Origin of the sequence: Streptomyces sp. NRRL F-5122, assembly GCF_001507435.1 — a bacterium.
Lineage (GTDB): Bacteria > Actinomycetota > Actinomycetes > Streptomycetales > Streptomycetaceae > Streptomyces > Streptomyces lannensis.
In genome coordinates this window covers 57200-112967 of sequence record NZ_LMWH01000194.1, presented here as the reverse complement: position 1 = coordinate 112967, position 55768 = coordinate 57200, and the positions used below count along the sequence as shown (strand labels likewise).

The 55768-nt window shown below is 71.0% G+C and carries 51 protein-coding genes, 1 tRNA gene and 1 riboswitch (1 of these 53 only partly in view); of the genes, 44 read left to right on the top strand and 8 right to left on the bottom strand.

Annotated elements, in window-relative coordinates:
- On the top strand, nt 1-168 hold a 168-nt coding region (locus ADL25_RS48170; protein ID WP_159044957.1), incomplete at its 5' end, for an MFS transporter.
- A gap of 157 nt (nt 169-325) precedes the next feature.
- Here the strand turns inward: ADL25_RS48170 and ADL25_RS19780 are convergent.
- Nucleotides 326-1297, bottom strand: coding sequence for an LLM class flavin-dependent oxidoreductase (locus ADL25_RS19780; protein ID WP_059129089.1), 972 nt, complete (start codon nt 1295-1297; stop codon nt 326-328).
- A gap of 252 nt (nt 1298-1549) precedes the next feature.
- Here ADL25_RS19780 and ftsY point away from each other — a divergent pair, with 252 nt between their 5' ends.
- Nucleotides 1550-2752, top strand: coding sequence for a signal recognition particle-docking protein FtsY (gene ftsY, locus ADL25_RS19775; protein ID WP_059129088.1), 1203 nt, complete (start codon nt 1550-1552; stop codon nt 2750-2752).
- Between the two features lie 113 nt (nt 2753-2865).
- Here ftsY and ADL25_RS19770 read toward each other — a convergent pair whose 3' ends face one another.
- A complete protein-coding gene (locus tag ADL25_RS19770; protein ID WP_059129087.1) occupies nt 2866-3528 on the bottom strand; it encodes a bifunctional DNA primase/polymerase in 663 nt (220 codons plus the stop codon).
- A gap of 449 nt (nt 3529-3977) precedes the next feature.
- Here ADL25_RS19770 and ADL25_RS19765 point away from each other — a divergent pair, with 449 nt between their 5' ends.
- The 6 genes from ADL25_RS19765 to ftsH all read left to right on the top strand — a co-directional run bounded on the left by ADL25_RS19765 (nt 3978) and on the right by ftsH (nt 13728).
- On the top strand, nt 3978-5453 hold the full coding sequence (locus tag ADL25_RS19765; protein ID WP_059129086.1) for a hypothetical protein: 1476 nt from the start codon (nt 3978-3980) through the stop codon (nt 5451-5453).
- A gap of 425 nt (nt 5454-5878) precedes the next feature.
- Nucleotides 5879-7219 carry an ammonium transporter gene (locus tag ADL25_RS19760; RefSeq protein WP_059129085.1) on the top strand — a complete coding sequence of 447 codons (1341 nt, stop codon included), beginning with the start codon at nt 5879-5881 and terminating at the stop codon, nt 7217-7219.
- Complete coding sequence (locus ADL25_RS19755) at nt 7216-7554, top strand: P-II family nitrogen regulator (RefSeq protein ID WP_018544752.1); 339 nt, start codon at nt 7216-7218, stop codon at nt 7552-7554. The genes ADL25_RS19760 and ADL25_RS19755 overlap by 4 nt, the downstream gene beginning before the upstream one ends.
- A gap of 25 nt (nt 7555-7579) precedes the next feature.
- Nucleotides 7580-10027: a [protein-PII] uridylyltransferase gene (locus tag ADL25_RS19750; protein WP_059129084.1), complete on the top strand. Its 2448-nt coding sequence runs from the start codon at nt 7580-7582 to the stop codon at nt 10025-10027.
- 123 nt (nt 10028-10150) lie between these two features.
- A complete protein-coding gene (gene ffh, locus ADL25_RS19745) occupies nt 10151-11698 on the top strand; it encodes a signal recognition particle protein (protein WP_059129083.1) in 1548 nt (515 codons plus the stop codon).
- A 101-nt stretch (nt 11699-11799) separates the two neighbouring features.
- Complete coding sequence (ftsH, locus tag ADL25_RS19740) at nt 11800-13728, top strand: ATP-dependent zinc metalloprotease FtsH (RefSeq protein ID WP_079050474.1); 1929 nt, start codon at nt 11800-11802, stop codon at nt 13726-13728.
- Nucleotides 13729-13759: 31 nt separating this feature from the next.
- On the opposite strand, the gene ADL25_RS19735 is transcribed toward ftsH, so the two are convergent.
- The gene (locus ADL25_RS19735) at nt 13760-14566 is read right to left on the bottom strand and encodes a class I SAM-dependent methyltransferase (protein ID WP_234380969.1); all 807 of its coding nucleotides are present in this window, start codon (nt 14564-14566) and stop codon (nt 13760-13762) included.
- A gap of 276 nt (nt 14567-14842) precedes the next feature.
- Between ADL25_RS19735 and proS the strand changes: the two genes are divergently transcribed.
- The 18 genes from proS (at nt 14843) to ADL25_RS19645 (ending at nt 29599) form a co-directional block, all read left to right on the top strand.
- Nucleotides 14843-16258 carry a proline--tRNA ligase gene (proS, locus tag ADL25_RS19730; protein WP_059129082.1) on the top strand — a complete coding sequence of 472 codons (1416 nt, stop codon included), beginning with the start codon at nt 14843-14845 and terminating at the stop codon, nt 16256-16258.
- 252 nt (nt 16259-16510) lie between these two features.
- A complete protein-coding gene (locus ADL25_RS19725) occupies nt 16511-17107 on the top strand; it encodes a hypothetical protein (protein ID WP_059129081.1) in 597 nt (198 codons plus the stop codon).
- A 321-nt stretch (nt 17108-17428) separates the two neighbouring features.
- A complete protein-coding gene (gene rpsP, locus ADL25_RS19720) occupies nt 17429-17857 on the top strand; it encodes a 30S ribosomal protein S16 (protein ID WP_059129080.1) in 429 nt (142 codons plus the stop codon).
- Between the two features lie 2 nt (nt 17858-17859).
- Nucleotides 17860-18099, top strand: coding sequence for an RNA-binding protein (locus tag ADL25_RS19715; protein ID WP_003973401.1), 240 nt, complete (start codon nt 17860-17862; stop codon nt 18097-18099).
- Nucleotides 18100-18181: 82 nt separating this feature from the next.
- Nucleotides 18182-18733 (top strand): ribosome maturation factor RimM, encoded by a 552-nt coding sequence (rimM, locus tag ADL25_RS19710; RefSeq protein WP_059129079.1) that lies wholly within the window; start codon nt 18182-18184, stop codon nt 18731-18733.
- Nucleotides 18733-19566, top strand: a complete 834-nt coding sequence (gene trmD / locus ADL25_RS19705) for a tRNA (guanosine(37)-N1)-methyltransferase TrmD (RefSeq protein WP_059129078.1) — start codon at nt 18733-18735, stop codon at nt 19564-19566. Before rimM ends, trmD begins: the two co-directional genes overlap by 1 nt.
- Before the next feature lie 133 nt (nt 19567-19699).
- Nucleotides 19700-20050 (top strand): 50S ribosomal protein L19, encoded by a 351-nt coding sequence (rplS, locus tag ADL25_RS19700; RefSeq protein ID WP_059129077.1) that lies wholly within the window; start codon nt 19700-19702, stop codon nt 20048-20050.
- Nucleotides 20051-20095: 45 nt separating this feature from the next.
- A complete protein-coding gene (gene lepB, locus ADL25_RS19695; RefSeq protein WP_059129076.1) occupies nt 20096-20812 on the top strand; it encodes a signal peptidase I in 717 nt (238 codons plus the stop codon).
- A complete protein-coding gene (gene lepB, locus ADL25_RS19690) occupies nt 20805-21887 on the top strand; it encodes a signal peptidase I (RefSeq protein ID WP_059129075.1) in 1083 nt (360 codons plus the stop codon). The genes lepB (ADL25_RS19695) and lepB (ADL25_RS19690) overlap by 8 nt, the downstream gene beginning before the upstream one ends.
- Nucleotides 21781-22722, top strand: a complete 942-nt coding sequence (gene lepB, locus ADL25_RS19685; RefSeq protein WP_079050473.1) for a signal peptidase I — start codon at nt 21781-21783, stop codon at nt 22720-22722. Before lepB (ADL25_RS19690) ends, lepB (ADL25_RS19685) begins: the two co-directional genes overlap by 107 nt.
- 79 nt (nt 22723-22801) lie before the next feature.
- The gene (lepB, locus tag ADL25_RS19680; protein WP_059129073.1) at nt 22802-23545 is read left to right on the top strand and encodes a signal peptidase I; all 744 of its coding nucleotides are present in this window, start codon (nt 22802-22804) and stop codon (nt 23543-23545) included.
- A gap of 64 nt (nt 23546-23609) precedes the next feature.
- Nucleotides 23610-24092 (top strand): NUDIX hydrolase, encoded by a 483-nt coding sequence (locus tag ADL25_RS19675; RefSeq protein WP_059129098.1) that lies wholly within the window; start codon nt 23610-23612, stop codon nt 24090-24092.
- A gap of 56 nt (nt 24093-24148) precedes the next feature.
- On the top strand, nt 24149-24457 hold the full coding sequence (locus ADL25_RS19670) for a DUF2469 domain-containing protein (protein ID WP_003993268.1): 309 nt from the start codon (nt 24149-24151) through the stop codon (nt 24455-24457).
- 115 nt (nt 24458-24572) lie between these two features.
- Nucleotides 24573-24935: a YraN family protein gene (locus ADL25_RS19665; RefSeq protein ID WP_059129072.1), complete on the top strand. Its 363-nt coding sequence runs from the start codon at nt 24573-24575 to the stop codon at nt 24933-24935.
- Entirely contained in the window at nt 24935-26560 is a 1626-nt protein-coding gene (locus tag ADL25_RS19660) for a YifB family Mg chelatase-like AAA ATPase (RefSeq protein WP_059129071.1), read from the top strand. The genes ADL25_RS19665 and ADL25_RS19660 overlap by 1 nt, the downstream gene beginning before the upstream one ends.
- A complete protein-coding gene (gene dprA / locus ADL25_RS19655; RefSeq protein WP_059129070.1) occupies nt 26557-27735 on the top strand; it encodes a DNA-processing protein DprA in 1179 nt (392 codons plus the stop codon). Before ADL25_RS19660 ends, dprA begins: the two co-directional genes overlap by 4 nt.
- 272 nt (nt 27736-28007) lie before the next feature.
- Nucleotides 28008-28850, top strand: a complete 843-nt coding sequence (gene whiG / locus ADL25_RS19650; RefSeq protein ID WP_059129069.1) for an RNA polymerase sigma factor WhiG — start codon at nt 28008-28010, stop codon at nt 28848-28850.
- A 191-nt stretch (nt 28851-29041) separates the two neighbouring features.
- On the top strand, nt 29042-29599 hold the full coding sequence (locus tag ADL25_RS19645; RefSeq protein ID WP_059129068.1) for a TetR/AcrR family transcriptional regulator: 558 nt from the start codon (nt 29042-29044) through the stop codon (nt 29597-29599).
- Between the two features lie 52 nt (nt 29600-29651).
- Here the strand turns inward: ADL25_RS19645 and ADL25_RS19640 are convergent, their stop codons facing one another.
- Nucleotides 29652-30251: a M23 family metallopeptidase gene (locus ADL25_RS19640; protein WP_059129067.1), complete on the bottom strand. Its 600-nt coding sequence runs from the start codon at nt 30249-30251 to the stop codon at nt 29652-29654.
- A gap of 273 nt (nt 30252-30524) precedes the next feature.
- Here ADL25_RS19640 and rpsB point away from each other — a divergent pair, with 273 nt between their 5' ends.
- From rpsB to ADL25_RS19615, 5 genes are all read left to right on the top strand, one after another.
- The gene (rpsB, locus tag ADL25_RS19635; protein WP_059129066.1) at nt 30525-31448 is read left to right on the top strand and encodes a 30S ribosomal protein S2; all 924 of its coding nucleotides are present in this window, start codon (nt 30525-30527) and stop codon (nt 31446-31448) included.
- 168 nt (nt 31449-31616) lie between these two features.
- Nucleotides 31617-32453, top strand: a complete 837-nt coding sequence (gene tsf / locus ADL25_RS19630; protein ID WP_059129065.1) for a translation elongation factor Ts — start codon at nt 31617-31619, stop codon at nt 32451-32453.
- A gap of 192 nt (nt 32454-32645) precedes the next feature.
- Nucleotides 32646-33404, top strand: a complete 759-nt coding sequence (gene pyrH, locus ADL25_RS19625) for a UMP kinase (RefSeq protein WP_059129064.1) — start codon at nt 32646-32648, stop codon at nt 33402-33404.
- Between the two features lie 162 nt (nt 33405-33566).
- On the top strand, nt 33567-34124 hold the full coding sequence (frr, locus tag ADL25_RS19620; protein ID WP_059129097.1) for a ribosome recycling factor: 558 nt from the start codon (nt 33567-33569) through the stop codon (nt 34122-34124).
- Entirely contained in the window at nt 34124-35248 is a 1125-nt protein-coding gene (locus ADL25_RS19615; protein WP_059129063.1) for a phosphatidate cytidylyltransferase, read from the top strand. The genes frr and ADL25_RS19615 overlap by 1 nt, the downstream gene beginning before the upstream one ends.
- 97 nt (nt 35249-35345) lie before the next feature.
- Here the strand turns inward: ADL25_RS19615 and ADL25_RS19610 are convergent, their stop codons facing one another.
- Nucleotides 35346-35552 carry a hypothetical protein gene (locus tag ADL25_RS19610; RefSeq protein ID WP_059129062.1) on the bottom strand — a complete coding sequence of 69 codons (207 nt, stop codon included), beginning with the start codon at nt 35550-35552 and terminating at the stop codon, nt 35346-35348.
- 917 nt (nt 35553-36469) lie between these two features.
- Here ADL25_RS19610 and fdh point away from each other — a divergent pair.
- From fdh to selB, 5 genes are all read left to right on the top strand, one after another.
- Nucleotides 36470-39763, top strand: a complete 3294-nt coding sequence (fdh, locus tag ADL25_RS19600) for a formate dehydrogenase (protein WP_107116649.1) — start codon at nt 36470-36472, stop codon at nt 39761-39763.
- Nucleotides 39760-40779 (top strand): 4Fe-4S dicluster domain-containing protein, encoded by a 1020-nt coding sequence (locus tag ADL25_RS19595; RefSeq protein WP_059129059.1) that lies wholly within the window; start codon nt 39760-39762, stop codon nt 40777-40779. The genes fdh and ADL25_RS19595 overlap by 4 nt, the downstream gene beginning before the upstream one ends.
- The gene (gene nrfD, locus ADL25_RS19590; protein ID WP_199839181.1) at nt 40776-41786 is read left to right on the top strand and encodes an NrfD/PsrC family molybdoenzyme membrane anchor subunit; all 1011 of its coding nucleotides are present in this window, start codon (nt 40776-40778) and stop codon (nt 41784-41786) included. Before ADL25_RS19595 ends, nrfD begins: the two co-directional genes overlap by 4 nt.
- 220 nt (nt 41787-42006) lie before the next feature.
- Complete coding sequence (gene selA / locus ADL25_RS19585; protein ID WP_059129058.1) at nt 42007-43389, top strand: L-seryl-tRNA(Sec) selenium transferase; 1383 nt, start codon at nt 42007-42009, stop codon at nt 43387-43389.
- Nucleotides 43390-43391: 2 nt separating this feature from the next.
- Nucleotides 43392-45173 carry a selenocysteine-specific translation elongation factor gene (gene selB, locus ADL25_RS19580; RefSeq protein WP_059129057.1) on the top strand — a complete coding sequence of 594 codons (1782 nt, stop codon included), beginning with the start codon at nt 43392-43394 and terminating at the stop codon, nt 45171-45173.
- Between the two features lie 14 nt (nt 45174-45187).
- On the opposite strand, the gene ADL25_RS19575 is transcribed toward selB, so the two are convergent.
- Nucleotides 45188-45280: transfer RNA gene (locus tag ADL25_RS19575), tRNA-Sec, on the bottom strand.
- Nucleotides 45281-45401: 121 nt separating this feature from the next.
- Between ADL25_RS19575 and selD the strand changes: the two genes are divergently transcribed.
- From selD to ADL25_RS19535, 8 genes are all read left to right on the top strand, one after another.
- Complete coding sequence (gene selD, locus ADL25_RS19570) at nt 45402-46436, top strand: selenide, water dikinase SelD (protein WP_107116653.1); 1035 nt, start codon at nt 45402-45404, stop codon at nt 46434-46436.
- A gap of 609 nt (nt 46437-47045) precedes the next feature.
- Nucleotides 47046-47456, top strand: a complete 411-nt coding sequence (locus ADL25_RS19565) for a GntR family transcriptional regulator (protein ID WP_059129055.1) — start codon at nt 47046-47048, stop codon at nt 47454-47456.
- Nucleotides 47434-48360, top strand: coding sequence for an ABC transporter ATP-binding protein (locus ADL25_RS19560; protein ID WP_059129054.1), 927 nt, complete (start codon nt 47434-47436; stop codon nt 48358-48360). Before ADL25_RS19565 ends, ADL25_RS19560 begins: the two co-directional genes overlap by 23 nt.
- Complete coding sequence (locus tag ADL25_RS19555) at nt 48357-49283, top strand: hypothetical protein (protein WP_059129053.1); 927 nt, start codon at nt 48357-48359, stop codon at nt 49281-49283. The genes ADL25_RS19560 and ADL25_RS19555 overlap by 4 nt, the downstream gene beginning before the upstream one ends.
- A gap of 268 nt (nt 49284-49551) precedes the next feature.
- Nucleotides 49552-50658, top strand: a complete 1107-nt coding sequence (gene rlmN, locus ADL25_RS19550; RefSeq protein WP_059129052.1) for a 23S rRNA (adenine(2503)-C(2))-methyltransferase RlmN — start codon at nt 49552-49554, stop codon at nt 50656-50658.
- Between the two features lie 32 nt (nt 50659-50690).
- Nucleotides 50691-50796, top strand: a riboswitch (TPP riboswitch).
- A gap of 125 nt (nt 50797-50921) precedes the next feature.
- Nucleotides 50922-51959, top strand: a complete 1038-nt coding sequence (locus tag ADL25_RS19545; protein WP_059129095.1) for a thiamine ABC transporter substrate-binding protein — start codon at nt 50922-50924, stop codon at nt 51957-51959.
- A complete protein-coding gene (locus ADL25_RS19540; RefSeq protein WP_059129051.1) occupies nt 51935-53617 on the top strand; it encodes an ABC transporter permease in 1683 nt (560 codons plus the stop codon). The genes ADL25_RS19545 and ADL25_RS19540 overlap by 25 nt, the downstream gene beginning before the upstream one ends.
- 2 nt (nt 53618-53619) lie before the next feature.
- Nucleotides 53620-54651, top strand: a complete 1032-nt coding sequence (locus tag ADL25_RS19535) for an ABC transporter ATP-binding protein (RefSeq protein WP_059129050.1) — start codon at nt 53620-53622, stop codon at nt 54649-54651.
- A gap of 81 nt (nt 54652-54732) precedes the next feature.
- On the opposite strand, the gene ADL25_RS19530 is transcribed toward ADL25_RS19535, so the two are convergent.
- Nucleotides 54733-55413 carry an LAETG motif-containing sortase-dependent surface protein gene (locus ADL25_RS19530; RefSeq protein WP_059129049.1) on the bottom strand — a complete coding sequence of 227 codons (681 nt, stop codon included), beginning with the start codon at nt 55411-55413 and terminating at the stop codon, nt 54733-54735.
- 225 nt (nt 55414-55638) lie between these two features.
- Nucleotides 55639-55768 carry the end of a VOC family protein gene (locus tag ADL25_RS19525; protein ID WP_059129048.1) on the bottom strand. The gene runs 278 nt beyond the window's last position, so only the last 130 of its 408 coding nucleotides appear in the window; the start codon falls outside the window, past its right edge; the stop codon is at nt 55639-55641.

Below are 55768 nucleotides of genomic sequence, written 5' to 3'. Positions count from 1 at the left end.
GCGCAGTGGATCGCCAACTGGGCCATCACCGCGAGCTTCCCGTCGCTGGCCGACTGGAACCTCTCCGTGACCTACGTGATCTACGCGGTCTTCGCCGCGTTCTCCATCCCGTTCGTCCTGAAGTTCGTGAAGGAGACGAAGGGCAAGGCGCTGGAGGAGATGGGCTGACCCATCGCTTCGAGCTCGAGGAGAAGGGCCAAGTCCCCGCTGCCCCTCTCCTCGAACCCCGTCGCCGCCCGGCCCGGCCCTTGCCTGAGCCGGGCGGCGCGTTCCTCCGTGCGGACGGGTCCGCCCGGCCGCACCGGGGCCCGGCGACCACAGACGGTCAGTCCTCCAGCCTCGGCAGCACGTTCTCGCAGAACAGGCGCAGGCTGCGCCAGCCCTCGTCCACCGGCATCCCGCCGGACAGCGGGTGCAGAACGTGGTTGTCCAGACCGAGGGCCACGCATGCGTCGGGGGTGAGGATGCGGTAGACGCCCTCCGCCCGCAGCTCCTCCACGGTGGTGGCCGCCGACTTCACGGCCGAGCGGATGCCGCCGGACTGCCAGGAGGCGTATGTGCGCGCCTCGTGCAGGAAGTGCCGGCCGTAGAGGGCCCACGCCCGGTCCGGGTCCTCCGCGATGTGCAGCAGCGGGGTCTCGGCCGCGGGCATCATCGTCCAGCCCTCGGTGCCGTACTCGACAAGCCGCTCCTTGTAGTACGACTCCAGCTCCGGCAGGTGGGCGCTCGGGAAGAACGGAAGGCCCAGGCGGGCGGCGCGGCGGGCCGCGGCCTTCGAGGAGCCGCCGACCAGCAGCAGGGGGTGGGGCTCGGTGTACGGGCGCGGGGTGACGCGCACGGTACGGCCGCGGAACGGGAACTGCTCGCCGGTCCACGCCTTCAGCAGGGTCTCGAGGAGCTCGTCCTGAAGCCTGCCGCGCGCCTTCCAGTCGACGTCGAAGAGGGCGTACTCCTCGGGCCGGTAGCCGATCCCGGCGACCGTGACCAGCCTGCCGCCGCTGAGCAGGTCCAGTACGGCGATCTCCTCGGCCAGGCGCAGCGGATCGTGCAGCGGGCCGATCGCCGCGGAGACGGTCACCGCGAGCCTGCGGGTCGCGCCGAAGACCGCCCCGGCGAAGACGAACGGGGAGGGCAGCCAGTTGTTCGCCACCCCGTGGTGCTCCTCCGTCTGGACGGTGGTGACCCCCCGCTCGTCGGCGTACGCGGCCATCTCCAGGGCGGCCCGATAGCGGGCGCTCAGCGATGCGGGTGCGGCGTCGGGCTCGACGAGGTTGAAACGTACGACCGTGACGGGCATGGCGGGTCCCCTTCGCCTGGCCGGGCAGGGTGTGCAGGGGGACGTTATCTGGCGGTGCGTCAGACATCCAGGGATGCGTGACCCGGAACCGCTGCCGCGGGCGGAGGCCTCGGCGGTCGTTGTGATCGCACACCCGAGGGGCACCCGGCGGTCCGGGGCCGGACCGCGGACCGGACCGGCCCGGCGGGGCCAGTGAGACCCCGCGCGTAGAACGAACGGCCGAGCGGTAGGTCACGCCATACTGGACGGGTTATGGAAATCGTCATCCTTGCTGTAGTCATCGCCGTGGTCGTGATCGGCGCGCTCGGCGGGCTCCTCATCGGCAGTCGGCGCCGGAAGTCGCTGCCTCCGGCGCCCCCGAAGACGCCCGACATCACCGCCCCTCCGGCCGAGCCGCACGTAGGCGAAGAGGCCGAGACACCGCGCGACGAGGAGCGCCGGACGATCGAGGAGGTGGACCTCCCAGGAGGTTCCGCCCCTGTCGTCGTCGAGGAGCCGCCCACCGTCGAGGCGCCCCCGATCGAGATCCCTGAGCCCACCGCCGGCCGCCTGGTCCGGTTGCGCGCCCGGCTGTCCCGCTCGCAGAACGCGCTCGGCAAGGGGCTGCTCACGCTGCTGTCCCGCGAGCATCTCGACGAGGAGACCTGGGAGGAGATCGAGGACACGCTGCTCACCGCCGATGTCGGCGTGCAGCCCACCCAGGAACTGGTCGAGCGGCTGCGCGAGCGCGTGAAGGTGCTCGGCACCCGCACGCCCGTGGAGCTGCGCGGGCTGCTGCGTGAGGAGCTGCTCACGCTGGTCGGCACCGACATGGACCGCGTCGTCCGGACCGAGCCCGAGAGCACCAAGCCCGGCATCGTGATGGTCGTCGGGGTGAACGGCACCGGCAAGACCACCACCACCGGCAAGCTCGCCCGCGTCCTCGTGGCCGACGGACGCACTGTCGTCCTCGGTGCCGCCGACACCTTCCGCGCCGCCGCCGCCGATCAGCTTCAGACCTGGGGCGAGCGGGTGGGTGCCTACACCGTGCGCGGGCCCGAGGGCGGCGACCCCGCCTCCGTCGCCTTCGACGCGGTCAAGGAGTGCAAGGAGATGGGCTACGACGTCGTGCTCATCGACACCGCGGGCCGGCTGCACACCAAGACCGGCCTCATGGACGAGCTCGGCAAGGTCAAGCGCGTCGTGGAGAAGCACGCCCCGCTCGACGAGGTGCTGCTGGTGCTCGACGCCACGACCGGGCAGAACGGCCTTGTCCAGGCGCGCGTCTTCGCCGAGGTCGTCGACATCACCGGCATCGTGCTCACCAAGCTCGACGGCACCGCAAAGGGCGGCATCGTGGTCGCGGTCCAGCGCGAGCTGGGCGTGCCGGTCAAGCTGGTGGGTCTCGGCGAGGGCGCCGACGACCTGGCCCCGTTCGAGCCGGAGGCGTTCGTGGATGCGCTTATCGGCGATTGACGGCTCCCACGAGGCGCACGGTCGCCTCACCGCAGTAAGCGGTCAGGGCCCCACTCCATGGTGCGAACGGAGTGGGGCCCCTCTGTTTTAGCTGTGCCGGGGACGCGGCCGACTCAGGCGCGTGAGCGGTGTGCCAGATAGGCGAGGGTGCCGATCAGCAGGCGCGCGGCCGGTGGATGAGTCGCAGAGTCGAGGGCGGGGGAGCGCAGCCAGCGAACGGGGCCGAGGCCGGCGCGGTCCGAGGGCGGGGCGGTGATGTGCGCGCCGGCACCGAGCGCGTGCAGGTCGAGGTCGGTGTCGTCCCACGCCATCCGGTACAGCAAATCGGGCAGTTCGGCTGCGGAGCCCGGGGCGACGAAGAAGTGGGCGCGGCCCTCTGGGGTCGCCGTCACCGGGCCGAGGGGGAGGCCCATGCGCTCCAGCCGGACGAGGGCGCGCCGTCCGGCCGCCTCGGCGACCTCGATCACGTCGAACGCCCGGCCGACCGGCAGCATCACCGCGGCGCCGGGGACCTCCGCCCAGGCCCGGGTCGCCTCGTCGAGCGTGGAGCCCGCGCCGACGACGGGCGCGAAGTCCAGTGGATGCGCACCCGGCCTGGTGCAGTCGCTCCTGCCGCACGAGCACGCACCCGCGACCGCCCGTGCCCCGGGCACCACGTCCCAGCCCCACAGGCCGGTGTACTCGGCCACGACCGTGCACTCCGAGGAGCGGCCCCGGCGCCGAGCGCCGGGCCTGATTTCGCGGATCGCCCGCGTGCCGCCGATCGTGAAGCCCATGCCCCCTCCAACGGGTCCAACGCGCTGGTGGTTACGCGGCGGAACGGGGACGTCACTCCGAGTGCCCGATCCGTTTGTGGCCGCCGTGCGGTCCGAACGGCGTCCAGGTGCATGCCGGGTGGTGCGTACGGTCGTATGCGCCGGTGAGTGCACCGCTCCATCCGCCGCCGGCTGTCATGTGTCAAGTGAATCGTGCCGAGGCCACAGTGAGTTCATTCGAAGGGGTGGCGAATGGTGGCGTTTCTGGAATCGCCATGGCTGGGTGCGTGATCGTAGGATTACTTTGAGTGCACAAACCCTGGGGATGCACGCACTCGTGGGTATGCCGGGGGCAAGCAGGTTCCCGTCCGGCGAGTGAGAACCGGCGGACGCGGGACCGTATTCAACGGCATTCTGGTAGGGCTTTGCGCACACAGCGCACAAGTGGTTTGAAGGATGGGGGCGTTCCGGTGGGCGACAACGGCGGAGGCGGTACGAACGCTGACAAGCGCCCCAATGAGCTGCTCGGCTCATGGTTCGCGCGCAGCGGCTGGTCCAAGGGCGAGCTGGCGCGCCAAGTGAACCGGCGTGCCCGTCAGCTGGGCGCCAACCACATCTCCACCGACACCTCGCGGGTACGCCGCTGGCTGGACGGGGAGAACCCGCGCGAGCCGATCCCGCGGATCCTCTCGGAGCTGTTCTCCGAGCGCTTCGGCTGTGTGGTCGCCGTCGAGGACATCGGGCTGCGCACCGCCCATCAGTCACCCTCCGTGTCCGGCATCGACCTGCCGTGGACGGGACCGCAGACGGTCGCGCTGATCAGCGAGTTCTCGCGCAGCGACCTGATGCTGGCGCGGCGCGGATTCCTCGGCAGCTCCCTGGCCCTGTCCGCGGGCCCGGCCCTCATCGAACCCATGCAGCGCTGGCTCGTGCCGGGCCCCGCCGCCCCGCGCGAGGACCCCGATTCCGCCCCGCCCGGGCGCGGCCGCGGCCGGCTGTCCAAGCCCGAGCTCGACCTCCTCGAGACCACCACCGTGATGTTCCGCAAATGGGACGCCCAGTGCGGGGGCGGTCTGCGCCGCAAGGCCGTCGTCGGCCAGCTCCACGAGGTGACCGACCTCCTGCAGGAGCCGCAGACCGAGGCCACCGCCAGGCGGCTGTTCAAGGTCGCCGCGGAGCTCGCCGAGCTGGCCGGCTGGATGAGCTACGACGTCGGACTTCAGCCCACCGCGCAGAAGTACTTCGTCCTCGCGCTGCACGCCGCCAAGGAAGCGGGCGAGAAGCCGCTCGGCTCGTACATCCTCTCCAGCATGAGCCGCCAGATGATCCATCTCGGCCGGCCGGACGACGCCCTGGAACTCATCCATCTGGCGCAGTACGGCAGCCGGGACTGCGCGAGCCCACGCACCCAGTCGATGCTGTATGCGATGGAGGCGCGCGCCTACGCGAACATGGGCCAGCCCGGCAAGTGCAAGCGCGCCGTCCGGATGGCCGAGGACACCTTCGCCGACGTGCTCGAGTTCGACGAGCCCGAGCCCGACTGGATCCGCTTCTTCTCCGAGGCAGAGCTCTACGCCGAGAACTCCCACTCGTTCCGTGATCTGGCCTATGTCGCGGGCCGCAGTCCCACGTACGCCTCCCTCGCCGAGCCCCTGATGCGGCAGGCCGTCGAGCGCTTCGCCGACGACAGCGAGCACCAGCGGTCGTACGCCCTCAATCTCATCGGCATGGCGACCGTGCATCTCCTTCAGCGTGAGCCCGAGGAGAGCGCGGTGCTGGCCAGGCGGTCCATGGAGATCGCGAAGAAGGTGCGGTCCGAACGCGTCAATACACGTATCCGAAAGACCGTCGACACGGCTGTACGCGATTTCGGTGATCTTTCGGAGGTCGTCGAACTGACCGACCATCTCGCCACCCATCTGCCGGAGACCGCCGACGCGGTCTGACCCCCCGGGCCCACCCGGTCCAAGGGCCCCCTGGGACCCCGGCCGCGGCCGCCATCCCGAACCGCCCGACTCGGCTCCCCCATGCCAGGTCATCGGATGGCCGTCGCGGTCGGCCTGCTTTTCCGCCACCGCTGCACCGCGCACCCGACGGCACCCGGTCGGCCCGGGACGCGCGCACGCCGAGGGGCGTGAAGGCGCGTCCTCGTCGAGGATTGCGTCACGAAAACGATCGATATGGTCAGCAGCCGGTAGTTCATCAAGGCGTAACACGCCCGGCGCCTTCGTCACTGCGGTGAAACATCGAGGGGCTTCCACGGAAACGGCGCTGCGCCAGTCTCATGGCGCATAACCGGCCCACCCCTCACTGATCCGGACCGCTCAGGCTTCGCCCGCACGGGGCCGTACCAACCGACGAGGAGACGCCGATGGCACCAGCCGCCATCATGCTTGCGGCGGACGCACCCAAGCTGTCGTCCGCCAACACAGGATTCATGCTGATCTGCTCCGCCCTGGTGATGCTCATGACCCCGGGCCTGGCCTTCTTCTACGGAGGCATGGTCCGCGTCAAAAGCACCCTGAACATGCTGATGATGAGCTTCATCAGCCTGGGGATCGTCACCATCCTGTGGGTGCTCTACGGCTTCTCCCTGGCCTTCGGCACCGACAAGGGATCGATCGTCGGCTGGACCTCCGACTGGGTCGGTTTCAGCGGCATCGGCACGATGGACCTCTGGCCCGGATACACCATCCCGGTCTTCGTCTTCGCCGTATTCCAGCTGATGTTCGCCATCATCACGCCCGCCCTGATAAGCGGCGCCCTGGCGGACCGCGTGAAGTTCTCCGCCTGGGCGCTGTTCCTGGTGCTGTGGGTCACGATCGTGTACTTCCCGGTCGCCCACTGGGTCTGGGGAACCGGCGGCTGGGCCTATGAGCTCGGTGTGATCGACTTCGCCGGCGGTACGGCCGTCCACATCAACGCGGGCGCCGCGGCGCTCGGCGTCATCCTGGTCATCGGCAAGCGCGTCGGATTCAAGAAGGACCCGATGCGTCCGCACAGCCTCCCCCTGGTCATGCTCGGCGCGGGCCTCCTGTGGTTCGGCTGGTTCGGCTTCAATGCCGGCTCCTGGCTCGGCAACGACGACGGCGTCGGCCCGCTGATGTTCGTCAACACCCAGATCGCCACCGCGGCCGCCATGCTGGCCTGGCTCGCCTACGAGAAGATCCGCCACGGTGCTTTCACCACGCTGGGCGCCGCCTCCGGCGCTGTGGCCGGCCTGGTCGCGATCACCCCGTCCGGCGGTGCGGTCTCCCCGCTCGGTGCGATCGCGGTCGGCGCCATCGCCGGTGTCGCGTGTGCCGCGGCGGTGGGCCTGAAGTTCCGGTTCGGTTTCGACGACTCGCTCGACGTCGTCGGTGTCCACATGGTCGGTGGTGTCATCGGGTCCCTGCTCATCGGCTTCTTCGCCAGCGGCAAGGGTCAGTCCGACGTTAAGGGCATCTTCTACGGCGGCGGTCCCGATCAGCTCTGGAAGCAGTGCGCCGGTGTCTTCGCGGTGCTGGCCTACTCCCTGGTGGTCTCCGCGGTTCTCGCCTTCCTCCTCGACAAGACCATCGGCATGCGTGTCACCGAGGACGAGGAGGTGTCCGGCATCGACCAGGCCGAGCACGCCGAGACCGCATACGACTTCAGCGGTGCCGGCGGTGGGATCGTCGGCTCCGCCGCCTCGGTCCTGGCCGCCGCGCAGAGCAAGAAGGTGGACGCATGAAGCTCATCACCGCCGTCGTGAAGCCCCACCGGCTCGACGAGATCAAGGAGGCCCTGCAGGCCTTCGGGGTGCACGGCCTGACGGTCACCGAGGCGAGCGGTTACGGTCGTCAGCGGGGACACACCGAGGTCTACCGGGGCGCCGAGTACACGGTCGATCTGGTCCCCAAGATCCGCATCGAGGTGCTGGCCGAGGACGACGACGCCGAACAGCTGATCGACGTCATCGTCAAGGCGGCCCGCACCGGCAAGATCGGGGACGGCAAGGTCTGGTCCGTCCCGGTGGAGACGGCGGTCCGGGTCCGGACCGGCGAGCGCGGGCCGGACGCGCTGTAAGGCACCAAGGAACAGGAGTCGCCGGGTGACGAGTACGGACGTACGTACGGAAACAGAGGGCTCGGAACCCGGCGGCTACGCGGCGGCCCGGCTGCGTCTCCTCCAGGAGGGGGCGGAGTCCGGGCCGCCGCGCCGTTCGGCCCTGGCGAAGCTGACGGACGACTGGCTCGCCCAGCTGTTCACCGCCGGGGCCGAAGGGCTGCGCGGTGTCGCCCTGGTCGCGGTCGGCGGCTACGGGCGCGGCGAGCTGTCCCCGCGCAGCGACCTCGATCTGCTTCTGCTGCACGACGGCGGCGACACCAAGGAGGTCGCCGCGCTCGCCGACCGCCTGTGGTACCCCGTCTGGGACCTCGGCATCGCCCTGGACCACTCCGTGCGTACTCCGGCGGAGGCCCGCAGGACCGCGGGGGAGGACCTCAAGGTGCAGCTCGGCCTGCTGGACGCGCGGCATCTGGCGGGCGACCTCGGGCTGACCGCGGGCCTGCGCACCGCCGTCCTCGCCGACTGGCGCAACCAGGCGCCGAAACGCCTTCCCCAGTTGCGGGAGCTGTGCGCCGAGCGGGCCGAGCGGCAGGGCGAACTGCAGTACCTCCTGGAACCCGATCTCAAGGAAGCGCGGGGCGGGCTGCGTGACGCCACGGCGCTGCGCGCGGTGGCCGCCTCCTGGCTCGCTGACGCCCCGCGTGAGGGACTGGCCGACGCCCGGCGCGGACTGCTCGACGTGCGGGACGCGCTGCATCTGGCCACCGGGCGCGCCACGGACCGGCTGTCCCTGCAGGAGCAGGACCAGGTCGCCGCCGAGCTCGGCCTGCTGGACGCCGACACGCTGCTGCGCCAGGTCTACGAGGCGGCGCGTGTCATCTCCTATGCGAGCGATGTCACCTGGCGCGAGGTGGGGCGCGTCCTGAAGTCGCGGGCCGTGAGGCCTCGGCTGCGGGCCATCCTCGGCGGTGGCAAACCGGTCGTCGAGAGGTCCCCGCTGGCCGAAGGGGTGGTGGAGCAGGACGGCGAGGTGGTGCTCGCCCGCACCGCTCGTCCGGAGCGCGACCCCGTGCTGCCCCTGCGCGCCGCGGCGGCCGCCGCCCAGGCCGGTCTTCCGCTCTCCCTGCACGCCGTACGGCGCATGGCCGGCACCGCGCGCCCCCTGCCCACGCCCTGGCCCGCCGAGGCCCGCGAGCAACTCGTGACCCTGCTGGGGTCCGGGCGCCCGACCGTCGAGGTCTGGGAGGCCCTCGAGGCCGAGGGACTGATCACCCGTCTGCTGCCCGACTGGGAGCGGGTGCGCTGCCGCCCGCAGCGCAATGCCGTGCATCTGTGGACCGTCGACCGGCATCTGATCGAGACCGCCGTGCAGGCCTCCGAGCTGACCCGCCGGGTGGGCCGCCCTGATCTCCTCCTGGTCGCCGCGCTGTTGCACGACATCGGCAAGGGCTGGCCCGGCGACCACTCCGTGGCGGGCGAGATCATCGCACGGGACGTGGCGGGCCGCATCGGCTTCGACCGCGACGACGTCGCCGTCCTCGCCACGCTTGTGCGCCATCATCTGCTGCTGGTCGAGACGGCCACCCGGCGCGACCTGGAGGACCCGTCGACGGTGCGCTCGGTCGCCGAGGCCGTCGGTTCCCAGCGCACCCTGGAGCTGCTGCACGCCCTGACCGAGGCGGACGCGCTCGCCACCGGTCCCGCCGCCTGGTCGTCCTGGCGTGGGGCGCTGGTGACGGACCTGGTCAAGCGGGTCTCGGCGGTACTGGCCGGCGACGAGCCCGCCGACCCGGTGGCCGTCACACCCACCGTCGAGCAGGAGCGGCTCGCCATCGAGGCGTTCCGTACGGGCGGGCCCGTTCTCGGCCTGCGCGCGCAGACCGAGCCGCCCTCCGGGGAACCGTCCGTGACGCCTGAGCCCCTCGGCGTGGAACTGCTCATCGCCGTGCCGGACCAGCCCGGAGTGCTGCCCGCGGTGTCGGGCGTACTGGCCGTGCACCGCCTCACCGTCCGCACGGCGGAGCTGCGGGCGCTGGACCTGCCGGAGCCGGTCCGCGAGGGCACGATCCTCCTGCTCGACTGGCGGGTCGCGGCGGAGTACGGCTCGCTTCCGCAGGCCGCTCGACTGCGCGCGGATCTCGTGCGGGCCCTGGACGGCTCCCTGGACGTCGCCTCGCGTCTGGCGGAGCGGGACGCGGCCTATCCCCGCCGCCGGGGAGTGGAGGCGCCTCCGCCGCGGGTGACGGTCGCCCCGGCGGCCTCGCGGCACGCCACCGTGATCGAGGTCCGCGCCCAGGACGCCCCGGGGCTGTTGTTCCGGATCGGCCGCGCCCTGGAGAAGTGCGGTGTGCGGGTGCGCAGCGCGCACGTCAGCACCCTGGGCGCGAACGCGGTGGACGCCTTCTATGTGACCACCGCCACGGGCGCGCCCCTGCCGGGCGAGGAGGCCGCCTCGGTGGCGCGGGCGCTGGAGGAGACGTTGCGGGCGTGACGCCCTGGCCGCCCGGAGCCCGGTGTGCGCTGCCGGACGGGCGGCCGGGGACGATTTGCTCGCCGGGCCGGATACTCTGGAGGGCAGCCCAAAACGACCCCGACCCCGAGGACCGACGCCGCCGTGTTCGATACCCTCTCCGACCGCCTCAGCGCGACTTTCAAAAACCTCCGCGGGAAAGGCCGGCTCTCCGAGGCGGACATCGACGCCACGGCCCGCGAGATCCGTATTGCGCTTCTCGAAGCCGACGTCGCCCTGCCGGTCGTCCGCTCCTTCATCAAGAGCATCAAGGAAAGGGCCCTCGGGAGCGAGGTCTCCAAGGCCCTGAACCCCGCCCAGCAGGTCCTCAAGATCGTCAACGACGAGCTGGTGACGATCCTCGGCGGCGAGACCCGCCGGCTCCGGTTCGCCAAGCAGCCCCCGACGGTGATCATGCTCGCGGGTCTGCAGGGTGCCGGCAAGACCACCCTCGCGGGCAAGCTCGGCAGGTGGCTCAAGGAGCAGGGACACTCCCCGCTGCTGGTCGCCGCCGACCTCCAGCGCCCGAACGCGGTCAACCAGCTCAGCGTCGTCGCCGAGCGTGCGGGCGTCGCCGTCTATGCGCCCGAGCCGGGCAACGGCGTCGGTGACCCGGTCAAGGTCGCCAAGGACTCCATCGACTTCGCCAGGACCAAGGTCCACGACATCGTCATCGTGGACACCGCCGGCCGGCTCGGCATCGACCAGGAGATGATGCAGCAGGCCGCGGACATCCGGGACGCGGTCTCGCCCGACGAGATCCTCTTCGTCGTCGACGCGATGATCGGTCAGGACGCGGTCAACACGGCCGAGTCCTTCCGCGACGGCGTCGGCTTCGACGGCGTGGTCCTGTCCAAGCTCGACGGTGACGCCCGTGGTGGTGCGGCGCTGTCGATCCGGCAGATCACCGGCAAGCCGATCATGTTCGCGTCGAACGGCGAGAAGCTCGAGGACTTCGACGCCTTCCACCCGGACCGGATGGCCTCCCGCATCCTCGACATGGGTGACCTGCTCACCCTGATCGAGCAGGCGGAGAAGACGTTCAGCCAGGAAGAGGCCCAGAAGATGGCCTCCAAGCTGGCGTCCAAGAAGGGCCAGGACTTCACCCTGGACGACTTCCTGGCCCAGATGGAGCAGGTCAGGAAGATGGGCTCCATCTCCAAGCTGCTCGGCATGCTCCCGGGCATGGGCCAGATCAAGGACCAGATCAACAATCTGGACGAGCGGGACGTCGACCGCACGGCCGCGATCATCAAGTCGATGACCCCGGGAGAGCGCCAGGACCCGACGATCATCAACGGCTCGCGCAGGGCCCGTATCGCCAAGGGTTCGGGCGTCGAGGTCAGCGCGGTCAAGAGCCTGGTCGAGCGGTTCTTCGAGGCCCGCAAGATGATGTCCCGCATGGCCCAGGGCGGCGGCATGCCGGGCATGCCCGGGATCCCGGGCATGGGCGGGGGGCCCGGCCGGACCAAGAAGCAGCCGAAGAAGGCCAAGGGCAAGCAGCGCTCCGGCAACCCGATGAAGCGCAAGCAGCAGGAGCAGGAGGAGGCCGCCCGGCGCGCCGCGGCCCAGGAGGCGGGCGCCTTCGGCCTCCCGCAGCAGAGCGATCAGGAGTTCGAGCTGCCGGACGAGTTCAAGAAGTTCATGGGCTGACCCGTACGGCGGTTCACGACGTACGACGCCGAGGGCGTCCCTCACCGGAGGGGCGCCCTCAGCGCATGCCGGGGTCTTTCCGGTGCCGTACCGTCCGATGTATGACCAATGCGCCGCCACCACGGAAAACCCCGGACAAACCGTGGCGCACGGAGGGCACCTCGGACGAGTCGCCCCGGCGGATCGGCGGCCGGCGGGCGCCGGGCGGGTGGTGGGGTCTCGCCGCCGCCGCAGTCATCGTCTTCCTCATCGTCTACGCCGCGGTGACCTACTTCACCGCGGCCAACGAAGCGACCATCTCGTACACGGAGTTCAGCAAGCAGGTCGCCGGCGGCAACGTCACCAAGGTCTACTCCAAGGGCGACGCGATCCAGGGGCAGCTGAAGCGGCCGCAACCGAGGCCGGGCGGCGGGGAGTACACCACCTTCAAGACGCAGCGCCCGGCATTCGCGGACGACAAGCTCTGGCAGAACCTGACGCAGCAGCACGTCACCGTGACAGCCCAGCCGGTGGTGCAGGAACGCAGCTTCCTGTCCAATCTGCTGATCTCGCTGCTGCCGCTGCTGATCCTGGCGGCGGTGTGGATCTTCATCGCCCGCCGGGTGCGCACGGGCCTCGGCGGTCCGGGAGGCATGCTGGGCCGCAGGGCGCCCCCCAGGCCGGTGGAGCTGCATCCGGGCATCAGACGCACCACGTTCGCCGATGTCGCCGGGATCGACGAGGTCAAGGGCGAGCTGAACGACGTCGTCGACTTCCTGAGGAACCCGGACGCGTACCGCAGCATGGGCGCGAAGATGCCGCGCGGCGTCCTGCTGACGGGCCCGCCGGGCACGGGCAAGACGCTGCTGGCCCGGGCGGTGGCCGGCGAGGCGGGCGTGCCGTTCTTCTCCGCCTCCGCCTCCGAGTTCATCGAGATGATCGTGGGCGTCGGCGCGTCCCGCGTCCGCGAACTGTTCAACGAGGCCCGCAAGGCCGCTCCCTCGATCATCTTCATCGACGAGATCGACACGATCGGGCGGATCCGGGGCGGCGGAGCCTCGCTGGGCGGCCACGACGAGCGCGAGCAGACCCTGAACCAGATCCTCACGGAGATGGACGGCTTCTCGGGGTCCGAGGGCGTGATCGTCATCGCGGCGACGAACCGCGCCGACGTCCTGGATCCGGCGCTGACCCGTCCGGGCCGCTTCGACCGGGTGGTCACCGTCTCGCCGCCGGACCGCGACGGCCGCCAGGCCATCCTGCGGATCCACACCCGCGACATGCCCCTCGCCCCGGACGTGGACCTGCCGCAGGTGGCCCGGATGACCCCGGGCATGACCGGCGCGGAACTGGCCAACCTCGCCAACGAGGCGGCGCTCCTCGCGGTCAAGCGGCAACAGCAGCAGGTGGCGCAGCACGACTTCCTGGAGGCCCTGGAGAAGGTCCAGCTGGGTGCCGCACGCTCGCTCCTGATGCCGGAGGAGGAGCGGCGGCGCACCGCGTACCACGAGAGCGGACACGCACTGCTGGGGATGCTGCAGCCCGGTGCCGACCCGGTCCGCAAGGTCACCATCGTGCCGCGCGGCCGGGCGCTGGGGGTGACGCTGTCGACCCCGGAGGCCGACAGATACGCGTACACGGAGGAGTATCTGCGCGGCCGCATCATCGGCGCCCTGGGCGGCATGGCCGCGGAACACGTGGTCTTCGGGGTCGTCACCACCGGCTCCGAGAACGACCTCGAACAGGTCACCGGCATCGCCCGCGGCATGGTCGCCCGCTGGGGCATGAGCGAGCGGGTGGGCCGCTTCTCGGCCCTCCCCAGCGATGCACAGCAGGCCTACGGCCTCACCGCCGCCCCGCACACACTGGACGTGATCGAGAGCGAGATGCGCCGCATCGTGGACGAGTGCTACGAGGAGGCGTGCCGCAAACTCACCGACCACCGTGGGCAACTGGACGCGCTCGCGGAGGCGCTCCTGGTCGACGAGACCCTGGACGAGGCGGAGGCGTACCGCATCGCCGGCGTCCTGCGCCTGAGGAAGGACGACTGAGCGAGCCGCTGGAAGGGCCCCGATCGTAGGTCTACGGGACGCGCGCGACCAGATACCGGAACACGTTCGGCATCCACACCGTCCCGTCCGGCCGCCGGTAGGGGTGCAGTGCCTCCGCCAGCTCCTTGTCGACCTGTGCCTGTTCCGTGGCGCCGATCGCCGCGTCGAAGAGCCCCGTCGACAGCATCCCGCGTACCGCGCTGCCCGGATCGGCGTACCCGAAGGGACAGGCCACCCGCCCCGACCCGTCCGGCCGCAGTCCGCAGCGTTGCGCCGTCTCCTCCAGGTCGTCGCGCCGGGACGGGCGCCAACGGCCGCCGTCTCCCTGGGGGTCGGCCAGTTTCGCGGCGACCCGGAGCACGGACGAGGCACTGCACCGCTCGGGCGGGCCCCAGCCGGCGAGCACCACGAACGCGCCGTGCTCGGCGAACGGTAGGGCCGCCGTGAGCTGCTCCTCGAGATCCACCTCGGTCTCGGCCGCGCCTGCGACCGGATCGAAGGCGGTCACCAGGTTGTACGCCGGCGCGCCCGGTATGGTCGCCTCCGTTCGGACAGACCCGTCGACGATCCGCGCGTCCCCTCGCGTCCGCACGCCCCACGGCCCCGGCTCCAGCCGCTCGCGGGCGAGGGCCAGCCGCTCGTCCGCCCCGCGGTCGACACCGGTGACCGACGCGCCCCGGGCGGCGGCCATCAGCAGGGCGAGCCCCGCCCCGCACCCGAGCCCGAGCAGACGGGTCCCGGGATTCACCTCGAGCCGCTCGTAGACGGCCTCGTAGAGCGGCACGAGCATCCGCTCCTGGATCTCGACCCAGTCACGCGCGCGTTCACGCCGGTCCACGCGGGCAGTCGCCCCCGCGTGGGGGAGGTGATGTCGCGCGAGCGTCGGTGTCATCGAAAGCGCCCCAATCAGACGAGAGTTGTCGCTGTGTTCGATTCCCTGGCCCCCCGTGACGTGCGTTCCACCCGGAAACCCCCCGCATGCCAGGTAACTCCGCGCCCGTCGTGGCGTCCAGGGGTTGCGACGCACTCCGTGTGAGCCGTCCGCGCGCCCCCGCCCACCCCCGGGCGACAAAATGATTCACGGTGCAAGAAGCTGTCCCCGTACCATCGCGCCATGGCTAAGGCACCCGTTCTCACGCCCCGGGCGGACGACTTTCCGCGCTGGTACCAGGACCTGATCAACAAGGCCGAACTGGCCGACAACGGGCCGGTGCGCGGCACCATGGTCATCCGACCGTACGGGTACGGGCTGTGGGAGCGGATGCAGGCCGAGATGGACGCCCGCATCAAGGGGACCGGCACCCAGAACGCGTACTTCCCGCTGCTGATCCCGCAGTCGTACCTCACCCGGGAGGCCGACCACGTCGAGGGCTTCGCGCCCGAACTCGCGGTCGTCACACACGCCGGGGGCAAGGACCTCGAGGAGCCCGCCGTGGTCCGGCCCACCTCCGAGACCATCGTCAACGAGTACTTCTCCAAGTGGATCCAGAGCTACCGCGATCTGCCCCTGCTGATCAACCAGTGGGCGAACGTGGTGCGTTGGGAGCTGCGGCCCCGCCTCTTCCTGCGCACCTCCGAGTTCCTGTGGCAGGAGGGCCACACCGCGCACGCCACCTATGAGGAGGCACGCGACTTCGCCGCGCACATCCAGCGGCACGTCTACGGCGACTTCCTGGAGAACGTCCTCGCGATGGACTTCGTGTCAGGGCGCAAGACGGTCAAGGAACGCTTCGCCGGTGCTGTCAACACCCTGACGCTCGAGAGCATGATGGGCGACGGCAAGGCCCTCCAGATGGTCACCAGCCACGAACTGGGCCAGAACTTCGCCAAGGCGTTCAACACCCGCTACCTCTCGAAGGACGCCTCGCAGGAATACGTGTGGCAGACCTCCTGGGGCTCCACCACCCGCATGATCGGCGCCCTGGTGATGACGCACGGCGACGACGACGGGCTCCGGGTCCCGCCGCGTCTGGCGCAGATCCAGGCCGTCGTTCTCGCGATCAAGGATGACGAGGCGGTTCTGGCCAAGGTCCACGAGATCGGCGAGCGGCTCGCGGCGGCCGGTGTCCGCGTCCACGTGGACGACCGCACCGACACCCCCTTCGGCCGCCGAGCCGTCGACTGGGAGCTCAAGGGTGTGCCCGTACGCATCGAGGTGGGCCCCCGCGACCTGGAGAACGGCACCGCGATGCTGGCCCGCCGCATCGCCGGGGGCAAGGAGCCGGTGGCGCTCGAGGCGCTCCCGGGTCTGGTTCCCGGGATCCTCGAGGAGGACCAGGCGCTGCTCCTGAAGCAGTCGCGCGAGCACCGCCTGTCCCGTACGGCGGAGGTGTCGACCATCGACGAGGCCGTCGAGGCGGCGGTCGCCGGCGGCTGGGCCCGCATTCCGTGGTCCGTGCTCGGCGAGGACGGCGAGGCCAAGCTGGCCGAACACGCCGTGACCGTACGCTGTCTGGTCACCGAGGACGGGGCGGTTCCCGACGCGGACGACGCACCGGGTAACGTCGCGGTCGTCGCGCGCGCTTACTGAGGTAAGGGGAGAAGAGGCCGAAACGCCTCTTGCACATCGGCAGACCACAGGTGCCCCGTTGTGCGCGGTTCACCTACGCGCCGGTGCGTAGAGGTCACTACGCACCGGCTTGGTATGAGCTGTGAGACTTCTCCGCAGATCATCGCACCCGCCCTCCTCCGGACGCATCAGCGGCAAACTGACGGGTACGTGCAAATTATTTGGGATGCCCCGTAATAGGAACACAGGGGGGCTCAGGCTCGTTGTCATTACGTGAGCACGACACCACCTGTTCTCGCCGCAGAGCTGGCGCAGGCGTGGGCCGACATTCAGCGGTACCACCCCGAGCTGCCCGATCTTGCCGCGCCTGAGTCCCTGATCGGAGAGTCGTCGTCCGCCTGTGGGCACGAGCTCTCCTTCGAGCGACTGCTCCATGAGGCAGTCCACGGCATCGCCGCCGCCCGCGGCGTACGCGACACCTCCCGTGCCGGCCGCTACCACAACCGCAGATTCCTCGCGATCGCCGAGGAGCTGGGCCTGGACCATCCCGAGGAGCCGCACCCGAGCAGCGGTTTCTCCCTCGTCACGCTCAACCCCGAGGCCAAGCGGCGCTACCGGCCGACGATGGAGCGGCTGCAGCGGGCGCTGAAGGCGCACTCGGCGGCGACGGCCGCGGACACGTCCCGCACGTTCCGGGGTCCCGCCGCCCGCCACGGCTCCTCCGGAGGCGGCGTTCGCGTCAAGGCGGTCTGCGACTGCGGCCGCAACGTCCGTGTGGTTCCGTCGGTGCTGGCCCAGGCCCCGATCATGTGCGGCGGATGCGGAAAGCCGTTCCGTATCCCGGAGCCGGTGGGTGCGGCGGCAGGCTGAGAAGACGGCTGCTCGTGGCAGCCGTACTCGGTGAGTCGCTCCACACGCACTGCGCACACGTACGCCGGGGCCGGCACGGTGGACGGGCATCCGTGAGCGCCGGGGCCGTCGCCCGGCGCCGGATGCCCCGTCGGCATGTCCGGGCGCACCCCTGGCGGGCCGAGGCTCCGTCAAGGTGTGGCAGAATGGCAAGCTGTACTCGACAGCCGCACAGGACCCCTCTCTCCTCCGGCTGACGCGTCCGTCGGGCACTCGGGTACCGCAACCCCACGCGGCCGACCCGCCGTGCCCAACCACGTCAAACCAGGAGAATCCACTCCCGTGGCAGTCAAGATCAAGCTGAAGCGTCTGGGCAAGATCCGTGCGCCTCACTACCGCATCGTCGTCGCCGACTCCCGCACCCGCCGTGACGGCCGTGCGATCGAGGAGATCGGCAAGTACCACCCGACCTACAACCCGTCGGTCATCGAGGTGGACGCCGACCGCGTGGCGTACTGGCTGGGTGTCGGCGCGCAGCCGACCGAGCCCGTGCTCGCCATTCTGAAGAAGACCGGCGACTGGCAGAAGTTCAAGGGCGAGCCCGCCCCGGCTCCGCTGCTGGTGGCCGCGCCCAAGGCCGCGCGTCCGTCCTTCGAGGCGCTCGCCGGTGACGACGAGGGCAAGGGTGAGGCGATCACCCAGAAGAAGAAGGCTGAGAAGAAGGACGCGGCCGCGGCCGAGTCGTCTTCGTCTGAGTCGACCGAGGCCTGAGCATGCTCGAGGAGGCTCTCGAGCACCTCGTGAAGGGCATCGTCGACAACCCTGACGATGTGCAGGTGGCCTCGCGCAACCTGCGCCGCGGGCGTGTGCTCGAGGTCCGGGTGCACCCCGACGACCTCGGCAAGGTGATCGGCCGCAACGGCCGTACCGCGCGCGCTCTGCGTACCGTCGTGGGCGCCATCGGCGGCCGTGGTGTCCGTGTCGACCTCGTCGACGTGGATCACGTCCGCTGACGCTTATCGCAACCGGCTCGGGCCGGGGAGGGCCACTGGGCCGTCCCCGGCCCGCGGTCGTTACGACAGGAGATCTTCACAAGTGCAGCTGGTAGTCGCACGGATCGGCCGCGCCCACGGCATCAAGGGCGAGGTCACCGTGGAGGTACGTACCGACGAGCCCGAACTCAGGCTCGCCCCCGGCGCCGTGCTGGCGACCGAACCCGCGGCCGTTGGCCCGCTCACCATCGCGACGGGCCGGGTGCACAGCGGACGGCTGCTCCTGCGCTTCGACGGCGTCCAGGACCGCACCGCCGCCGAGGCACTGCGCAACACCCTCCTGATCGCCGAGATCGACCCGGACGAGCTTCCGGAGGGCGAGGACGAGTACTACGACCACCAGCTCATGGACCTGGACGTGGTGACCGTCGACGGCACGGAGGTGGGCCGGATCACCGAGATCTCGCATCTGCCCCACCAGGACCTGTTCGTGGTGGAGCGCCCGGACGGTACCGAGGTGCTGATCCCGTTCGTCGAGGAGATCGTCACCGAGATCGACCTCGAGGAGCAGCGGGCGGTCATCGACCCCCCGCCGGGCCTGATCGACGACCGTGCGGAGATCGCGTCGTCCCGCGAGCCGGAGGAAGGGGAGTGATGAGGCTCGACGTCGTCACGATCTTCCCCGAGTACCTGGAACCGCTGAACGTCTCCCTCGTCGGCAAGGCACGCGCGCGTGGACAGCTGAACGTCCATGTGCACGATCTGCGCTCCTGGACGTACGACCGCCACAACACGGTCGACGACACCCCCTACGGCGGCGGCCCCGGCATGGTCATGAAGACCGATCCCTGGGGTGCGGCGCTGGACGAGATCCTGGCCGACGGCTACGAGACCGGCGCCGCGGCGCCCGCCCTGCTCGTGCCCACGCCCAGCGGCCGTCCTTTCACCCAGGAACTCGCCGTCGAACTCTCCGAGCGCCCCTGGCTGATCTTCACGCCTGCCCGCTACGAGGGGATCGACCGCCGCGTCGTCGACGAGTACGCGACCCGGATACCGGTGTACGAGGTGTCCATCGGCGACTACGTCCTCGCCGGCGGCGAGGCGGCCGTCCTCGTCATCACCGAAGCGGTGGCCCGCTTGCTGCCCGGGGTCCTGGGCAATGCCGAATCGCACCGGGACGACTCCTTCGCGCCCGGCGCGATGGCGAACCTCCTGGAGGGGCCCGTCTACACCAAGCCGCCGCTCTGGCGCGGCCGGGACATCCCCGAGGTCCTGCTCAGCGGCCACCACGGCAGGATCGCCCGCTGGCGCCGGGACGAGGCGCTGAAGCGCACGACGGCCAACCGGCCCGACCTGATCGAGCGCTGCGACCCCGCGGCCTTCGACAAGAAGGACCGCGAGATGCTCTCCGTCCTCGGCTGGGCACCGGACCCCGACGGCGCGGCGCACGGCCGATTTTGGCGCAGGCCGGAGGGCATGGAAGAATAGGCGGCTGTTGTCCGCTTCCGGCGCGCGCCCCTGCCACAGGGGGACACGACGCCCGCCCCGACGCGGTCGGCGCTTCTTATCGAAAACGATCTCCCGCCGATGACCTGTGGCATCGGTGAAGAAAGCAGACGAAATGTCTCACCTGCTCGACTCCGTCGACGTCGCGTCGCTGCGCAGCGACATCCCGGCCTTCCGCCCGGGTGACACCGTCAATGTCCACGTCCGCGTCATCGAGGGCAACCGCTCCCGTGTGCAGCAGTTCAAGGGCGTGGTGATCCGTCGCCAGGGCGCCGGCGTGCGCGAGACCTTCACGGTCCGCAAGGTCTCCTTCTCCGTCGGCGTCGAGCGCACCTTCCCGGTGCACACCCCGATCGTGGAGAAGATCGAGCTGGTCACCAAGGGTGACGTGCGCCGCGCCAAGCTGTACTACCTGCGCGACCTGCGGGGCAAGGCGGCGAAGATCAAGGAGAAGCGCGAGAACTGAGCGCCTCCGGGGGTCCACAGGGGGGCCGGATAGCATCTGGCCCCGATGGACACCGAAGCACAGCACATGGAGCGCGACCGCTCCCGCGATCCCGTGGAGTCCGAGGAGATCTCGGACACACCGGCTCCTGCGGGGCGGTCGCGCTTCGTGTTGGTGTCCGGCGTGGTCGACCGGGTGCCCGGCGGACGGATCATCCTGACCGTGTTGATCTGCCTGCTGTTTCTCCTCGCCCTCAGCACGTTCGTGATGCAGCCCTTCGAAATCCCCAGCGGTTCCATGGAGCGTGGATTGAGGGTTGGGGACCGCGTGCTCGTAAATAAGTTGGCGTACCGTTTCGGATCGAAGCCGCAGCGGGGAGACGTCGTCGTGTTCGACGGCTCCGGGTACTTCGGGAACGCCGACTACGTCAAGCGGGTAGTAGGTGTGGGGGGAGACCGTGTGGTCTGCTGCGACAGGGAGGGGAGACTCGAGGTGAACGGCCGGTCGGTCGACGAGTCGTCGTTTCTGTACCCCGGCAACAGCCCGTCCGACGTCGCCTTCGACGTCGTCGTGCCCGACGGCACGCTGTTCGTGCTCGGCGACCACCGCAGCGACTCCAGCGACTCCCGCGACCACCTGGGTTCGCCGGGCGGCGGGATGATCCCGCTCGGTGCGGTGATCGGCAGGGCCGACTGGGTGCTCTGGCCCTCCGCGGACCAGAGGCACATCACACGTCCCGGCGCCTACGCGCGTGTACCCGTCGCGGACGGTGACCATGGGTAACCGGGGCAAGCCGCGTGGGGTGCCGATCGACACCGTCACCCAGAACCTCCTGCCCACCGGCGCGCGGCGCGCCGGAGGGTCTGCCGGCCCCACCGGGCGCAGTCGCGCCGAGCGGCGCAGGCTCCAGCGCAAGGTCAAGCGCAAGCGGAGGCGCTCCGCCGTCAAGGAGATACCTCTCCTGGCCGGCGTCGCCGTGCTCATAGCACTCGTCCTCAAGACGTTCCTCGTGCAGGCCTTCGTGATCCCGTCGGGCTCCATGGAGAACACGATCCAGGTCGGCGACCGAGTCCTGGTCGACAAGCTGACCCCGTGGTTCGGCTCCAAGCCGCAACGCGGAGACGTCGTCGTCTTCAGGGACCCGGGCGACTGGCTGGCCGGGGAGAAGACGACCAAGACGAACGATCCCGTCGGCATCAAGCAGGCCAAGGAAGGGCTCACCTGGATCGGCCTGCTGCCCTCCGACAACGACAAGGACCTCATCAAGCGGGTGGTCGCCGTCGGTGGAGACACCGTCAAGTGCTGCGACACCCAAGGACGTGTCACCGTCAACGGCACTCCACTGAATGAGCCATACATTCACCCGGAGAACAAACCTTCGGACTTCGCGTTCTCGGTGACCGTTCCTCCCGGCCGTCTGTGGGTCATGGGCGACCACCGCGCCAACTCGGCGGACTCGCGTTACCACCGCACCGAGGCGTTCAGCGGTACCGTCTCCGAGAAATCCGTCGTCGGCCGCGCCGTGGTCATCGCCTGGCCCATCGGGCACTGGACACGTCTGAAGGACCCTGACACTTACGCGTCGGTGCCGGGCGGATCGGCCACCGCACTCGGTCCGTCGCATAGGGTGGCCTCTGCGGATCGATATGGATTGATCCCGCTCCCGAGCCCTGCGGAACTCCCGCTCGTTATGGGAGTGGTGGGCCTGCGTCGACTGGGGCGCCGGCGGCGATACGGAGTGAGGAGTGGACGTGGGGGATTTGGCGGTCGGCGCACGATCCGGACACGAAGGTCCCGAAGAGCGACCCGACGAGACGGCTGCCCCGGCCGTGGACCACGACGGCGGCTCGGGGGGTAGCTCCCCCGGCGGCGGCGCACAGGGCGACGGTCAGAACCCCCAGCCGCAGAAGCAGCGTTCCTTCTGGAAGGAACTTCCGCTCCTCATCGGTATCGCGCTGGTCCTCGCGTTGCTGATCAAGACATTCCTGGTGCAGGCGTTCTCGATCCCCTCGGACTCGATGCAGAACACCCTCCAGCAGGGCGACCGTGTGCTGGTGGACAAGCTGACCCCGTGGTTCGGCTCCGAGCCGTCGCGCGGCGAGGTCGTCGTCTTCCACGATCCGGACAACTGGCTGGCGGGCGAGCCCACCGTCACGCCCAACGCGCTTCAGACGGCCCTCAGCTGGATCGGCCTCATGCCGTCCGCGGAGGAGAAGGACCTCATCAAGCGGGTGGTGGGCGTCGCGGGCGACACCATCGAGTGCCGGGGCACCGGCCCGCTGATGGTCAACGGCAAGGCATTGAACGAGCCCTACGTCTACCCCGGGAACACCCCGTGCAGCGTCGACGACCAGGGCGGTCAGTTCAAGGTCACGGTTCCGGCGGGCAAAATCTGGGTCATGGGTGACCACCGGCAGAACTCGCTGGACTCCCGCTACCACCAACAGGACCGGTACCAGGGCTTCGTGCCCGTCGGGAACGTCGTGGGCCGCGCCATCGTGATCGCCTGGCCGCCCACCCGCTGGAACACGCTGCCGGTCCCGGACACCTTTGACCAGGGTCTGAGCGTGACGGCTCCGGCAGCGCTCGGCCTGACGGGCGCGGTCCCGCTGGTGCTGTGGCGCAGGAGGCGTGTCGCCGCAAGCCTTACCGCCGGAAACCCGAGGGTTACCGGCGGAGGTACCGACCGGTAGTGTGCCGTCCCAGATCGCCGATCTTCCGTGGGCCGTTCGCGGGCCACGGAAGCGAGTCTCCGACCTGGGGAGCACTGGGATGAGCAGGACTGGTCGTACGGAAGAGGGCCGCGGGCGCCTCGGCAGGACCCTGTCGGGACTGGCCGTGGCCCTCGGCTGTGTGCTCTTCCTCGGCGGGTTCGTGTGGGGAGCGTTCGTCTACCGCCCCTACACCGTGCCGACCGACTCCATGACTCCCACGATCAAGGCCGGTGACCGGGTCCTGGCCCAGCGTGTCGACAGCGCCGACATCACGCGGGGCGACGTCGTCGTCTTCAAGCAGAAGAGCTGGGGCAACATGCCCATCGTCAAGCGGGTCGTGGCGGTCGGCGGCGACACCATCGCCTGCTGCACCGAGGGCAGACTGACCGTGAACGGCAAGCGGATCCAGGAGTCCTACCTCGGCAAGGGCCAGCCTGCCGAGCTGAAGACGATCCCGACCATCACCGTCCCCAAGGGGCGGCTGTTCCTCCTCGGTGACGAGCGCAGCGGTTCCCTGGACTCCACGGCACACCTCACGGAGGCCTTCAGCGGCACGGTGCCCCGCAGTGCGGTGGACGCCCGCGTGGACTCGGTGGTGTGGCCGATGAACGGCATGCTGGAGCGCCCGACGGGCTTCGAGACGCTCGGCCCGATCTCCTCGCCCGGACCCCTGCGGCCGATCTTCGGCGTGATCGTGGCCGGCGCGGTGCTGGTCATGGCGGGCGCGGCGCTCGGAGCGATCGCCGACCGCGCGGGCCGCAGGCGCACCGCCCCGCGGACGGAGCTGGCCGGTGTCCGCTGAGCCGACACCGTTCTTCGACCCTCGGGCGGCCGAGCCGGGCGCGCACGACGGGTACACGGGTGGGCTGCGCAAGGTGGCCAGAGTGGTGCTGCTCGACCCGCAGGACCGCATTCTGCTGCTCCATGGGCACGAGCCGGACGATCCCTCGGACGACTGGTGGTTCACCCCCGGCGGCGGCGTGGAGGGCGACGAGACGCGTGAGCAGGCCGCTCTGCGCGAGCTGGCGGAGGAGACCGGCATCATCGATGTCGAGCTCGGATCGGTGCTGTGGAAGCGAAGGTGCTCGTTCCCGTTCGCCGGTCGCCGCTGGGATCAGGACGAGTGGTACTACCTCGCCCGCACGACCGGGACGGGCCGGGCCACGGCCGCGCTGGGCCTGACGGAGCTGGAAAAACGCAGTGTCGCCGGTGCACGGTGGTGGTCGTGCGGAGAACTGGCCGAGGCGCATGAGACGGTGTATCCGAAGAGACTCGCCGAGCTGCTCCGCATGCTGCTCGACGAAGGTCCCCCGGCCGGTCCCGCAATCCTGGACACAGAAATCGTCTAGAGGCGCACGGGACTGGCGCACAATGGTGGGATCGCACGGCTGAAGGGGAACATGCCATGAGCGCCGAGGACCTCGAGAAGTACGAGACCGAGATGGAGCTGAAGCTCTACCGGGAGTACCGCGATGTCGTCGGTCTGTTCAAATATGTGATCGAGACCGAACGGCGCTTCTACCTCACCAACGACTACGAGATGCAGGTGCACTCGGTGCAGGGCGAGGTGTTCTTCGAGGTGTCCATGGCGGATGCCTGGGTCTGGGACATGTACCGGCCTGCTCGCTTCGTGAAGCAGGTGCGCGTGCTCACGTTCAAGGACGTGAATATCGAGGAGCTGAACAAGAGCGACCTGGAGCTCCCGAGCGGCTGACGGCCGACGCCGTCCCCGGGAGGGTGACGAAGTTGTCCACAGCCTCCGAGTTGTCCACCAAGATCCACTCTGCGGAGGCGGATGCGTGACGGTTGGCACCGGAGGTGGTGCCGACATGAACGCACGAGAGGCACTCGGCAGGTTCGGCGAGGATGTGGCGGCCCGGCGGCTGACGGCCGCGGGGATGACGGTCCTGGAGCGCAACTGGCGCTGCGGCCGAAGCGGCGAGATCGACATCGTGGCCAGGGACGGCGACGCCCTGGTCGTGTGCGAGGTCAAGACACGCCGGGGCGGCCGCTTCGAGCACCCGATGGCCGCCGTCACGCCCGCCAAGGCCCATCGGCTGCGCGGTCTCGCCGAGCGCTGGGTCCAGGCACATGGAGGGGCGCCCCCGGGAGGGGTGCGCATCGACCTGGTCGGCGTCGTCCTGCCAGGGCGCGGCGCCCCCGTGGTGGAACACGCCCGGGGGGTGGCGTGATGGGGTTCGCGCGCACCTGCTCCGTGGCACTGGTCGGTGTCGAGGGCGTCGTGGTCGAGGTCCAGGCCGACCTCGAACCGGGCGTGGCGGCGTTCACCCTGGTGGGCCTGCCGGACAAGAGCCTGACCGAGAGCCGGGACCGCGTGCGGGCGGCCGTGGTGAACTCGGGTGCCGACTGGCCGCAGAAGAAGCTCACCGTCGGTCTCAGCCCCGCGTCCGTGCCGAAGGCGGGCAGCGGGTTCGACCTCGCCGTGGCCTGCGCGGTGCTCGGAGCGGCCGAACGGATCGATCCCCGGGTGCTCGCCGACATCGTGATGATCGGCGAACTGGGCCTGGACGGGCGGGTCCGGCCCGTGCGGGGCATTCTCCCGGCGGTCCTGGCCGCGGTGGACGCAGGGTACGAACAGGTGGTCGTGCCGGAGTGTGCCGCCGCCGAGGCCTCGCTCGTTCCCGGCGTGTCCGTGCTGGGCGTCCGCAGTCTGCGCCAGCTGATCGCCGTACTCGCCGACGAGCCCGTGCCCGAGGAGGAGCCGGACGAACGCGGCCGCCCCGATCCGCTCCTCGCGGGGCTGCGGATGCCGGGCAGCGGGTCCGCCACGGGGATGCACAGCCTCGGCGCCGCGCAGCAGGACCAGGGCCTCGATCTCTCCGACGTCGTAGGCCAGACCTCGGCCCGCACGGCGCTGGAGGTGGCCGCGGCCGGCGGGCACCACCTGTTCCTGCAAGGACCACCGGGCGCCGGGAAGACGATGCTCGCCGAGCGGTTGCCCGCCCTGCTGCCGGGACTCAGCCGGCAGGAGTCCCTGGAGGTCACCGCCGTGCACTCGGTGGCCGGCCTGCTTCCCGCCGGCAAACCCCTGATCGACACGGCCCCCTACTGCGCCCCGCACCACTCGGCCACCATGCAGGCACTGGTGGGCGGAGGCCCCGGCACGGCCCGCCCCGGAGCGGTGTCGCTCTCCCACCGCGGGGTGCTCTTTCTGGACGAAGCGCCCGAATTCACCGGCCAGGCCCTGGATGCGCTGCGTCAGCCCCTGGAGTCCGGGCACGTCGTGATCGCCCGCAGCGCGGGGGTCGTGCGCTTCCCGGCGAGATTCCTCATGGTGCTCGCAGCCAATCCCTGCCCGTGTGGCCGCTTCTCCCAGCGCGACACCCTGTGCGAGTGCCCGCCCTCGGCCGTCCGCCGCTATCAGGCCCGGCTCTCCGGCCCATTGCTGGACCGGGTGGACCTGCGCGTCGAGGTCGACCCGGTCACCCGTGCCGAGCTCACCGAACGCGACGCGCGGGGCGAGTCCACCACGACGGTCGCCCACCGGGTCCGGGAGGCCAGACACAGGGCGGCGCTGCGGCTGGCGGGCACCCCCTGGGGGACGAACAGCGAAGTGCCGGGACGGGAGCTGCGCAGCCGCTGGCATGCGGCGAGCGGCGCCATGCACGAGGCGGAGCGGAGTCTGGAGCGCGGAGTGCTCACGGCCCGGGGGCTCGACCGTGTGCTGCGGGTGGCCTGGACCGTCGCGGACCTCGCGGGACACGACCGCCCGGACGCGACGGACGTGGCGCTCGCCCTGCAACTGCGCACCGGAGTGCCCCGGGGTGTGCCGATGGCCATCGGGGCTCCGGCATGAACGGGGAAGGCGCCGCGGACGGGAGCCACCTCCCGGACGGTGAGCGACTGGCCCGGGCCCTTCTGACCCGGGTCGTCGAACCCGGCGACGAGGTGGCGGGCCGCTGGCTGCGGGAGTGGGGTGCGGAGGAACTGGTCCGGCGGCTGCTCGAGGGCGGGAGGCCGCTCCCGGGAGCGACGGGGAAGCGGTGGGCCGGGATGCGGGCGCGGGCCTGCCGCGCCGAGCCGCTGCGCGACTGGGACTCGGCCCGGCAGGCTGGAGTGCGGTTCGTGTGCCCGGGAGCGTCCGAGTGGCCCGCCCAGCTCGACGATCTGGGGGACGCGCGGCCCGTCGGTCTCTGGGTACGCGGTTCACCCAATCTGCGGATGTGGGCCCTCAAGTCCGTCGCGCTCGTGGGTGCCCGCGCCTGTACCGAGTACGGGGCGCATGCGGCGGCCACCCTCGGCGCGGGACTCGCGGAGCGCGGCTGGGTGGTCGTCTCCGGTGGGGCGTACGGCGTGGACGGGGCCGCCCACCGGGGGAGCCTGGCGGCGGGTGGGGCCACCGTGGCCGTGCTGGCCTGCGGAGTGGACCGGCCCTATCCGCGTGGGCACACCGAGCTGATCACCAGGATCGCGCAGCAGGGGCTGGTCGTGGGCGAGCTGCCGCCCGGCGATCATCCGACGCCCAGCAGGTTTCTGCTCCGGAACCGGGTGATCGCGGCGCTCACCCGGGGCACCGTGGTCGTCGAGGCGGCGTACCGCAGCGGCGCACTGGTCACCGCCCGGGCGGCGCAGCGGCTCGGCAGATTCACCATGGGGGTGCCCGGTCCGGTCACCAGCGGGCTCTCGGCCGGCGTCCATGAACTGCTGCGGGGAGAGGCGGTGCTCGTCTCGGACGCCGCGGACATCGTGGAGCTGGTGGGCGGCATCGGCGAACTCGCCCCGGACCGGCGCGGCCCCGTACTGCCCCGTGACCTGCTCGAACCGGCCGCCCTGCGGGTTCTGGCCGCGCTGCCGGGCGGCACTGCGGCGACAGTGCCCGATATCGCCGGCGGCGCACAGACGACCGAGGAGGACGCCGTCGCGAGGCTGTACGAACTCCGATCACTTGGTTTTGTCGAACGACACGACGACGGCTGGAAGTTGACACGCCAGGCCGTGACCGCGGCCCGGCAAGATCGCCACCAGTGTTGACCGACTGTGTTCGGCCGTCCGGGCGATCCCCCGACAGCCTTGGTTATTACCGTAGTTGACCCTTTCCGGCGATCACGCAGGGCGACGGCCGGGTGTCCGGGGCGGGGTCCGCCGAGCCTGTTCGCGCACGGGTGATCCCTTCCCCTTCGCACACTGCGACACCGCAGTCACGCTACGCTCACGAGGATTCCGACTCAGACAGGCAACTCGACATCAGACCGACAGCTCGCCCAGGCAGCAGCGGTTCACAGCAGAACGGCACAAGGCGACGAATGCCCCAGCACACCTCCGGGTCCGACCGGGCGGCGATTCCCCCAGCCGCCCGTGACGGCGGCAGCGTGCGCCCGCCCGCTCCCTCGACACTCGACGAATTGTGGCGGTCGTACAAGGAGACGGGGGACGAGCGGTTACGGGAGCAGCTGATCCTGCACTATTCGCCGCTCGTGAAGTACGTGGCCGGGCGGGTGAGCGTGGGGCTCCCGGCCAATGTGGAGCAGGCGGACTTCGTGTCGTCGGGGGTCTTCGGACTGATCGACGCGATCGAGAAGTTCGACATCGACCGGGAGATCAAGTTCGAGACGTACGCGATCACGCGGATCCGGGGCGCGATGATCGACGAACTGCGGGCGCTGGACTGGATCCCGCGGTCGGTCCGGCAGAAGGCGCGCAGCGTGGAGCGGGCGTACGCGACCTTGGAGGCCCGGCTGCGTCGAACGCCGTCCGAGGCTGAGGTGGCCGAGGAGATGGGGATCGGCGTCGAGGATCTCCATGCCGTCTTCAGTCAGTTGTCGCTGGCGAACGTGGTGGCACTGGAGGAGCTCCTCCACGTGGGGGGTGAGGGGGGCGATCGGCTGAGCCTGATGGACACCCTCGAGGACACCGCCGCCGACAACCCGGTGGAGGTCGCCGAGGACCGTGAGCTGCGGCGTTTCCTGGCCTGGGCGATCAATACGCTGCCCGAACGGGAGAAGACCGTCGTCACCCTGTACTACTACGAAGGGCTCACCCTCGCCGAGATCGGCAATGTGCTCGGAGTGACCGAGAGCCGGGTGAGCCAGATCCACACGAAGTCCGTGCTGCAGCTGAGGGCGAAGCTGGCCGGCTTCGGGCGCTGAGCCGGGCGGCGCGGTGTGCGCGTCCCTGTGGAGACGATGGGCAGCGCGGTGCGCGCGCCTGGTGTGGACACCATCCGCGCAGGTCACTGCGACGGACGGAGCATGTGTCCGCGGCATGTGGTGGGAGCGTCTCCCGTCCGAGGCCGACGGTCCGTACAGTGGTTGACGTGCCAAGGATTCGAGCGGCCTCCGTGGCCGAGCACCGGTCGATGCAGCGAGCCGCCCTGCTGGACGCGGCACGGTCCCTTCTGTCGGAGGGCGGTACGGAGGCGCTGACCTTTCCGGCTCTCGCCGAGCGGACGGGTCTGGCGCGGTCTTCCGTGTACGAGTACTTCCGCTCCCGCGCGGCCGTCGTGGAGGAGCTGTGCGCGGTCGACTTCCCCGTATGGGCGGCGGAGGTCGAGGTGGCCATGGCGGTGGCGGACGGGCCCGAGGCCAAGATCGAGGCGTACGTACGGCGGCAACTGGCGCTGGTGGGGGACCGGCGGCACCGGGCCGTGGTGGCCATCTCCGCGAGTGAGCTCGACGCAGGGGCGCGCGAGAAGATCCGGGCGGCACACGGCGGGCTCGTCGCGATGATCGTCGATGCTCTGGCCGGAACGGGGCACCGCGAGCCGCGCCTGGCGGCGATGCTGCTCCAGGGTGTGGTCGACGCGGCCGTCCGGCGTATCGAGCTGGGTGCCGCGGAGGATCCGGAGGCCATCACCGAAGCGGCGGTCGCGATGGTCCTGCGGGGCGTCAGGGGCTGAGCACAGCTCCGGGTGCGGCATCCGCGGACCCGGTCGCAGGGCAGGGCCGTCTTCACGGCAACGACACGTTGTGCAGTGGCAACAAACGGGAGGGCCCGGCCCTCAGCAGCCACGGCGGCAGCAGGGCCAGCGGATCCAGATACGCCTCCCCTCTCCGCAACCCCCAGTGCAGGCAGGCGCGCGGGCAGTGGGCGGTCGGCGTCTCCAGCACGCCCAGCTCCCCGCCGGACACCACCTCGTCGCCCTCGCCGACCGACGCGTGGACGGGCTCGTACGTGGTACGCAGCGGAGGGTCGCCCGTGTCCGCCAGGTCGACCGAGACGACGCCTCGTCCCGCCACCCGCCCCGCGAACACGACCCGGCCCGCCGCCACCGCCCGCACGGGATCGCCGGGCGCCGCCGCCAGGTCCACGCCCCGGTGACCCGGACCGTACGGACCCGCCGGAGGGTCCCAGCCCCGGAGGATCTCGGGACGCCGCCCCACCGGCCATCCCCGGGCGACGGCGGGTACGTGATCGTCGGCGGCCGGCGGTGGCGCCGTGGCCGGACGCCGCCAGGCCGAAGTACCCGCCCAGGCCACCGGGGTCAGTACGCTCAATGTCATCACCAGCAGCACCGCGGACCAGGTCCGGGCGCATCGTTCAGCTCGCATGGGGGAAACGGTCCCGGATCACGGGTGATCTTGGCCGGATCTGTGGACAACTGCCGGGTTGTGGACAGCGGCGTCATCTGCCGCTCCGCGTGTCCCGTACACTTCTTGTGGCGACCCGGGCCACCGGGTCGACTTCGCACGCCCCGACACCGGGTCCTTACGCAACCGGTGTCAGCGCCCCTCGGTCCCCAGTGGCACGGCGCATCGCGGGCGTCAGGCGCGGGTGTCATCCGGCACCCGCGGCACAACCGAGAAAACTCAAGGAGAACGGCCATGGCCGTCGTCACGATGCGGGAGCTGCTGGAGAGCGGCGTCCACTTCGGTCACCAGACCCGTCGCTGGAACCCGAAGATGAAGCGCTTCATCTTCACCGAGCGCAACGGCATCTACATCATCGACCTGCTCCAGTCGCTGTCGTACATCGACCGCGCCTACGAGTTCGTCAAGGAGACCGTCGCCCACGGCGGTACGGTCATGTTCGTCGGTACGAAGAAGCAGGCGCAGGAGGCCATCGCCGAGCAGGCCACCCGCGTCGGCATGCCCTACGTCAACCAGCGCTGGCTGGGCGGCATGCTCACCAACTTCTCGACCGTCTACAAGCGTCTGCAGCGCCTCAAGGAGCTCGAGCAGATCGACTTCGAGGACGTCGCGGCCTCCGGTCTGACCAAGAAGGAGCTCCTGGTCCTCTCCCGCGAGAAGGCCAAGCTGGAGAAGACCCTCGGCGGTATCCGCGAGATGCAGAAGGTGCCGAGCGCCGTCTGGATCGTGGACACCAAGAAGGAGCACATCGCGGTCGGCGAGGCCCGCAAGCTCAACATCCCGGTCGTCGCCATCCTCGACACCAACTGCGACCCCGACGAGGTCGACTACAAGATCCCGGGCAACGACGACGCCATCCGCTCCGTCACCCTGCTCACCCGTGTGATCGCCGACGCCGTCGCCGAGGGCCTCATCGCCCGTTCGGGTGTCGCCACCGAGGGCAAGGGCGAGAAGGCCGCGGGCGAGCCGCTCGCCGAGTGGGAGCGCGACCTTCTCGAGGGCGAGAAGAAGGCCGAGGAGGCCCCCGCCGCCGAGGCTGCGGCCGAGACGCCGGCCGCCGAGGCTGCGGCTCCCGAGGCTGCGGCCGAGCCGGCCGCCGAGGCTGCGGCTCCCGAGGCTGCCGCCGAGACCCCGGCCGCCGAGGGCGAGCAGGCCTGACCTCAGGCCGTTCGGCTGAAGTGAGGGCGGGTGGCGCCGACCGCGCCACCCGCCGTTCACCCGCAGCCCGTAGATCTTCGTAGCCCGTAGATCCTTGGCGGACGCCCGCCCAAGCCGCGGCGGCCGCCGACTTCGAGACTTCGAACTCCGAGAAGAGATTCACAGATCATGGCGAACTACACCGCCGCCGACGTCAAGAAGCTCCGTGAGCTCACCGGCGCCGGCATGATGGACTGCAAGAAGGCGCTGGACGAGGCCGAGGGCAACGTCGAGAAGGCCGTCGAGGCGCTCCGCATCAAGGGCCAGAAGGGCGTCGCCAAGCGCGAGGGCCGCTCCGCCGAGAACGGCGCCGTGGTCTCCGTCATCGCCGACGACAACTCCTCCGGTGTCCTCGTCGAGCTGAAGTGCGAGACCGACTTCGTCGCCAAGGGTGACAAGTTCCAGGCCGTCGCCACGGCGATCGCCGAGCACGTCGCCAAGAGCTCCCCGGCCGACCTCGAGGCGCTGCTCGCCTCCGAGATCGAGGCCGGCAAGACCGTCCAGGCGTTCGTCGACGAGGCCAACGCCAACCTCGGCGAGAAGATCGTCCTGGACCGCTTCGCGCAGTTCGCCGACGGCTTCGTGACGGCGTACATGCACCGCACCATGCCCGACCTGCCCCCGCAGATCGGTGTCCTCGTCGAGCTGGACAAGCCGAACGCCGATGTCGCCAAGGGCGTCGCCCAGCACATCGCCGCCTTCGCGCCGAAGTACCTCTCCAAGGAGGACATTCCGGCCGAGGTCGTCGAGTCCGAGCGCCGTATCGCCGAGGAGACCACCCGCGCCGAGGGCAAGCCCGAGGCCGCGATCGCCAAGATCGTCGAGGGTCGTCTGAACGGCTTCTTCAAGGACGCCACCCTGCTCGGCCAGCCGTACGCGCTGGACAACAAGAAGTCCGTCCAGAAGGTTCTGGACGAGGCGGGTGTCACCCTGAAGCGCTTCACGCGCATCAAGGTCGGCATCTGAGTCCGCACCGCGATCGACGGGCGACCCCGATAGGGTCGTAAGCAGTCGTCCGTGCAGTTCGCGTATGCCGTCCCGCACGCACGCGTGACGGACGACAGCAGATCTGACGAGGAGGCCATTGCCGCGCATGGGTTGCGAACCACACCCCACCGGCAATGGCCTTCTTCGTATGTGCACCACGAGGAGATCTCCATGACCACCAAGGCCGAGAAGAGCGACGACGGCAAAGTACGCGGCCGCTTTCTGCTGAAGCTGTCCGGAGAGGCGTTCTCCGGCGGGACCGGACTCGGCGTCGACCCCGATGTGGTGCACGCCATCGCCCGTGAGATCGCGGCCGTGGTGCGCGACGGTTCGCAGATCGCCGTCGTCATCGGCGGCGGCAACTTCTTCCGCGGGGCCGAGCTTCAGCAGCGCGGCATGGACCGTGCCCGTTCCGACTACATGGGCATGCTCGGCACGGTCATGAACTGCCTCGCCCTCCAGGACTTCCTGGAGAAGGAGGGCATCGACTCGCGGGTGCAGACCGCCATCACCATGGGCCAGGTCGCCGAGCCGTACATTCCGCTGCGTGCCGTGCGCCACCTGGAGAAGGGCCGCGTGGTCATCTTCGGCGCCGGTATGGGCATGCCGTACTTCTCGACCGACACGACCGCCGCCCAGCGTGCCCTGGAGATCGACGCCGAGGCGTTGCTCATGGGCAAGAACGGGGTGGACGGCGTCTACGACTCCGACCCGAAGACCAACCCCGAGGCCGTCAAGTTCGACTCGCTCAGCTACGGCGAGGTCATCACCCGGGACCTCAAGGTCGCCGACATGACCGCGATCACGCTGTGCCGGGACAACAAGCTGCCCATCCTGGTCTTCGAGCTCCTGGCGGAGGGCAATATCGCACGGGCCGTCAAGGGTGAGAAGATCGGCACACTCGTGGGTGACCAAGACGGCCGGAACTGACCGGCGGGCAGACCTGTTCGGGGTGAACCCCGTCCGGACGACGGACCCTGACCGGGGGATGGACAATGGTCTACCGGTCCGGAACCGTGCAGGAAGAAGACGCGACGCAGCCGGCCGCCGCCCACGGATGCCGGGCCTACTCAAGACACGCAGGAGCAAGTGGTGATCGAAGAGACCCTCCTCGAGGCCGAGGAGAAGATGGAGAAGGCCGTCGTGGTCGCCAAGGAGGACTTCGCCGCGATCCGCACCGGTCGTGCGCACCCGGCGATGTTCAACAAGATCGTGGCCGACTACTACGGCGCACCGACGCCGATCAACCAGCTGGCCTCGTTCTCCGTGCCGGAGCCGCGCATGGCCGTCGTGACGCCCTTCGACAAGAGCGCGCTGCGCAACATCGAGCAGGCGATCCGCGACTCCGACCTGGGCGTCAACCCGAGCAATGACGGCAATATCATCCGTGTGGTGTTCCCCGAGCTCACCGAGGAGCGCCGCCGCGAGTACATCAAGGTCGCCAAGGGCAAGGGCGAGGACGCCAAGGTCGCGATCCGCTCCGTGCGTCGCAAGGCCAAGGACGCCATCGACAAGCTCGTCAAGGACGGCGAGGTCGGCGAGGACGAGGGCCGCCGTGCGGAGAAGGAGCTCGACGACACCACCGCGAAGTACGTCGCGCAGGTGGACGAGCTGCTCAAGCACAAGGAAGCGGAGCTTCTCGAGGTCTGATGAACGACTCTTCCTGGGGGGCGCCGCCACAGACCGGGTACTGGGGACCCGCCGACCAGGGGCCGGCTCACGGCCCCGGCCCGGCGGGTTCCGCGTACGATGCGCATGACGCCCAGCAGACTCGCCCCATGCCCATCGTGCCCGAGGTACCCGCACCCGGCGGAGACCAGGATGACGACCGGGGGGCCGTTCGGGTGAGCGGCCCCTTGTTCCGAGACGAGACGCTGCAGGCGCCGTCCCACTGGGCGGTACCTGAGAATCCGGAGCCCATGCCCGACGCCCCACAGCCGGCGCCCGCGCCGCAGAAGAAGAGCGCGGGCCGTGACCTGGGTGCGGCCATAGGGGTCGGCGTCGGGCTCGGCATCGTGATCGTGGCGTCACTGTTCATCGTCAAGGCCGTTTTCGTCGGCGTCGTGGCGGTCGCCGTGGTGGTGGGCCTGTGGGAGCTGACGAAGCGGCTCGAGGAGCGCAAGGGCATCAAGGCGCCTCTCGTACCACTGGCGGTCGGCGGTGCGGCGATGGTCGTCGCCGGCTATGTGCGTGGCGCCGAGGGCGCCTGGGTGGCGATGGCGCTGACGGCGCTCGCGATCCTCGTCTGGCGCATGACGGAGCCGCCGGACGGCTATCTCAAGGACGTCACGGCGGGCCTCTTCGCCGCCTTCTACGTGCCCTTCCTGGCCACGTTCGTGTCCTTGATGCTGACGGCGGACGACGGCCCGCGGCGCGTTCTGACCTTCCTCGTGCTGACGGTCGTCAGCGACACGGGCGCCTACGCGATCGGCTGGCGCTTCGGCAAGCACAAGCTCGCGCCGCGCATCAGCCCCGGCAAGACCCGCGAGGGACTCATCGGTGCGGTCACCTTCGCGATAGTGGCGGGCGCGCTGTGCATGCAGTTCCTGATCGACGGCGGCTCCTGGTGGCAGGGACTGCTGCTCGGTCTCGCGGTCGCGGCCAGCGCCACACTCGGCGACCTGGGCGAGTCCATGATCAAGCGCGACCTCGGCATCAAGGACATGGGCACTCTGCTGCCGGGACACGGCGGCATCATGGACCGCCTCGACTCGCTCCTGCCGACGGCGCCCGTGGTGTGGCTGCTCCTCGTCCTCTTCGTCGGCAACGGCTGACGGATCGTTCCGCACGCCACCGACCCGCGCTTCACGGTCGAGAGGCCCGCCGTCCGGTGGACGGCGGGCCTCTCGCGTTCACCGGCTGCCGATTCGGTCATTCCGGCCATACGTCCGGTCCACCCCCGCGCCACTCGATCAGGTCCGACGTCCGTGCGTCGACGTCCTCGAGTCCGGCCCGCCTCAGGAACTCCTCCACGTCCCGGGGCTCCTGGGCCAGACCGAGGTTCACCGCCTCCACCGTCACCCGGCGTCTGCCGCCCGGCGACGGCGGATGCACCACCACAGGTCGCTTTGGGGACATGCCCACAGGATCATCCGTCCCTTCCCTGACATGTATCCGGGCACGGTGTCACGGCAGCCGCGCGACCGTGACCCCTTTGATGGATCCGAGCGTGGATCCGAACGCTGTCTCCGCCCGTGGTGCGTGCTCTCCGGCGCCGACCGCCGGGGTGCGTCGAGCACCGGAGCAGTCGGGACGCCGAACCGACCGGCCGCGTTCGGTCACGGTCCGGCAGTCGGCCACCGGGCCCGCTCGATCGGCCGTTCGCAGCGGTCCGGCCGGGCCGGTGGCGCCGTCGCCTGCCGGATCGATGCACACGGTGCGAAGTGCTGTGGGGCCGGGGCGGGGCGGCGGGTATTCGCTCATGTATTCGATTCTAGGTCTCTCCGTCTCATCGGTACCACGGGCCCCCTGAGCGGGATCCGTTTCCCGGCCCGTCTGCCGGAGGGCGGCCGCTTCGACGTGCTCCGACGCCGGGGGCGGCCCTGCGGGGCGGACTGCCTGCGCCACCGACTCGAGCCGGCGATGCCCTGCTCCGACCGTCACGCTCGCCTCTGTATGCGGAACGCCCGCATACAGAGGCCGGAATGACGGCGGGGTCCGACGGCCAAGGCGGCCGAGGAGTATGCCGGCGGTCCGGAGGAGCGGCTGGTGCCGGAGGTCCGGATGTCGACCGGTGCGGGGTCGGGAGGGCCGACGGGCGCCGACGGCCGGGATGTCGGCGGTCGGATTGCCGACCGGGGGCGGGCCAGGAGCGCCCACCGGCCCCGTCGCTGGGGACACCGACCGGTGTCGGTGTCAGGCATGCCGACCGCCCCCGGCTGCTCGATGGTCGAGGTGCCTGCCCGCCCCGATCCCGGGTGTGCCGGACTTGCGGGCGGCCGGTCGGCCGGTAGCGTCGACAGCAGGCGGGGGCCACCGCACGAAGGAGCAGGCGGATGGGCGTGAAGCGCTGGATCGAGGCCTGGCCCGTCTACCGGCAGCTCACCGGGACGGACCCGCTTGGCCGGGGCAAGGCCGCACAGTCGGCCCGCTCGGCCGGGCTCACCTCCCGTACGGAGAGCGCCGACCGGGTGGCCGGATCGGTGTGCCCGTACTGCGCCGTGGGCTGTGCGCAGCGCGTCTTCGTCAAGGACGGGAAGGTCGTCCAGATCGAGGGCAACCCGGACAGCCCCATCTCCCGCGGCCGGCTGTGCCCGAAGGGCTCGGCAAGCAAGCAGCTGGTCACCGGTCCGCAGCGGGAGCAGCGCGTGCTCTACCGCCCGCCGTACGGCACCGCCTGGCAGGAACTGGACCTGGACACGGCCATGGACATGGTGGTCGACCGGGTGCTCGACGCACGGCGCAAGGGCTGGCAGGACACCGACGCGGACGGCAGGCCGCTGCGCCGCACCATGGGTCTGGCCAGTCTCGGCGGGGCGACGCTGGACAACGAGGAGAACTACCTCATCAAGAAGTTGTTCACCGCCCTGGGCGCCCTGCAGATCGAGAACCAGGCCCGTATTTGACACTCCGCCACGGTTCCCGGTCTGGGAGCCTCGTTCGGACGTGGTGGTGCCACCGACTACCAGCAGGACCTGATCAACTCCGAGTGCATCATCATCATGGGTTCCAACATGGCGGAGGCCCACCCCGTCGGGTTCCAGTGGGTCATCGAGGCCAAGGCGCGAGGCGCCAAGGTCATCCACATCGACCCGCGGTTCACCCGGACGAGCGCTCACGCGGACCAGCACGTCACGCTGCGGGCGGGCACCGACATCGCCTTCCTCGGCGGCGTGATCAATTACATCCTCACGCACGACCTGGACTTCCGGGAGTACGTGCGGGCGTACACGAACGCGCCCTTCCTGCTGAGCGAGCGGTACCAGGACACCGAGGACCTGGACGGGCTGTTCAGCGGCTACGACCCGCAGACCGCGTCCTACGACGCGTCGAGCTGGTCCTATGCGAGCACCCCCATGGAGGAGCAGCCGGGCCACCACCTCAAGGAGGTGTCCGCCCCCTACCAGCACGGCGCGGGCGGCCCGTTCATAGAGGGGGCCGCGGGCGGCATCGAGTCCGACCCCGCGCTGGAGCACCCGCGCTGTGTGTTCCAGGTGCTCAAGCGGCACTTCTCCCGCTACACCCCCGAGATGGTGGAGCGGATCTGCGGTGTGCCGCAGGAGCTGTTCCTCGATGTGTGCCGGGCCTGGACGGAGAACTCCGGCAGGGAGCGCACCACCGCGCTGGTGTACAGCGTGGGCTGGACCCAGCACTCGGTGGGCGCCCAGTTCATCCGGGCCGGATCGATCGTCCAGCTGCTGCTGGGCAACATCGGGCGCCCGGGCGGCGGGATCTTCGCGCTGCGCGGCCACGCCAGCATCCAGGGCTCCACGGACGTGCCCACGCTGTTCAATCTGCTGCCGGGTTACCTGCCGATGCCGGACACCACCCACGAGGACCTGTCCACCTATCTGGACGGGGTCCGCGGCCGGGGCCAGAAGGGGTTCTGGGGCGCCGCCGACGCCTATATGGTCTCGCTGCTCAAGGAGTACTGGGGCGACGCCGCGACGGCCGAGAACGACTACTGCTTCGACTACCTGCCCCGGATCAACGGCGACCACGGCACCTACCGCACCGTGATGGACATGGTCGACGGCGGAAAGGTCTTCGGCTACTTCCTCCTGGGACAGAATCCCGCGGTCGGCTCGGCGCACGGCCGGCTGCAACGCCTGGGCATGGCGAACCTCGACTGGCTGGTCGTGCGCGACCTCGCCATGATCGAGAGCGCCACGTTCTGGAAGGACGCACCGGAGATCGAGACCGGGGAGATCGTCACCGAGAAGTGCCGTACCGAGGTCTTCTTCTTCCCCGCGGCCTCGCACGTGGAGAAGGCCGGCACCTTCACACAGACGCAACGCATGCTCCAATGGCGCGACCAGGCAGTCGAACCGTCCGGTGACCAGCGGTCGGAGCTGTGGTTCTTTCACCAGCTCGGGGTGCGGCTGAAGGAGAAGCTGGCCGGCTCGACCGACGAGCGCGACCGCCCCGTGCTGGACCTGGCCTGGGACTACGAGACGGAGGGCGAAGAGCCGTCCCCGTCGGACGTGCTGCGCCACATCAACGGCATCGACCTGAACACCGGCCGGACGGTCGACGGTTATCTCGACCTCAAGGCCGACGGCACCACCGCCTGCGGCTGCTGGATCTACAGCGGCGTGTACGCGGGGGAGACCAACCAGTCCCGCCGGCGCACCTCCCGTTTCGAGACGGGCCCGTACGACGCGGAGTGGGGCTGGACATGGCCCCTCAACCGGCGGGTGCTGTACAACCGCGCCTCCGCCGACCCGCAGGGGCGGCCCTGGAGCGCGCGGAAGAAGCTGGTCTGGTGGGACGCGGAGGCCGGTGAGTGGACCGGCCACGACACTCCCGACTTCGAGAAGAACAAGCCGCCGGACTACAAGGCCCCGGAGGGGGCGTCGGGCATTCAGGCGCTGGACGGGGACGACGCGTTCATCATGATGCGCGACGGGAAGGGCTGGCTGTTCGCCCCGGCCGGACTCGCCGACGGCCCGATGCCCACGCACTACGAGCCGCACGAGTCGCCGATGCGCAACCTGCTCTACGGACAGCAGGGCAACCCCGTGCGCAAGGTCTACGGGCGCCCCGACAACCCCTCCAACCCCGCCCCGCCCGAGGCGCACTTCGAGGTGTTCCCGTTCGTGTTCACCGCGGCGCGGCTGACCGAGCACCACACGGCGGGTGCGATGAGCCGGCAGCTGCCCTACCTCGCCGAGCTCCAGCCGGAGTTGTTCGTGGAGGTCTCGCCCGAGCTGGCGGTCGAGCGCGGGCTGCACCATCTGGACTGGGCCCATGTGATCACCAGCAGGACCGCTGTCGACGCGCGCGTCGTGGTGACCGACCGGATGGCGCCCCTGCGCGTCGACGGCCGGGTGGTGCACCAGGTGTGGATGCCCTACCACTGGGGCCAGACCGGGCTCACCAAGGGCGACGTGGTCAACGACCTGATCGGCGTGGTGGCCGACCCGAACGTGTTCATCCAGGAGAGCAAGGTGCTGACCTGCGACGTGCGTCCGGGGCGGCGCCCGAGGGGACCGGCCCTGCTCGAGTACGTCGCGGACTACCGCCGCCGGGCGGGCATCACGACCGAGACCGGCACCCGCATAGCGACGGCCGGCGGCCACGTCGAGCGGGCGCACATCGAATCGGACCGGCCCGAGGAGCAGTCATGACAGCCGAGAACAGCTTCTACGGGCCGCTCGCGGATCCCGCCGGCGATGCCGGCCACCGTGAGCATCCGCCCCGGATGGGCTTCTTCACCGACACCTCCGTGTGCATCGGCTGCAAGGCGTGCGAGGTGGCCTGCAAGGAGTGGAACGGCATCCCCGAGGACGGCATCGACCTGCTGGGCATGTCCTTCGACAACACCGGCATGCTGGGCGCGAGTTCCTGGCGGCACGTCGCCTTCATCGAGCAGGAGCGGCCGCTCGGCCGGCAGGACGCGGGCCTCGCCGGCCTGCCCGTCGGGCCGTCCAGCACCGAGGAGGCCGAGGAGGTGGTGGCGGACGCTCTGGAGGTCGCCAGGCGAGGCGGCGGCGACCTCGGCACGGCCCCGGTCGACCTCGGCTTCCCCTCCTTCGATCTCCCCGGTGCGGGCACGGGCACGGAGACCCGTACCCAGTTCCGCTGGCTGATGTCCTCCGACGTGTGCAAGCACTGCACGCACGCCGGATGCCTGGACGTGTGTCCCACCGGCGCCCTGTTCCGCACCGAGTTCGGAACGGTCGTGGTGCAGCCCGACATCTGCAACGGCTGCGGCTACTGCGTGTCGGGCTGCCCGTACGGCGTCATCGACCGGCGCCCCGACGACGGCCGCGCCTGGAAGTGCACCATGTGCTACGACCGGCTGCGCGACGGGCTGGAACCGGCCTGCGCCAAGGCCTGCCCGACCGACTCCATCCAGTTCGGCCCGCTGGACGAGCTGCGCCGGAATGCGGACCGGCGCCTGGCGGCCCTGCACGAGGCCGGGGTGACCGAGGCCCAGCTCTACGGCCGTGACCCCGAGGACGGCGTGGGCGGCGATGGCGCGTTCTTCCTGCTGCTCGACGACCCGGAGGTGTACGGGCTCCCGCCGGACCCCGTCGTGCCGACCCGCGACCTGATGTCGATGTGGAAGCACGCGGGTGTGGCGGCGTCGGCGCTGCTGGCCGTCTCGGCGGCGGTCTTCGTGCGCGGGGGACGACGGTGAGCCGCGACGGGGCCGTACGGCAGGGCCGCGACGGCCGGGACGACGACGGCAGCCGTGAGCGGTCCATGGTGCCGAGGGCGACGTTCCGCTCCTACTACGGGCGTCCGGTCCTCAAACCTCCGGTGTGGGAGTGGAAGATCCCCGCGTACCTCTTCACCGGCGGGCTGTCGGCCGGGGCCGCGCTGCTCGCGGCCGGGGCGGACCTGACGGATCGTCCCGAACTGCGCAGGACCGCACGGGTCGGCGGGTTCGCCGCCCTGCTCGCGAGCATGTACCTGCTGGTCGCGGACCTCGGCCGGCCCGAGCGCTTCCACCACATGCTGCGGGTCGCCAAGCCGAGTTCGCCGATGTCCGTCGGCACGTGGATCCTCGTGGCCTACGGGCCCGGCAGCGCATTGGCGGCCACCGCCGAGGTGCTGCCCGCCGCCGTGCGCGGCACGCTGCCCGGGCGGCTGCTGCGGCTGGCCGCGCGCCCCGCGGGCCTGTCCGCGGCCGTCTTCGCCCCCGGGGTCGCCTCGTACACGGCGGTCCTGCTGTCGCAGACGGCGGTGCCCGCGTGGCACGACGCCCGTCGCGAGCTGCCGTTCGTCTTCACCGGCTCCGCCGCCGCCAGTGCGGCCGGTCTCGGCATGCTGACGGCACCGGTGGCCGAGGCCGGCCCGGCACGACGGCTCGGTGCGGTCGGCGCGGCGGCCGAGATCGTCGCGTCGCGGCTCATCGACCGGCGGCCGGGCCTGGTGACGCAGGCGTACACCACCGGCCACCCGCACCGACTGCGCAAGGCCTCCGAATACCTCACCCTGGGCGGCGCGGTCACCGCGCTGACCCTCGCCCGCCGAAGCCGCGTCGCCGCCGCGCTGGGCGGACTGGCCCTGATGGCGGGCAGCGTCCTGCAGCGCTTCGGCACCTTCGAGGCGGGCGTGACCTCCACGAAGGACCCGTCGTACGTGGTGGAACCGCAACGCCGTCGCCTCCAGGCCCGCGGGGAGGGCCGGGACGAAGAGTGACACGGGTGGGGGGCGCGCCGGTGCGGGTGCCCACGCGCCGCGCGCTCGACCGGCCGCCCTGCCGACACAGGTGCGGACCGTCGCCCGCCGCGTCCCGGACGGACCGCGCGTCGGCGCCCCCGCGCCGGACGGCCGTCACTCCGGTGTGGCGCACGCCCCGTCGGTCGCCTCGGCCGTAACCTGACGGGGTTTCAGCAGGGCCAGAGCGAGGGTGCACGAGATGGACCGCGACCACGCCTCCGCCGGACGGGCCCCCGCCGCGCACACGGTCCCGGACGTGGACGAACGGCGGCGGCTGCCGCGCACCGATGTGCTGCTGGCCGATCCCCGGCTCGTCGCGGCGGCGGAGCGACTGGGGAGAGGGCTGGTCAAGGACGTGGTCACAGGGGTGCAGGCGCGGGCGAGGGCGGGTGAAGTGCCCGTCGGTGAGGTCGCCGACCACGCGGTCGCCGCCCTGCCCGCCACCGCGTGCGCGTTGCGTCCGGTGATCAACGCCACCGGGGTCCTGCTGCACACCAATCTGGGCCGGGCCGCCCTCTCCGCCGCGGCCAGGGAGGCGGTGCTGGCCGCCTCGGGGACCACCGACGTGGAACTCGATCTCGCCACCGGAGCCCGTTCCCGACGGGGCCGGTCCGCTCTGGACGCACTGCTGCGCGCCGTGCCGGCCGCCGGGGCCGCCCACATGGTCAACAACGGCGCGGCCGCCCTGGTACTGGCCGCCACCGCCCTCGCCCAAGGGCGCGAGATCATCGTCAGCCGGGGCGAGATGGTGGAGATCGGCGACGGCTTCCGCCTGCCCGATCTGCTGGTCTCCACCGGCGCCCGGCTGCGGGAGGTCGGCACGACCAACCGCACCACGCCGGCCGACTACGCCGCGGCCGTCGGCCCATACACCGGCTTCGTCCTGAAGGTGCACCCCTCCAACTTCCGTGTCACCGGCTTCACCCGGGAGGCGTCGGTGGCCGAACTGGCTGCACTCGGTGTGCCCGTGGTGGTGGACATCGGCTCGGGACTGCTCGCCCCGGATCCGGTACTGCCCGGGGAGCCCGACGCGGCGAGCCGGCTGCGCGCCGGGGCGTCCCTGGTCACCGCCAGCGGCGACAAGCTCCTCGGCGGACCGCAGTGCGGACTCGTGCTGGGCGACACCGAGTTGGTACGCAGGCTGGCCCGGCACCCGCTGGCCCGCGCGCTGCGCGTGGACAAGCTGACGCTCGCGGCACTGGAGGCGAGCGTACGCGGCCCCGACACTCCGACCCGGACCGCCCTGCACGCCGATCCCGCCCGGCTGCGGCAGCGCGCCGAACGCCTCGCGGCCGAGTTGCGCGAGGACGGGATCGACGGCCGCGCCGTCGGCACCGACGCGGTGGTCGGCGGGGGCGGCGCACCCGGGGTGACGCTGCCGAGCGCGGCCGTCTCGCTGCCCGCCCGGTACGCGGCCCCGCTGCGGGGCGCGGACCCCGCCGTACTGGCCCGCGTCGAGGAGGGCCGCTGCCTGCTGGACCTGCGAGCGGTGCCGGAGGATGCCGACGCGGCCCTCGCCGTGGCGGTGCGCCGGGCGGCGGTCGCGCGGCAGGCGCCGGATGTTCCGGGAAGGGGGGCCTGACCGTGCATGTCCTCGCCACCGCCGGCCACGTCGATCACGGCAAGTCGGCGCTGCTGCGCGCACTGACCGGCATGGAACCCGACCGCTGGGAGGAGGAGCGGCGCCGGGGCATGACGCTCGACCTCGGCTTCGTGTGGACGCGGCTGCCCGGCGCGGGCGACCTCGCCTTCGTGGACGTACCGGGGCACGAGCGCCTGGTGGGCAACATGCTGGCGGGTGTGGGCCCGGTCCCCGCCGTCCTCTTCGTCGTCGCCGCCGACCAGGGCTGGCAGCCGCAGTCCGAGGAGCACCTGGCCGTCCTGGACGCCCTCGGGGTGCGGCACGGTGTGCTCGTCGTGTCCCGCAGCGACCTCGCCGATCCGGGCGCCGCCCGCGACCAGGCACTGGCCCGGATCGCCGAGTCCTCTCTCGGCAAGGTGCCCGCCGTGGCCGTCAGCGCGGTGACCGGCGCGGGCCTGGACGCACTCCGTACGGCCCTGGGCCGGCTGGCCGGCGAGCTGCCCGAGCCCGACCGCGACGCGGACGTCCGCCTCTGGGTGGACCGCGCGTTCACGGTGCGGGGCCGTGGCACCGTCGTCACCGGCACCCTCGGCGCGGGCACCGTGCGCGTCGGCGACCGGCTCCGGCTCGCCCGCGACGGCGCGGTGTTGCGGGTGCGCGGCCTGGAGTCCCTGAAGGAGCCGCGGGAGGAGGCCGGCGCGGTCGCCCGGGTGGCGGTCAATGTGACCGGACCCGGCGCCGGTGGTCTGCGCCGCGGGGACGCACTGCTCACTTCGGACCGCTGGCTGACGACCGACACCGTCGACGTACGGCTGCGCGGCGACCCGGCCCGCGAGCTGCCGCGTGAACTGACGCTGCACGTGGGCACGGCCGCGGTGCCGGTGACGGTCCGTCCGCTCGGGAAGGACACCGCGCGGCTGCGGACGGCCGTACCGCTGCCGCTGCGGGTCGGCGACGCCGCGCTGCTGCGCGACCCCGGACGGCATCGCGTTGCGGCGGGGATCACCGTGCTCGACGTTCGTCCACCGCGCCTGACCAGGCGGGGCGCGGCGGCCGCGCGTGACCGGGAGCTGCGGGCCGCGCGGGGTGCCGCCGACGAGGCGGGGGAGCTTCGCCGCCGCGGTCTGGTCCGCCGCTCCGAGCTCCTCGCCATGGGGGTGCCGCCGACCACCGATCCCGTCGCCGGGGAATGGCTCGCGGACCCCGCGTACTGGGAGGAACTGCGCGAGCGGCTCGGCCGCGTCGTCGAGGACCACGCCGCCCGCAACCCGCTCGAGCCCGGCATGCCCCTGGAGGCGGCACGGCAGGCGCTCGGCCTGCCGGAACGCGTGCTCGTCGAGGCACTGCTGGAGCGGTTGCCCGGGTTGGGCCACAGCGACGGCCGCCTCTACGGCAGCCGTGCGCGTCCCGCGCTGCCTGCCCGGGCCGAGGCCGCCGTCGAGGCGGTACGCGCCGATCTCGCCCGTGCGCCGTTCCGCGCACCGGAGGCCGAACGGCTGCGGGAACTGGGACTGACGCCCAAGCTGCTGGCGGCCGCCGAGGCGGCGGGCGAACTGCTGCGGATCGGCGAGGGCATCGTGCTGCTGCCGGGGGCGGACACACGGGCCGCAGCCGTGCTGGCGCGGCTGGCCCAGCCGTTCACCGCGAGTCAGGCGCGCCGGGCGCTGGACACCACGCGCCGGGTCGTGATCCCGCTGCTGGAGTACCTGGACGAGCGCGGTCGCACCGTCCGTGTGGACGGCACCCTGCGCCGCTGCCGCGCGGTGGGCCCGGGCGATGGCTGACGCGGACGGGACGGCGGAGACGGACGGGAATCGAACCCGCCTGCCCGAGTTGCTCGGACACCTCGGTTTTGAAGACCGGGAGGGCCACCAGGCGCCTTTACGTCTCCCCGCAGGCCGTCGTCGCGGGCTCGCCCCGGCCACGCCCATCGAACCCGCGCCCCCGGGACGTGTCAACGCGCCACACGGCGCGACCCCCGAGGTGAAAGGACCAGGACGGCCATGACGGGTATGGAGACCGGCGTCCGGCAGGAGACCGTGCGCCTCACGCAGTACGCGCACGGCGGCGGCTGCGCCTGCAAGATCCCTCCGGGTGAGCTGGAGGAGATCGTGGCCGGACTGATGCCCGCCGGAGGGGGCGGCGACGGGGCGGGCGATCTGCTCGTGGGCATCGACACCGGCGACGACGCGGCCGTCGTCCGGATGCCGGGCGGCCCGGGTGCGCCCGCCGTCGTCACCACCGCGGACTTCTTCACCCCGGTGGTGGACGATCCGTACGACTGGGGCCGTATCGCCGCCGCCAACGCGCTCTCGGACGTCTACGCGATGGGCGGCACACCGCTCGTGGCGGTCAACCTGCTGTGCTGGCCGCGCGACCTGCTGCCGTTCGATCTGGCGCGCGAGGTGCTGCGGGGCGGGCTGGATGTCGCCACGGCGGCCGGGTGCGCGGTGGCGGGCGGTCACAGCGTCGACGACCCGGAACCCAAGTACGGCATGGCCGTGACCGGCACCGCCGACCCTTCGCGACTGCTGCGCAACGACGCCGGGCGGCCGGGAACGCCGTTGTCGCTGACCAAGCCGCTGGGACTGGGGGTGCTCAACAACCGGCACAAGACGACCGGCGAGGTCTTCCCGCAGGCGGTCGAGACGATGGCGGCGCTCAACCGCGACGCGTCGCGGGCCGCGCTCGCGGCGGGCGCGGTCTGCGCCACCGACGTCACCGGATTCGGCCTGCTGGGACATCTGTACAAACTGGCGCGCGCCTCGGGGGTGACCGCAGTCGTCGACCCCGTCGCGGTCCCCTTCCTCGACGGCGCGTGGGACGCCGCCCGGGCCGGGCACATCAGCGGCGGCACCCGCCGCAACCTCGAATGGGTCGCCCCGCACACGGACTTCGGCCGCACCGACGAACTGACCCGGCTCCTGCTCGCCGACGCCCAGACCTCCGGCGGTCTTCTGGTCGCCGGTGAGGTGCCGGGCGCCCCGGTGATCGGCGAACTCGTACCGGCAGGACCGCACCGGCTGGTCGTCGGCGGACAGGGGTGATCCTCGGGCCGCGCCTTGAGCCTGAGGGTTTCGTTTGAATCACAGACGGGCCGCACTGCCCGGAAGGGCCTTTACGCATGCGACCCCCGATGATCGACTCCGTGTGTCATGGACGGGCTTCTGGGGAGGGGTCGCGGGCATGGGGGAGGGCACAGCTGTGATCGCCGCTGAACTCGCCGGGGCCCGTGTCACGGTGGCCCGCCGCATCGTCCGGGACGGCTTCGGAGGGTAGGTCCACGGCCCGAAGCCGGGGCCTTGAGGCCGTCTCCGGGCCCTCCGAAGCCGCTTGGTGGGTCGATCTCCCGTCGCGTCACGCCGTGTCGTGTCGGCCATTCGGCGATCGTGGCCATTCGCAGGTGCTGATGGATCAGCGCCGCCCGTACCGACGAGTGGCTCGCGCGGTGTGTCGACTCGCGTCGCGCAGGCGCCCCGTCCGGCGGGCGGGGCGCTGTTGTGCGTACGGCTGCCCGTGTATGGGCCTCGCCGCCTCCCTGCCTCCGGGCCCCGTTGTTGAACGCGCCCCGCCGCCCGTCGCCGGACCGGGCTTGACGTGGGGTCCCGCCTCAATGCATCATTCCACTAGTTCATTAGTGGAATGGGGGTGCGTCGGTGGCGTTCTCCTTCCGGATCGATCGGCGGAGCGGGGTTCCCAGCTACGTGCAGATCGTCCAACAGGTGCAGCAGGCCCTGCGGCTGGGTCTGCTGCAGCCGGGTGACCGGCTGCCCACGGCGCGTGCGGTGGTCGAGGCCACCGCGCTCAATCCCAACACCGTGCTCAAGGCGTATCGCGAGCTGGAGTCCCAGGGCCTGGTCGAGACCCGGCGCAGGCATGGGACGTTCGTGACCGGCACGCTCGGCGCGTCCTCCGCCGACTCGCCCTGGCATGCCGAACTCGCCGACGTGGCCGCCCGGGCCCGTGCGGCGGGGCTGGAACGTGACGACCTCGCCGCTCTCTTCACCGACGTGCTCGAAGATCTCTATCCATCGAAGGAACCCGATGTCGTACCCCCCCAGGCCTGATGCGGCGCTCGTCGCCGACGGCGTCAGCAAGAGATACCGGCGCAGGGGTGCGGACGTACTCGACGACTGCACCTTCCACATTCCCGCCGGGGTGGTCTGCGCTCTCGTCGGCCCCAACGGCGCGGGCAAGTCCACCTTGCTGGAGCTGGCGGCCGGCGTGCAGCGGACCGACCGCGGATCCCTGGAGGTGTTCGGCGGCCCGGTGTGGGCCGGGCACCCCCGTGTCGCCCATCTCGCCCAGCACCGCCCGCTGTTCCACCGGTTCACCGTCGCCGAGACACTGCGGCTCGGCGCGCGCCTGAACGTCGGAAACTGGGACGCGGAGCTGGCGACGCGGGTCGCGGATCCGGAACGGTTCCACAAGGACGACCGGATCGGCGATCTGTCCGGCGGTGAGCGCACCCGCATCGCGCTGGCCATCGCCCTGGGCAAGCGCGCCGACCTGCTGCTGCTCGACGAGCCGATGGCGGATCTGGACGTGCTGGCCCGTCAGGAGCTGATGGGTCTGCTCATGGCCCATGTCGCCGACACCGGCACCACGGTGGTGATGTCCTCGCACATCATCTCCGAGCTGGCCGACGCCTGCGATCACCTGCTGCTGCTCGACGAGGGCACCACCCGGCTGTGCGGCGGTATCGACGAGCTCATCGCCGCCCACGCCGTGGTCACCCTGCCGGGCGGCGCCGACCGGCTGGCAGGCCACACGGTCGTCGAAGCCCGCCCGGCCGGCCGCGGCACCAGCGCGCTGATCCGCCCCGCGGGAGCGCCGGGTGACGACTGGGAGGTCAGGCCGCCCTCGCTGGAGGAGCTGGTCCTGGCCCACCTCGCCGCGTCCGGGGTCCCCGGACTGGCCTTCTCCCCGACCCCGCCGTCCCGCCTGCATGTCAAGGAAACCGCCGCATGAGCGCCACCACCCCCATCGCCTCCGGAACTTCAGGGCTGAAGACGCCCCGGCCCGGGGGCCGTCTGCCGCTGGTGCGGATCGCCGTGCGGCAGTACTGGATTCCCCTGCTGATCCTGCTGGTGCTGGCCGGGCGCGCCGCGGCCGTGCTCATCCACCACTACGACGGCTGGACGGACGCCGTGGCGCTGCGCGACCACGTCGGCAGCCGCGCCTACCACTTCGGGCGTTACGTCGACGACGCCCACAACAAGACGGCGAAACTGCTGAGCGACGGCACCAGCGTTGCCTTCCGGCCGGCGTTGCTCGCGGCGCTGCTGACCGGTGTGCTCACCGCGCGCGAGTGGGAGAGCGGGCGTGTCGTCCTTGTCCTGACCCAGTCGATCGCCCCCGGGCGCTGGTTCACCGCCCGCTGGTCGACGTTGGCGGTGATCATCGCGGCGATGACCGTGCCCTTGGTGGTGGCGTACCGGATCAGCGTCGTGCACGCCCTCCGTCTCGACCTGCTCACCTACGGCTCCGACCGGCAGAACGCGTACTACACCATCGGCCCCGTCACCGTCGCCTACGTCGTGCTCGGCGTCGCGGCCGGCGCCCTGGCCGGCACCCTGCTGCGCCGCGCCTGGCTCGCCCTGGTCGCGGGGCCCGCGCTCGCCTGGCTGGCGGCCGCGGTCCTGGTCCGCTCCCGGGCGGTGCTGCTGCTCGACTTCCCGCTGTTCTCCAAGGTCCACGGCCTGCACCCCGGCGGTGTGCTCGGCCTGCAGTTCTACGACGCCCTGCCTGAGGACTCCTACCTGATCAACTCCCTTGATCCGGGCGACTACTGGGGCTACCAGATCGCCTCCAGCGTGCTCGTCCTCGCGCTTGCCGCCCTGTTCGGCCAGGCGGCTCTGCGGGTCGTACGCCACAGAACGGCACAGCGCTGACGCGCACCGCCGTCCCGGTCGGCGCAGTGAACGACCGGGGCGCGCGATCACCCGCACCCGTCGGTATCCACCGCCGGCGCGGGCACGCCCGCAACCGCCGGGTCAGGGTCCGGCCCGACGACTGGCGGGCAGCCGACGAGTGATCACCGCCGGGCCCTCTCCGGGCCGTCCGAGGCCGCTCGACGATGACCGGTGACGCCTACTAACGACAGTCGTAGCGAACGACGGCCGCAGGTCACCCGATTGGATCTGCGACACTGATAAGGCCATGCCTAAGCCCGGAGAACTCACTTTCGCCGCGCCGCGCGGAGCCAAGACGCCGCCGCGGCACCTCGCCGACCTCACGCCCGCCGAGCGCAAGGAGGCGGTCGCCGCGATCGGTGAGAAGCCGTTCCGCGCCAAACAGCTCTCGCAGCACTACTTCGGCCGGTACGCGCACGACCCCGATCAGTGGACGGACATCCCCGCCTCCGCCCGGGCGGGGTTGCAGGAGGCGCTGCTTCCCGAGCTGATGACCGTCGTACGGCATCTGTCGACCGACGAGGACACGACCCGCAAGACGCTGTGGCGGCTGTTCGACGGGACCCTCGTCGAGTCCGTGCTCATGCGTTATCCCGACCGGGTCACCATGTGCATCAGCTCCCAGGCGGGCTGCGGCATGAACTGCCCGTTCTGTGCGACGGGCCAGGTCGGGCTGGACCGCAACCTGTCCACCGCGGAGATCGTGCACCAGATCGTGGACGGCATGCGGGCGCTGCGCGACGGAGAGATCCCCGGCGGCCCGACGAGGCTGTCCAACATCGTCTTCATGGGCATGGGCGAGCCCCTCGCCAACTACAAGCGCGTCGTCGGCGCCATCCGCGCGCTCACCGACCCCGCCCCGGACGGGCTCGGGCTCTCGCAGCGCGGTATCACCGTGTCGACCGTCGGACTGGTGCCGGCGATCCACCGCTTCGCCGACGAGGGCTTCAAGTGCCGGCTCGCCATCTCACTGCACGCGCCGGACGACGAACTGCGCGACACCCTGGTGCCCGTCAACACCCGGTGGAAGGTCCGCGAGGTCCTCGACGCCGGCTTCGACTACGTCGAGAAGTCCGGCCGCCGGCTGTCCATCGAGTACGCCCTGATCCGGGACATCAACGACCAGGCATGGCGGGGCGACCGTCTCGGCCGGCTGCTCAAGGGCAAGCCCGTCCATGTGAACCTGATCCCGCTGAACCCGACTCCCGGCTCCAAGTGGACCGCGTCACGTCCCGAGGACGAGAAGGCCTTCGTCGAGGCGATCGCCGCGCACGGAGTGCCGGTGACCGTCCGGGACACCCGTGGCCAGGAGATCGACGGAGCGTGCGGGCAGCTGGCGGCCGGCGAGCGTTAGGGCGGTAGTCTGGCCCCGGTCAGTACATCTTCATATTCCGACAGGGGAGCGCCACAGCGCTGAGAGTGCGGGAGAGCCCGCAGACCCTCTGAACCTCGCCCAGGTCATTCTGGGTAGGAAGTTCGGTCTTCACTCGAGCTGTTGCGCCCTGCCCGGATCCGAAAGGTCCCGGGCAGGGCCGCGTCTCTTCCTGGACACCCCAGGAGGAAAATTCAGTGAGCATCACCGGTAAGCGGTTCGCGGCCGCGGTCGTCGGGCTGGGCATGGTCACGTTGTCCGCGTGCGGCTCGTCCGGCTCCGCGAGCGGGAGCGGCGGCGACTCCAGGACCGTGACCCTCGTCAGCCACGACTCGTGGGCCGCCTCCAAGAGCGTCGTCTCGGCCTTCGAGCGGGAGTCCGGTTACAAGGTCAAGGTCCTCAAGGACGGCGACGCCGGGCAGGCCGTCAACAAGGCGATCCTCACCAAGGACAATCCGCAGGGCGACGTCTTCTTCGGCGTCGACAACACCCTGCTGTCGCGGGCACTCGACAACGGGCTGTTCCAGCCGTACGAGGCCAAGGGGCTCGACCAGGTGGGAGCCGGGTTCCAGCTCGACAAGGACAAGCACCGGGTGACCCCGATCGACTACGGCGACATCTGCGTCAACTACGACAAGAAGTACTTCGCCGACCACAAGCTGACCCCGCCGGCCTCCTTCGACGACCTGACGAAGCCCGCGTACAAGAACCTCCTCGTCACCGAGAACGCCTCCACGTCCTCGCCCGGCCTCGGCTTCCTGCTGGGCACCGCCGCCGAGTACGGCGCCACCGGCTGGCCGGACTACTGGAAGAAGCTCAAGGCCAACGGCGTCAAGGTGGTCGACGGCTGGGAGCAGGCGTACGACCAGGAGTTCTCCGGTTCGGCAGGGGGCAGGAAGGCGGGTGGCGACCGGCCGCTCGTCGTGTCGTACGCGTCCTCGCCGCCCGCCGAGGTCGTCTACGCCCAGCCGCGGCCCAAGACGGCGCCGACCGGCGTCGCGACCGGCACCTGCTTCCGTCAGATCGAGTTCGCGGGCGTGCTGAGCAACGCCCGCAACACCAAGGGCGCCAAGGCGTTCGTCGACTTCCTGATCGGCAGGACGTTCCAGGAGGACATGCCGCTCAACATGTTCGTGTACCCGGTGGTCCAGGGCGCGAAGGTGCCGGCCGAGTTCACCGAGTACGGTCCCGCGGCCACGGACCCCGAGACCATGGCCCCGGACCTGATCGCCGCCAACCGTGACCAGTGGGTCAAGTCGTGGACGTCGCTCGTACTGAAGTGAGCGAGGCCGCCGAGACGGCCCCGGGAGCCCGCGGGAGCGCGGCGCGGCTCGGGCTGATGGCCCTGCCCGTCGCGTTCTTCGCGGTCTTCTTCGCCTATCCCGTCGCCGCGATCGTCGCGCGCGGCCTGCACGTCGACGGGACCTGGCGGTTCGGGCGTCTCGCCGAGGTGCTCGCCCAGCCCGACATCCGGCATGTGCTGTGGTTCACGACCTGGCAGGCGCTCGCCTCCACCGCCCTCACGCTGCTGGTCGCGCTCCCCGGCGCCTATGTCTTCGCGCGCCTGGACTTCCCCGGCAAGGACGTGCTGCGGGCCGTCGTCACGGTCCCGTTCGTGCTGCCGACCGTCGTCGTCGGCACCGCCTTCCTGGCGCTCGTCGGGCGTGGCGGACTCCTCGACGACCTGTGGGGTCTGCGGCTCGACACGACCGTATGGGCCATTCTGCTGGCCCATGTCTTCTTCAACTACGCGGTCGTGGTGCGCACGGTGGGCGGTCTGTGGGCACAGCTCGATCCGCGCCAGGAGGAGGCGGCCCGGATGCTCGGCGCCTCCCGGCTCGCGGCCTGGCGGAGGGTGACGCTGCCCGCGCTGGGCCCGGCCGTGGCGGCCGCCGCCCTGATGGTGTTCCTGTTCACCTTCACCTCGTTCGGCGTGGTGCAGATCCTCGGCGGCCCCACCTTCTCCACGCTGGAGGTGGAGATCTACCGGCAGACCTCGGAGATCTTCGACCTGTCCACGGCCGCCGTGCTCACGCTGCTCCAGTTCGCGGCGGTGGGAGCGATCCTCGTGCTGCACGCCTGGACCGTGCGCCGCCGGGAGAGCGCGCTGCGGCTGGTCGACGCCTCCCTCACGGCGCGCAGGCCGCGCGGCGCGGCGCAGCGGGCGCTGCTCGGCGCAGTTCTCGTCACGGTGGCCGTTTTGCTCGTGCTGCCGCTCGCCGTCCTGGTGCAACGATCCCTCGACGCGCCCCGGTTCGCGTACTACAGGGCGCTGACACGCGACGACGGCGGCACCTTCCTGGTCGCTCCGATCGAGGCCATCGGCAACTCGCTGCGATACGCCGCGGTGGCCACGGTGATCGCCGTGCTGATCGGCTCGCTCGCCGCCGCGGCCCTGGCCCGTCGGGACGCCGGCCGCCTCGTGCGGGCGTTCGACGCCCTGCTCATGCTGCCGCTGGGCGTGTCCGCCGTGACCGTGGGCTTCGGATTCCTGATCACCCTCGACAGGCCGCCACTGGATCTGCGCGGTTCCTGGATCCTGGTGCCGCTCGCACAGGCGCTGGTGGGCGCCCCCTTCGTCGTACGCACGATGCTGCCCGTCCTGCGGGCGGTGGACGAACGGCTGCGGGAGGCCGCGGCCGTGCTCGGGGCCTCGCCGTGGCGGGTGTGGCGGGAGGTCGACCTGCCGATCGTGCGACGGGCGCTGCTGGTCGCGGCCGGGTTCGCGTTCGCCGTGTCGCTGGGCGAGTTCGGGGCGACGGTGTTCATCGCGCGGCCCGACAATCCGACGCTCCCCGTCGCCGTGGCCCGCCTGCTCGGACGGCCCGGTGATCTCAACTACGGCCAGGCCATGGCCCTTTCGACGATTCTGATGGTGGTGTGCGCGGTGGCGCTGCTGGTCCTGGAGAGGCTGCGGACGGATCGGACGGGGGAGTTCTGACGATGCTCAAGCTTGAGGAGGCGACCGTACGTTTCGCGGGGCGCGCGGCACTCGACCGGGTCGGCCTCGAGGTCGCCGAGCGCGAGATCGTCTGCGTGCTCGGACCGAGCGGAAGCGGCAAGTCGACACTGCTGCGGACCGTGGCGGGGCTTCAACCCCTGGACGGCGGGCGGGTGTTCCTCGAGGGTCGTGATCTGGAAGGGACACCCGTGCACCGGCGCGGAGTGGGCCTGATGTTCCAGGACCATCAGCTCTTCCCGCAGCGGGACGTGGGCGGGAACGTCGCCTTCGGACTCCGTATGCACGGTGCCGCGCGCGGCGAGCAGGAGGCCAGGGTCGCGGAGTTGCTCGACCTCGTCGGGCTGCCCGGGGCCGCGCGCAGGGCCGTCGCCTCGCTCTCCGGAGGGGAGCAGCAGAGGGTCGCGCTCGCCCGGGCCCTCGCGCCCGGGCCCCGGCTGCTGATGCTGGACGAACCGCTGGGACAGCTCGACCGGTCGCTGCGTGAACGCCTGGTGGTGGAACTGCGGGAGCTCTTCGGGCGCTTGGGCACGACCGTGCTCGCCGTCACCCACGACCAGGGCGAGGCTTTTGCACTCGCCGACCGGGTGGTCGTGATGCGCGACGGGCGGATCGCCCAGTCCGGCAGCCCTCTTGAGGTCTGGCAACGGCCCGCGGACGAGTTCGTCGCGCGCTTCCTCGGGTTCGGCAACGTGGTGGCGGCGACCGTCACCGGCCAGGCGGCGGACACACCGTGGGGCAAGCTCCCCGTTCCGGAGGGCTCACCGCAGGGACCGGGCACACTGCTTGTCCGGCCTGCCGGGGTACGGCTCGTCGACGCCTCCGACGGACTGCGCTGCACCGTGGCCGCGCGCACCTTCCGCGGAACCCATGTCGCGGTGCACCTCCGGCCCGAGCAGGCCCCCGGGTTGGAGGCGGCATGCCCACTGCGCACCGCACCGGAGCCCGGGGACGAGGTCGGTGTCGTCTTCGACGCGGCCGAAGTCGTCGTCCTCGGGGGCTCTTCCGGCGTCTAGGGCGACCGCACGTTCGGGCATGCACAAAGGCCCGCCCCCGGCAGGGGACGGGCCTTTGTGCGTACGCGCCTCGTGGAGGCGTCAGCCGACCTTCGACGCGCTGCGACGGCGCATGCCGAAGAACACCGCGCCACCGCCGATGACGACCAGACCACCGGCGATCCCGGCGATCATGGGCGTGCTGGAGCTGGCACCGGTCTCAGCGAGGTTCGAGGTACCGGCCGCGGGCGAGGGCGAGTTGTCCCCGGCCGGAACCGGAGCCGCGCTGTCCGACGCCGACGCCGAAGGGGCGGCGGAATCGGACGGAGATGCGGGCGCCGACGGGGTCGGGGTGTCGGACGCCGGCGGCGTCGTCTCGGCCGTCTGGCACGCCTTGCCCGGCGTGGTCAGGAGCGGCTTGATGTCCTCGTCGACGAGGCCGTTGACCTTCACGTGCACGCGGTACTGGGAGTTGGCCGCCCAGTCCTCGGAGAACGTGATGGTCGCGCCCTCCTTGGTGCCGTTGACGGTCTGCTCACCGATCTGCTTGGCGTCTGCGCCGTTCGACTCCAGGTAGACCGTGACGGTCGCGGTCTTGCCGGAGGAGTCGATGTCCTTGACGGTGATGAGGCCCTTCCCGTTGTCGTCGCAGGACGCGACGGCCGAGAAGTCACGGATGTTGCAGGCGAGCGCGTTGCCGGCGGCGCCGAGAGCGAGCGCGGCGGTGGCGGATGCGACGCCGAGGATGCGCACCGTTCGAGCGGTGCGGGAGGATATGGACACGATTGCCCTTCGCGGGATGCGCAACTGCGGGGGGTTCCAGGGGCTGTTGCTGCAACAACAGCAATCCCAAGAGACTCACAGGTCTATAAGGGGCGGGTAAGTGCTGTCAACGCCGATGTCCGGCATGACCGTCGCCTTTACACTCTCGTTAACCATTCCGGCGTTTGAACCCCGCCGACACGCCCTCAAGCCCCCCGCAGTCGTACGCCGTTCGGCGACGCCCGCTCAGCCCTGCACGGCCGCCGGGTCCATCCACATGACCTCCCAGGTGTGGCCGTCCAGGTCGTCGAACGCGCGGCCGTACATATAGCCGTGGTCGACCGCCTCACGGGAGCCGGAGCCGCCCGCCGCGAGC

Bases quoted from the DNA above. Each gene is read 5' to 3' on its own strand.
- ADL25_RS19780 (WP_059129089.1), bottom strand. From the start codon at position 1,297: ATGCCCGTCACGGTCGTACGTTTCAACCTCGTCGAGCCCGACGCCGCA.
- ftsY (WP_059129088.1), top strand. From the start codon at position 1,550: ATGGAAATCGTCATCCTTGCTGTAGTCATCGCCGTGGTCGTGATCGGC.
- ADL25_RS19770 (WP_059129087.1), bottom strand. From the start codon at position 3,528: ATGGGCTTCACGATCGGCGGCACGCGGGCGATCCGCGAAATCAGGCCC.
- ADL25_RS19760 (WP_059129085.1), top strand. From the start codon at position 5,879: ATGGCACCAGCCGCCATCATGCTTGCGGCGGACGCACCCAAGCTGTCG.
- ADL25_RS19755 (WP_018544752.1), top strand. From the start codon at position 7,216: ATGAAGCTCATCACCGCCGTCGTGAAGCCCCACCGGCTCGACGAGATC.
- ftsH (WP_079050474.1), top strand. From the start codon at position 11,800: ATGACCAATGCGCCGCCACCACGGAAAACCCCGGACAAACCGTGGCGC.
- proS (WP_059129082.1), top strand. From the start codon at position 14,843: ATGGCTAAGGCACCCGTTCTCACGCCCCGGGCGGACGACTTTCCGCGC.
- ADL25_RS19715 (WP_003973401.1), top strand. From the start codon at position 17,860: ATGCTCGAGGAGGCTCTCGAGCACCTCGTGAAGGGCATCGTCGACAAC.
- trmD (WP_059129078.1), top strand. From the start codon at position 18,733: ATGAGGCTCGACGTCGTCACGATCTTCCCCGAGTACCTGGAACCGCTG.
- rplS (WP_059129077.1), top strand. From the start codon at position 19,700: ATGTCTCACCTGCTCGACTCCGTCGACGTCGCGTCGCTGCGCAGCGAC.
- lepB (WP_059129076.1), top strand. From the start codon at position 20,096: ATGGACACCGAAGCACAGCACATGGAGCGCGACCGCTCCCGCGATCCC.
- lepB (WP_059129075.1), top strand. From the start codon at position 20,805: ATGGGTAACCGGGGCAAGCCGCGTGGGGTGCCGATCGACACCGTCACC.
- lepB (WP_059129073.1), top strand. From the start codon at position 22,802: ATGAGCAGGACTGGTCGTACGGAAGAGGGCCGCGGGCGCCTCGGCAGG.
- ADL25_RS19670 (WP_003993268.1), top strand. From the start codon at position 24,149: ATGAGCGCCGAGGACCTCGAGAAGTACGAGACCGAGATGGAGCTGAAG.
- ADL25_RS19665 (WP_059129072.1), top strand. From the start codon at position 24,573: ATGAACGCACGAGAGGCACTCGGCAGGTTCGGCGAGGATGTGGCGGCC.
- ADL25_RS19660 (WP_059129071.1), top strand. From the start codon at position 24,935: ATGGGGTTCGCGCGCACCTGCTCCGTGGCACTGGTCGGTGTCGAGGGC.
- dprA (WP_059129070.1), top strand. From the start codon at position 26,557: ATGAACGGGGAAGGCGCCGCGGACGGGAGCCACCTCCCGGACGGTGAG.
- whiG (WP_059129069.1), top strand. From the start codon at position 28,008: ATGCCCCAGCACACCTCCGGGTCCGACCGGGCGGCGATTCCCCCAGCC.
- ADL25_RS19640 (WP_059129067.1), bottom strand. From the start codon at position 30,251: ATGCGAGCTGAACGATGCGCCCGGACCTGGTCCGCGGTGCTGCTGGTG.
- rpsB (WP_059129066.1), top strand. From the start codon at position 30,525: ATGGCCGTCGTCACGATGCGGGAGCTGCTGGAGAGCGGCGTCCACTTC.
- tsf (WP_059129065.1), top strand. From the start codon at position 31,617: ATGGCGAACTACACCGCCGCCGACGTCAAGAAGCTCCGTGAGCTCACC.
- pyrH (WP_059129064.1), top strand. From the start codon at position 32,646: ATGACCACCAAGGCCGAGAAGAGCGACGACGGCAAAGTACGCGGCCGC.
- ADL25_RS19615 (WP_059129063.1), top strand. From the start codon at position 34,124: ATGAACGACTCTTCCTGGGGGGCGCCGCCACAGACCGGGTACTGGGGA.
- ADL25_RS19610 (WP_059129062.1), bottom strand. From the start codon at position 35,552: ATGTCCCCAAAGCGACCTGTGGTGGTGCATCCGCCGTCGCCGGGCGGC.
- ADL25_RS19595 (WP_059129059.1), top strand. From the start codon at position 39,760: ATGACAGCCGAGAACAGCTTCTACGGGCCGCTCGCGGATCCCGCCGGC.
- selA (WP_059129058.1), top strand. From the start codon at position 42,007: ATGGACCGCGACCACGCCTCCGCCGGACGGGCCCCCGCCGCGCACACG.
- selD (WP_107116653.1), top strand. From the start codon at position 45,402: ATGGAGACCGGCGTCCGGCAGGAGACCGTGCGCCTCACGCAGTACGCG.
- ADL25_RS19560 (WP_059129054.1), top strand. From the start codon at position 47,434: ATGTCGTACCCCCCCAGGCCTGATGCGGCGCTCGTCGCCGACGGCGTC.
- ADL25_RS19555 (WP_059129053.1), top strand. From the start codon at position 48,357: ATGAGCGCCACCACCCCCATCGCCTCCGGAACTTCAGGGCTGAAGACG.
- rlmN (WP_059129052.1), top strand. From the start codon at position 49,552: ATGCCTAAGCCCGGAGAACTCACTTTCGCCGCGCCGCGCGGAGCCAAG.
- ADL25_RS19545 (WP_059129095.1), top strand. From the start codon at position 50,922: ATGGTCACGTTGTCCGCGTGCGGCTCGTCCGGCTCCGCGAGCGGGAGC.
- ADL25_RS19535 (WP_059129050.1), top strand. From the start codon at position 53,620: ATGCTCAAGCTTGAGGAGGCGACCGTACGTTTCGCGGGGCGCGCGGCA.